We start from the raw sequence: 57,671 nt of genomic DNA on the forward strand, positions 1-57,671 counted from the left end.
TGTAGCTTGGAATCGCTTGTGCTTCCATGGTACGCGATTGCTTGTTGACCACTTCGTAAAGCACTTGCTTCATTTCGCCGGGATGCACTTGCATACTGCTCACTGCCGGGCGAAAACGCCATGGGCCTTGCGAATTACCATCAAACTCTACAGTAATAGTTCGCGTTTTGTCGATTTGGCTATTTACTGGTGCAACTATCGAGGAATCTTTTGGCGTAAGGAAATTAATATTGGTTATTTCGCAGAGCTTTTTATACAGCGGAACCAACGCATAGCCAAAACCAAACATCAATACTGCAATCACTATTAACTTGCCGAGCATTTGACGATTCAACTTGCTTTCAGCACTTTTGCCTGGTGAATTGCCATCGCTTAAATTAGAGCCAGCCATTTCATCCACCAATCAGTGAAACCACAAACGATTAACAAATATCCCAACAAAAAACGCCAGGGCAATCGAAGCCAACAGCAACGCCGTGCGCAAATTATTCGGTTTTTTTGGATCTGACATAATGAAAATCAACGAGCTGCAAAAAGTGATTCCCTATAACTGTTTAGACTAGGCACCCCGGCGCAGACAGTACGATAGTACGGCAAGGCAAGAGCAACGACGTATAAACGGTTATGCGGGGTTGCTTAAAAACTGCAGCCCGCCCTTCCTCTATTTAACTGTTGGTGGGACTTCAAACGTGTGAAATGGCGCAGGGCTTGGCACTGTCCACTCTAAACCTTCGGCGCCATCCCATGGTTTCATAGGCGCTTTTTTGCCGCCTTTGATCGAAGGGATCACAACAAAGAACAAGAAGAACACCTGACTCAGTCCGAAACCAAACGCACCGATTGAGACAATCATATTGAAGTCGGTAAACTGCGCTGGATAATCAGCAATACGGCGTGGCATCCCCGCCAATCCCAAAAAGTGCATCGGGAAGAAGGTGATATTAAACGTGATCAATGACGCCCAAAAATGGAATTTCCCGCGTGCTTCGTTGTACATGAAGCCAGTCCATTTAGGGCTCCAGTAATAGTAACCACCAAACAAACCAAACAGGGAACCGGCGACCAATACGTAGTGGAAATGCGCCACCACGTAATAAGTATCCTGCATCTGAATATCAATCGGCGTGACCGCCAAAATCAAACCCGTGAAACCGCCCATGGTGAATACGAAAATGAAGCCAATCGCAAACAACATTGGTGTTTCAAACGTCATAGAACCACGCCACATTGTCGCAATCCAGTTGAAAACCTTGACGCCGGTCGGTACCGCGATCAACAAGGTTGCATACATGAAGAACAACTGTGCAGTCACTGGCATACCAGTGGTGAACATGTGATGCGCCCAAACGATGAATGACAGAATCGCAATCGAGGCCGTTGCGTACACCATCGAAGCATAACCAAACAATTGCTTGCGTGCGAAGGTAGGAATGATCTGCGAAATAATGCCGAATGCCGGCAGAATCATGATGTACACCTCTGGATGACCGAAGAACCAGAAAATGTGTTGATACATCACTGGGTCGCCGCCACCAGCAGCATTAAAGAATGATGTACCGAAATGGCGATCGGTCAATGTCATGGTAATCGCACCTGCCAAAACTGGCATCACGGCGATCAACAAATAGGCAGTAATCAACCATGTCCAGCAGAACATAGGCATCTTCATCAACGTCATGCCTGGCGCACGCATATTCAATATCGTGGTGATGATATTAATCGAACCCATGATCGACGATGCGCCCATGATATGAATCGCGAAAATCGCCATATCCATACCAGGTCCCATTTGAGTGGACAATGGCGCGTATAAAGTCCAGCCTGCAGCAGTGGCACCGCCTGGAGCCAGGAACGACGTTAACAATAGAATCGCCGCCGGCGGCATCAACCAGAATGAAAAGTTATTCATCCGGGCAAAAGCCATATCCGATGCGCCGATTTGCAGTGGAATCATCCAGTTCGCAAAGCCGACAAACGCCGGCATGATCGCACCGAACACCATGATAATGCCGTGCATGGTGGTCAGTTGGTTAAAAAATTCCGGTCTGAAAAACTGTAAGCCCGGCTGGAATAATTCGGTACGAATCATTAATGCCAACACACCGCCTGAAAGCAGCATGGTGAACGAAAACCACAAATACAAAGTACCAATATCTTTATGATTGGTCGCGAACAACCAACGACGCCAACCGGTTGGATGGTCGTGCGCGTGGTCGTCGTGAGAGTGATCGTGATCGTGTGCCAGATCGACTGCTGTTGTGCTCATCTTCTCAATCTCCTAAATTACTTACGCGCAGCCAGCACTTCAGCCGGTTGGACAATGTTTTCTGTAGCCTTGTTAGACCAGCTATTGCGGGTATAAGTAATCACCGCAGCGATATCGGTATCCGACAATACAGCCTTCCATGCAGGCATCTGCATGGCGCCGTCAGTTTTACCTTCCAGCACAGTGTGGATTTGCGCTGCGCGCGGACCATTCACAACTGGATCACCATCCAGCGCAGGGAATGCCCCTGGAATACCTTTACCTGTGGCCTGATGGCAAGCTACGCAGTTAGTGCTATAGACTTTTTCGCCGCGCGTTTTCAGTTCATCAATGGTCCAGACTTTATTTGGATCATCGGCGCTCGCTGCCATTTCTTTTTTCTTTTGATTGACCCAAGCGGTGTAGTCAGCATCACTGACAACTCTCACCACGATAGGCATAAAGGCGTGATCTTTACCGCACAGCTCAACGCATTGACCGCGATAAATACCAATTTTTTCAGCTTTGAACCAGGTATCACGCACAAAACCAGGAATCGCATCTTGCTTGACGCCAAAAGCGGGAACACCCCATGAGTGAATCACGTCATTAGCTGTCGTAATGATGCGGATTTTCTTATTGACCGGAACCACGACATCATTGTCGACTTCGATCAAATAGTTGTCGTCTTTGGGAATGCTGGAATCATTGATCTGCTCATGCGGCGTCGATAGGTTGGACAGGAAAGAAATTCCCTCGCCCTCACCTTTAAGGTAATCGTAGCCCCACTTCCATTGCATGCCGGTAGCTTTGATGGTGATATCCGAGTTCGATGTATCTTTCATCGCCACCACGGTTTTGGTCGCTGGCAAGGCCATGCCAATGACGATCAGAAAAGGTATTACGGTCCAGGCGATTTCCACTGCGGTACTCTCGTGGAAACTGGCTGATTTATGACCAAGCGACTTACGGTGCCTGAGAATGGAATAAAACATGACGCCGAAAACGGCAATAAAAATCACCAGACAGATAATCAACATCCAGGTATGGAGATCGTAAATCTGTTGTGCAATTTCTGTCACAGGTGGTTGAAAATTCATTTGCAGTACTGCGGGACCGCCAACACTATCTTTCACTGCCCAGGCCGGCAACGCAGCCAAAGACAGCGCTCCAAGCATCAACGACATAAGGCGCTTCGCATATTTCATGATTACCCCAAAAGCCCAAAATTATATTTTTATCAACCACCAGACTTTGATTTACGCGGCGAACAACAACTAATCACTCAGCCAAACAAGCTGAGTCGCGCCCAAATCAATGCTGCCTCCATTTCCATTTTCGAATTCAACTGCGCATTACACTTCGCACTACTTTTTTTATTAAATTGAACGCTAGTCATAGGTCTTGTCGAATTCGGCAACTGCTATTTTTTTCGCTATTCCTCTTGCATGCGCAGAAGAATATCCCCATATAGCCAGTCTTCATTCCATAGATCTCGTCCACCCACACCAGCTAAAACCTTTGAAGTATAAAGGGTAATTATGCCGGTTATCAAGAATAATAAAATGTCTATTCTTGACCGACGGCAATACCAATACTGTTGAGTGGAGCAAATGCAAAAAGCGCCAGCGCGCAATACATCGTTGCCATTTGCGGACATGCGATTCTATGCGAACGCCGTTGAGAATGTTGCTGGCCGCAACATATTACATATAACAAACATCTGATATTGGATATATCAGGCTTGCGCAAAGTGAAGACTGGCAAGCCCTATGAGCGTCAGCGCAAATCCGCCAGCGGATGATTTTCATTCGACCAGGGGCTCTGGAAAAACCCGTTAAGCCATTCATGCCCCACTTCTGCCGCAGTCGCATGCAACCATTTAGGCTGCTTATCCTTATCGATGATCAATGCGCGAATACCTTCGGCAAAGTCGGCTCGTGCGCAGCAATGCAAAGACACGCCATATTCCAGACGGAATATTTCTGCCAATGACATATGACGCGCGCGCTTCTGCAATGCATATGACAAATAAGCGGAGCCGGGACTGCCAGCAGCCAAGCCAGCAGCGGCTTTTTGCAGCCAGACATCATCGCTCTTTACATCAACAATCGCGTTCACGATCTCGACAAAAGTAGGCGCACTGCATAGCTGATTGATGGCATTCAGGTGCCCGCTTAATACTGACGGGGCTGGCGTCGACTTTTGCGCATAGGTTTGCAATACACGCGTCAACAAAACATCATCCGACGCGCCGTCCCATTCTTGTGACAACAACGCTTCCATCACCTGCGCCTTGTCCGACTGATTGATTTGCACGTCCGCCACTTTGGCAAAGACGGCGTCGGTCGCGTTGATGGTCACGCCGGTCAATGCCAGGAACAAACCGGCATGACCCGGCATGCGATTGAGAAACCAGGTGCCGCCAACATCGGCATACAAACCGATCGCAATTTCAGGCATCGCCAATCGGGTTTTTTCCGTCACCACGCGGTGGCTCGCACCCGCCATCAAACCAACGCCGCCACCCATTACAATGCCATGTCCCCACACCAGCATGGGCTTAGGGAAAGTGTGAATCAAATAATCGAGACGATATTCGCGCTCAAAAAATTCCCCCGCATAGCGATAGTTAAGAATGTTTTCGCTATCATCTAATTGATGCTGCGCCACCATCGTGCGATACAACTGTTGTAAATCACCGCCGGCGCAAAATGCTTTTTCGCCGGCCGCCTGCAACAGCACCATCGCTATCTGCGGATCGTCCTCCCAGCGTCGCATTTGCGGGTCAAGAAAGTCCACCATTTCCAGCGATAGTGCGTTCAAACTTTTTTCTGCATTCAAGGTTGCAACCCCGATGCGTTTACCATTTGCCGCAGTTAACTCTTCAAACAATACTGGTGCGCTTACTACGGTCGGTGCGGATGTGAAAACGTCAGTCATCGAATATCCTCGTTCGATGCATTATTCAATAATTGGCGTGCAATGATGACGCGCATAATTTCATTCGTACCTTCCAGAATCTGATGTACGCGCACGTCGCGGAAATGCCTCTCGAGCGGGTACTCACGAATATACCCATTCCCGCCGTGAATTTGCAGGGCTTCATTACACACCTGAAAACCGATATCGGTCGCAAAGCGTTTAGCCATTGCGCAGTAGGTGGTTGCATTCGGAGATTTGGTGTCCAACTTATGCGCCGCCAAACGCACCATTTGACGTGCAGCGACTAATTCAGTCTGCATATCTGCGAGCTTAAATTGCAGCGCTTGGAAATCCGACAGTGGCCGCTTGAATTGATGACGCTGGCTCATGTAGGCGTGCGCCGCATCCAACGCGGCCTGTGCGGTTCCGACCGAACAAGTGGCGATGTTAATACGACCGCCATCCAGACCGCGCATCGCCATCCGGAAGCCTTCGCCTTCATTACCTAATAAATGATCCGCCGGAATCCGCACATTATCAAAATTAATGCTACGCGTCGGCTGACTTTTCCAACCCATTTTTTCTTCTTCACGACCATAGCTAATCCCAGGCGCATCAGCAGGTACGACAAATGCCGAAACGCCATTTGCACCATCGCCGCCAGTGCGTGCCATCAGCACCAAAACATCAGTGGCACCCGCGCCGGAGATAAATGCCTTGGTGCCGTTGATGACGTATTCGCCATTAATTAGCACCGCGCTGGTTTTAAGAGAGGCAGCATCGGAACCAGAGCCGGGTTCAGTCAGGCAATAGGAACCTAATTTATGCCCCGCGGTTAGCTGTTTGCACCAATGCTCTTTGACTGCTGGTGTCGCCCAATTGGCAATCATCCAGCTCACCATATTGTGTATTGTCAAATACGCAGCGGTCGACGTACAGCCTCGTGCCAGTTCTTCAAAAATGATGGATGAATCCAAACGAGACAATCCCAGACCGCCAAATTCTTCCGGAGAATACAACCCGCAAAAACCTAACTCAGCCGCACGCTTGATCACATTCACCGGGAAAAATCCCTCAGCGTCCCAGCGTGCCGCATGGGGCATCAACTCACCAATCGCAAAATCACGCGCCGTCTGCTGAAATGCGCGTTGCTCTTCTGATAATTCGAAATCCATGGTGGCTTGTCTCCAGTTTTAATTGATATTTAACTATTTTTGCGCCTGCTTTGTGAGCGGACGAAGGGCTGGCTAGAGAATAGCAATAATTGACGTTAACGTAAACGTTATCCAATCTGTCGTAACGAAAAAAAAAAGCGACGTCAAAAATAACGTCGCCTTCATCCTTCACGATAAAAACCGGGAGTTCTATGTCGTGTTGTTTTGCTGTGTTATTTAGGCAGCAACACAGTATCAATCACATTAATCACCCCGTTCGATTGAAATACATCGTAAGTGCTGATATTCGCAACATGTCCACCATCATCTGTCACATAAATATTGCGCAGGCCGTTTTGTGAAAAAGTCAGCATGCCGCCACTGGCAGTTGGCAGTTCAGCTTTTCCATTATCTTTTCTGATCGCTGTTTCCAGCGCTGCAAAATCATAGCGACCTGGTACCACGTGATAAGTCAGAATTTTGGTCAACGTTGCTTTATTTTCAGGTTTAAGCAAAGTCTCCACCGTACCAGCTGGCAGTTTGGAAAAAGCAGCATTAGTCGGTGCAAATACAGTAAACGGGCCTTTGCCTTTCAAGGTTTGCACCAAACCGGCTGCTTTTACAGCAGCAACCAAGGTGGTGTGATCGGCCGAATTGACTGCGTTATCGATGATGTCCTTGCTGGGATACATGCTTTGTCCACCGACCATTACAGTATTTTCTGCATAAGCGATATTGGCTGCTAGCAAAGCGGCAGATAAAGTCAAAACATAGCTAAGTTTGCGCATGATCATTCCTTTGAGATTTAGTAGGACTTACACAAAATTGTCCCGGCAAGGCGCGACGACGAAGACAGTGCGACGACACGGCGAGGAGGAGTAACGCTGATGGGGCAGTTTTGTGTAAGTCCTATAGAGTTTTGGGAGCCTGCACAGTCATATACGAGGCTGTTTCAAAACCGGATTCAGAGGACACAAAATAAATTAGCGCCGCCAAGGCTACTGTTTTTTGACGTTGACGTTGATTTTGAATTTCGCATTGGACGTTGCCAAATGTGCCAACTGTCATTCGGAAAAAGAGGGAAGACATGTCTGAGCGCAGCGAGTTGGTCTTTCCTCCCGAATGACAGTTGGCACATTTGGGGAACACTCATCTTTGACGAGTGACGACTCTGGCAGGAGCAGTGCTCCCGCCCTTCTTTTGCTTACTTTTCTTGGCGAAGCAAGAAAAAGTGACTAGCTGTCGGGCTACCCCCGACATTGCCAGCACCACGGAGTGACGCCTAACCAAGATAACTTATCTGAACAGTACTAAGGAGAGCCGAAGCTTTTTTATTGACACTCAGCATGTTATGCATTCAACAAATGCACAACATGCCAAAAAAAGAAGTAGATGAAGTAAGCCGATAGGCCGGATTCTGTTACGACACTCAGGCTTGCGCCCTCGCGTTATGACAACCATTCCTCTAGGCGCTGAATTACTCCAGCGCTCAAGCTCTCTACCCGCACGCTCCGCGAGCAACATCAACGCGTGCCTATTTGAGATTGCTCCGAGTGGAGGTTACCGCGTTTCACCGTAACTTAATACGCTCGTCTCTGTGGCCCTATTCCTCGCCTCACGGCGGACGGCCATTAACCGTCACCCTGCTCTATGGAGTCCGGACCTTCCTCCCGCCAACGCATTGCAACGCTGGCCAGCGGCTGTCTGGCTTACTTCAAGCGGCATTCTACCTCAGTGACCCACTTGATGGGCAAAGCAATCACGTAATGCGACATATCCAACGCTCAGGTAGCGATTAGAAACCTGTTTATCGATGCAAAAGCGTTACATGGACCGTCGCATTTCAATAGTCTCAAATGTTGCCTGCGACACATAAGTTGTCATATTAGGCTCTATAATGATTTTTATATCGTGTTCAATAGAAGTGTATTAGTTTGCATAGAACTATCCGTACCTATCAATAATGCGCGCTATAACCTGGATTCCAATTGACTATCAATGATCCACAACAGCTGAAAATATTGCTAGCAGCCATCGCTTGCAAAGATGAGCAAGCCTTCCGCTTACTATATGACACAACTTCGCCAAAACTGTTTGGCTTCGCCGTGCGTATATTAGTAAAGAAAGAGTGGGCGGAAGAAGTATTACAAGAGAGTTTTGTCAACATTTGGAACCATGCCGACAGCTATCAGCCGCAATTAGCCGCACCCATGACATGGATGACGAAGATCGTCCGTAATAAAGCATATGACTTGCTGCGTCGCGTTGATGCGGTAGTTGAAATTGATGCTGACACCTTTGATCAGCAAGTTGTCGAAGCGCTGGAAAGTAAGGACCCAACACCAATTGAATCATTGCAGCTGAGCGATGATGCGAAAGCATTGGCACGCTGCTTTGCCTATTTGGAGGGATTGCACCGACAAGCAATAGCATTGGCCTTTTATCACGATATGTCACATAGCGAAGTAGCAAAACAAATGGCGTTGCCAATAGGTACGGTGAAGACCTGGATACGACGCGGATTAGAGCGTCTACGTCTTTGCCTGGAAAAAGCTGGGGCTTAAATGAACATTCTACGCAATCCGGATTTGCGCGAAAAATTGAGTGCCGAATATGTACTTGGCACACTCAAGGGCGGCGCACGCCGACGCTTTGAAAGTTTGTTAAGTGAAAGTGCCCTATTAGAACAATGCGTCAGCGAGTGGCAAGATCGTCTATACCCATTATCTGAATTTTCTCCCGGCATTTCGCCTTCCCCTAAAGTGTGGGACAACATTCAGGCAAAGCTGAACTTGCCACTGCAAGAACAGAGAAAAACTCCAGCTAAGTCGTTCTGGAACAATTTGTATTTGTGGCGCAATGTCGGTCTGATATCAACCACTATTGCCACCGCCTTGCTAATTTTCCTCGTGGCAAAACCGTCTACTGAGATTTCGCCTCAGCCATCTTACGTAGCCATGCTATCAGACGACAAGGCGCAACTTGCTGTAGTCCTCACCGGCAATCCGCAAACCCGGAAATTAGTCGTCAAAGTTATGGCAAGCCAAACGATACCAAGCGATAAGAGTCTGGAGCTGTGGGCAATATCAAAAGATGGCGTACCACGTGCGCTAGGCCTAGTTGCAGAGAACGGCACAATCACGTTGCCACTGCCTGAAAACATTTCCACCAAGAATTTTACGATAATGGCAATTAGCTTAGAACCTAAAGGCGGCTCCCCCAATCCGAATGCGCCAACTGGTCCGATTCTATTCAAAGGAAATTGGGCTGAAGTGTCAACATAACCACAGTAGTGACATCAAGCGATACGCTCTATTTTTCAGCGCAAAAGCTTTCTTGCGGGAGTTGCAGATATCAGACTAGAATCTGATGATTAAATTTTTATCATAAATTGCCCAGTAAACTTCTGCTCCGCAACAATCTAGATTAACTTGCAGAATAAAGCTGTAGCACGACGCAGCAGATACATTGTTCGTCTGTGGAACGAACACAAGTAGCTTATAAGCCCTTATGCAGGGATGACTAGAAGGTATAGCGCGCAATTTTGCCAGGCTCAGCTTCTATTTCGCAAAAAAGACATCTCAACATCATGCAATATCACTTTCTCGCTTTTCTCAAAACCATCCTCTTTGTACTGGGTGCATTGCTGCCCATTATGAACCCGCCAGGCAACGCGCCAATTTTTCATTCACTCACATTCGGTGCTTCCGAGGCAACCCGCAACAAACTGGCATGGCGCGTGGCTGTCAATGCCTTTCTCCTGTTGGTTGGCGGCATGTTCATTGGCACTCATGTGCTCTCTTTCTTCGGCATTTCATTACCGGTAGTAAAAGTGGCTGGTGCTTTGGTTGTAGTTGCTATGTCATGGAAATTATTAACGTCAGAAGATACCGGTAAGATAGATTCCAACGTGCCAGAATCGCTGTGGACGACGGAGCTGGTGACCAAGAAGGCGTTTTACCCTATCACCTTTCCGTTTACGGTCGGACCCGGTTCGATCTCGGTAGCCATCACATTGGGAGCCGGCCTGAAAGACTCGTCTACGCCAATCGCCATCACACTTATTGCGGCAGTCACGGCACTCCTCATCGCTGCGGCCACCGTGTATTTAAGTAACCGCTTCGCCGGCGTATTAGTGCGGATGCTGGGCGACACAGGTACCACTGTCATGATGCGCATGTATGCGTTTATTCTGTTGTGCATAGGCGTACAAATTCTGTGGGATGGCATTACGGGCCTGGTGCTGCAGTTTCGCACGTTGAGCGGTTAACAATGTTAAGGTTTATGCGCAATTAGTAAGTGCTGGCATTAAATGATAGGATAGGCTTTCTTCCAACTCTCTAAAGGAGAGCATTATGATGAAAAAATTATTCGCAATTGCTGCCGTAATTGGCATGTTAGGTGCGTTATCAGCCTGCAATACTGTTAATGGCATGGGTAAAGACGTACAATCAGGCGGCCAAAAAGTTCAGGATGCCGCGCAAGATGTGCAGCAAAAAATGTAACAGACTCGTTGTAACGTGCATTAAGCAAGCATAAAAAAATCCGATCTTGTGTCGGATTTTTTTATGCTTGCTTAATGCCGGAACGACTATATCAGCCTTACGAAAATTGACTGAAATCCGGTTTGCGTTTTTGAAAAAATGCTGTCATCGCTTCTCTCGCTTCCGGAGCGGTTAACATGCTGGCAAATTGCGCAATTTCTTCCGCCATGCGCTTATCTACTGCAGCCATTTGATCTGCTTTCATTAGCTTCTTGGATGCACGGATAGATGCTGCCGGCAAAGCTACTAACTTTTCCGTTTGCGCCTGAGCAAAAGCCAACAACTGATCTGCAGGCAAAACTTTGTTGACCAGCCCCATTGCATGGGCCTCGGCTGCATCAAATGCTTCCCCTAGCAATAATTTCTCTGCAGCGCGCTGATACCCACTCAACTGCGGCAACAGCAAGCTGGACGCCGCTTCCGGGCACAACCCCAGTTGTGTGAACGGCATAGAAAACTTCGCATTATCGGCTGCGTATACCAAATCACAATGCAACAACATCGTCGTTCCGACACCGACCGCAGCACCAGATACTGCGGCGACCAACGGCTTGCTGGCATGACTGATATCGTGCAAAAACTGGAACACAGGGCTGTCGCTGCCGCGCGGAGGATTTTTCATGAAATCCTCCAGATCATTACCCGCGCTAAATATCTGTGGCTGCCCTAAAAATAAAACTGCTCGCACCGCCGTGTCAGTTTCCGCATCTTGCAAAGCATCAGCAATGGTTTGATACATCGCCGCAGTAATCGCATTTTTCTTTTCCAGGCGATTGAAGGTGATCGTCAATATGCCATTTTCTTTACTGGTCAAAATATCCATTTACAACTCCTCATAAATTCAAATCAGGACTTACGCAAAACTGTCCAAATAACGCGTTTGCAAAAACCCGCCTTACATACACAGGACGGCAAGCGGGTTCAACGCCATTGGGGCAGTTTTGCATAAATCCTGCAGATAAAAAAAGCCGCACTGCATAGGCGGTACGGCTTTTTTCAAAATAAATTCAAGCAATTACATGCGCTCAAAAATTCCCGCAGCGCCCATACCGGTACCAACACACATCGTCACCATGCCGTACTTCTGATTACGACGACGGATACCGTGAATTGCCGTTGCTGCACGAATCGCGCCAGTTGCACCCAATGGATGACCCAATGCAATCGCACCACCCAGTGGATTGACTTTAGCTGGATCCAAACCGAGATCCTGAATCACCGCCAACGCTTGTGCTGCAAATGCTTCGTTCAACTCGATCCAGTCGAGTTGATCTTGCGTAATGCCTGCTGCACGTAACGCTGCTGGAATCGCTTCTTTCGGGCCGATACCCATGATTTCCGGTGGCACACCGCGTACCGCGAACGATGCAAAACGTGCCAGTGGTGTCAGGTTAAATTGCTTCAGAATTTTTTCGCTGACCAAAATCAATGCACCAGCGCCATCCGACATTTGCGAGCTATTACCAGCAGTGACGCTACCTTTAGCTGCAAATACCGCTTTCAGTTTAGCCAAGCCTTCCAGGCTCGAATCTGCACGTGCGCCTTCATCACGATCAACGGTACGATGTCCAATATCAATCTGGCCTGTTGCCAAATTAGGGAAACGCGTGATGATGTCGACAGAAGTGGTTTCGTCTTTGAACTCGCCAGCCAGTTGACCGGCGATCGCGCGACGGTGTGACTCCAGCGCAAATGCATCTTGCGCTTCACGCGAAATTTTCCATTGCGTTGCCACTTTCTCAGCCGTCAATCCCATGCCGTATGCCATACCGATGTTTTCATCTTTGAAAACATCCATATTGACCGACGGATGAAAGCCCATCATTGGCACCATCGACATCGATTCTGCACCACCGGCAATCATCACATCAGCCTGACCAACGCGAATCCGATCTGCCGCCATGGCAATCGCAGTGATACCCGATGCGCAATAACGATTGACTGTGACACCGCCGATGGTATTCGGCAAGCCTGCCAATAGCACTGCATTACGTGCCATGTTCAAGCCTTGCGCGCCTTCAGGAAAAGAGCAGCCGATGATGGCATCTTCGATCAGTTTAGGATCTAGGCCAGGAACTTGTGAAACTGCCGCTTGAATCGCACGCACCAACAAATCATCCGGGCGTGTGCCTTTAAACATACCACGTGGTGCCTTGCCGATAGGAGTACGAGTGGCGGCAACGATGTACGCGTCTTGAAGTTGTTTAGTCATTTAAAAATCTCCGTGTAATTTAGTTGCGTACAGGTTTGCCAGTTTGCATCATGCCCATGATGCGCTCTTGCGTTTTTGGATTGTTCAGCAATTCAACAAAAGCTTTACGCTCCAAATCCAGCAACCATTGTTCGCTGACCACACTGCCATCATCGACGTCACCGCCACAGACGACTTCCGCAATCATGTAACCGAGTTTGTAATCATGTGCCGAGATAAAACCGCCATCACGCATATTGACCAACTGCGCCATGATGGTCGCCAAACCGTTGCGGCCAACAACAGGAACGTTAGCCTTCAAATGTGGACGATAGCCCGCATCAAACATCGCACGTGCTTCTACTTTCGCTACATGCAGCAATTCGTATGCGTTGAAAACGATAACGTCGCTTGATTTCAGGTAACCCAGCTTCTTCGCTTCGATGGCTGATTTCGAAACCACTGCAGTCGCCGCGTTCAAGAAATAATTTTTCAGGAATTGCAGTATGTCGTTGCCTTTTGCATCATGCGCAGCACGCAGAGCCGCTTCTTTCAAGCCGCCACCTGCAGGGATCAAACCGACACCGACTTCAACCAAGCCGATATACGATTCCATCGCCACCACACGCTTGGCAGCGTGCAAAGACAATTCGCAACCACCACCCAGTGTTAATCCTGCAACTGCAGCCACTACTGGTACGCTGGCGTATTTCAAGTTCAAAAACGCTTGTTGCAACTCGGCCACCATAGGCTCAATCGCCTTGGCGCCACCCGACATGAACAAAGGCAGCATGGACTGCAAGTCCGCACCAGCCGAGAACGCGCCGCCATTGGCAGCATCGGCATGCCAGATCACCAAGCCTTTGAAATTTTTCTCAGCTTCAGCAATTGCCATTTTCAAACCAGCAATCACGCCTGGGCCGATGGTATGCATTTTGGTTTTGAAAGAGATCACCAATACATCATCGTTTTGATGCCAGATGCGGACGGAGTCATCTTCAAAGAATGTTGTGCCTGCCGTAGCACCGTCAGCTACGCCTTCACCAACAACCGGCGCACGGAAAATCTGACGCTGATAAACCGGCAGCTCAGAACGTGCGACGTTGGCTTTCTTCGCTGGCGAATACGATCCGTCAGCAGCGTGAACGCCAGTACGGCCATCGAATACCCAGCTTGGCAACGGCGCATTGCACAGTGCTTTGCCAGCGTCTATATCTTCTTTCACCCAGGTTGCAATTTGTTGCCAACCAGCGGCTTGCCAGATTTCGAATGGGCCGATCGCCCAGCCAAATCCCCAACGCATGGCGAAATCAACATCGCGCGCATTGTCGGCAATCGATTCCAAATGCACAGCAATGTAATGGAATCCATCGCGGAAGATAGCCCACAAAAATTGTGCTTGTGGATTAGTCGATTCGCGCAAAGCTTTCATGCGTTTTACCGGATCTTTATCTTTCAGGATGCGGGCGACAAAATCATCTGCCTTGCCACCGCCAACAACGTATTCGCCGGTTGCAGCATCAATACGCAAAATATCTTTGCCGACTTTTTTATAGAAACCCGCGCCGGTTTTTTGACCTAATGCACCTTTTTCTATCAGCTTGGCCAACAACGGTGGTGTTCCATAAACACCGTAGAAAGGATCATCTTTCAAGGTATCTTGCATGGTCTTGATGACGTGACCCATGGTGTCCAAACCAACCACATCCGAGGTGCGGAAAGTACCTGATTTTGCACGGCCCAATTTAGCACCGGTCAAATCATCCACAACATCGACTGACAAACCGAATTTTTCAGCTTGATTGAGTGTCGACAAGATGCCGAAAACGCCGACGCGGTTAGCGATAAAGTTCGGCGTATCTTTGGCACGTACAACGCCTTTACCCAGTGTCGTAGTCAAGAAACCTTCCAACTGATCCAGAATCGCTGGCTTGGTAGTCGCTGTTGGAATCAATTCCACCAAATGCATGTAGCGCGGTGGGTTGAAGAAATGCACGCCGCAGTAACGCGCTTTCAATTCGGCATCAAAACCTTCTGACAAGTCGGTGATCGACAAACCTGAAGTGTTCGATGCGAAGATCGCGTTAGGGGCAATATGTGGCGCAACTTTTTTGTATAGATCATGCTTCCAATCCATACGCTCGGCAATCGCTTCGATGATCAAATCGCAACCAGCGAGCAAATCAAGATTGTCTTCATAATTAGCAACCTGAATCAGGCTTGCGTCATCCTTATTACCTAACGGTGCTGGATTGAGTTTTTTCAGATTCTCGATAGCACGTTGAACGATGCCGTTCTTAGGGCCTTCTTTTGCAGGCAAATCAAACAACACGACTGGCACTTTAGCATTCAAACAATGTGCAGCAATTTGCGCACCCATCACGCCCGCACCCAGCACGGCGACTTTTTTCACGATGAAATTGGACACTTATATCTCCTGGTTGGATTAATCTTTAAAACCGATTCGATTACTCCCTCTCCCGCTCTCGGGAGAGGGAAAAAAGCATTAAAACAAATCTGCATCCAGCGCCATTAAGCTAGCCGAACCAGCACGTGCCTGACGTATCAGCATCGCTGTTTCTGGCAATAATTTAGCAAAATAGAAACGTGCTGTAGCCAATTTTGAAACGTAAAACTTGTCGCCGGAATCTTGCTTTTCCAGGGCGATCTTTGCCATTTGTGCGAAAAAGTAAGCGTACACCATATGTCCTACTACGCGTAAATATGGCACTGCTGCCGCGCCAACTTCATCCTTGTTTTGGAAAGCCTTCATACCGATTTCCATCGTCAACTTCTGCACTTTAACGGCGATATCGGCAAGTGGCTCAATGAATTCAGACATTGCTTCATTGCTGCCATTGTCTTCTACAAAAGCCTGGATTTTTTCACCGAATTTCCGCAATTTTGCGCCGTTATCCATCAAAATTTTACGGCCCAACAAATCCAGCGATTGAATTGTGTTAGTGCCTTCGTAAATCATGTTGATGCGTGCATCGCGTACATATTGCTCCATGCCCCACTCTGCAATAAAGCCGTGACCGCCGTACACCTGCATACATTCCGATGTTGCGATCCAGGCATTGTCGGTAATGAAAGCTTTGATGATCGGTGTCAGCAATGCAACTTCATCAGCGGCCTCTTTGCTGACTTCTTCATCTGGGTGATTCAATTCTTTATCGAGCTGCAGAGCTACGTAAGAACAGAATGCACGGCCACCTTCAGCGTATGCTTTTGCAGTTAACAACATACGACGCACGTCGGGGTGAACAATAATAGGATCAGCTGGCTTATCCGGTGCTTTAACGCCAGACAAGCTGCGCATCTGAATACGGTCTTTAGCGTACACCAATGCATTTTGGTAAGCGACTTCGGTCAAACCCAAGCCTTGCATACCGACACCCAGACGCGCTGCATTCATGAACACGAACATCGCATTCAAACCTTTGTGCGGCTCACCAATCAACCAACCTGTCGCGCCATCCAAATTCATCTGGCAAGTTGAGTTGCCATGAATACCCATTTTTTCTTCGATCGCACCGCAGGTAATTGGATTGCGCGCACCTAATGTGCCATCTGCGTTAGGCAGAAATTTGGGCACAATAAATAAAGAAATACCTTTAGAACCTTGCGGTGCATCTGGCAGACGCGCCAATACCAAATGGATGATGTTAGACGTAATATCTTGTTCACCGGCAGAGATGAAAATCTTGCTACCAGTGATGTGATATGAACCGTCTGCTTGTGGTTCGGCTTTAGTGCGCAACAAACCCAGATCTGTACCGCAGTGTGATTCGGTCAAACACATAGTCCCGGTCCACTCACCGGCAACTAGCTTAGGCAAATATAAAGCCTGTTGTTCTGGTGTGCCGTGCGCATGGATACATTCATAAGCACCGTGCGACAAGCCTGGATACATGGTCCATGCCTGATTCGATGAATTTAACATTTCATAGAAAGAATTGTTCATCACCAATGGCAAACCTTGACCGCCAAATTCCGGGTCGCATGACAATGCCGGCCAGCCAGCTTCGACATACTGCTTATAGGCTTCTTTAAATCCTTTTGGCGTAGTGACGCTACGTGTTTCTTTGTCGTAATGACAGCCTTCACGATCACCAGAATGATTTAATGGAAACAATACTTGCGAGGTAAATTTTCCACCTTCTTCCAAGACCTGATTGATGATGTCTGCATCAATTTCGGCATGCGCTGGTAACTGTTTTAATTCGTCTTCGACGTGGAGCAGTTCGTGCATAACGAATTGCATGTCGCGCAATGGTGCAATGTATTGACCCATGATGTTCTCCTGATATGAAATGTACGTGCTTTAGTAAGGTTGTAAATTCTTTTGACTGCTTATTTTTGATTGCTTAATTTCGACAATGTTTACACTATCTTTGTGACAGCAGATAACTTGTCTGATGATGTTTTTTATTGGTTTGCATGTACCGGCAAATCCGATGATATTTCTACAACTGCATGATTGCGATAACTGTCGATTAACCGTTCAAAGCTTACTTGCGCACGCTCTTCGCTGCCTGCTTTTTTGAGGAATCGTGCATCATGATGCAGCGCTAAAATTAAACCGTACATCTCGTAGACCAGTTGGTCTGCGTCGGTTTTATCTTGTAAATGTCCCATCTCGATTGCTTGCAAGATGCAACGACGCAAAGCTTCCTGCCAGGTACGCACCATGCTCACCAGTTGCTCACGAATTTCACCCGGCCGATCGTCATACTCAACCGCACCGCTGATATAAATGCAGCCAGACGTGATTTCGATAGTCACTTGCTTAACCCAGCGTGCGTACATACTGCGCAAGCGCGGCAAGCCGCGTGCTTCTTTAATACTGGGGTAAAACACTTCTTGTTCGAAATGATGGTGATAGAGCTTGACGACCTCAATCTGCAAATCTTCACGCGAGCCAAAGTGAGCGAAAACACCTGACTTGCTCATGTTCATTTTTTCGGCCAACAAGCCGATAGTCAGTCCTTCAAGACCATCACGGCAGGCTAAATGCAAAGCAACATCGAGAATTGCTGCTCGTGTTAACTCGCCCTTTCGCATAAACTTGTTTGGCATGATCAATTGACTCATCTGAGCCCAGTCCCGGTTAATGTAGATACGAGTAGGCACTTTGTTTGATCCCCTGACTGATATTTCCTGGGGCGATACAAAAAAATGCGAACGACCGTACTATTATGCACCAGAAACAAAATGTCAAACAGCGACTTAGAGCTTGGAGTCTATTGCTGAAGTTTATAGATTCGTTTATTGATTTTTATCCAATAAACGGCGATCGCGCTTAGTGGGGCGACCTTTCATGCTGATTGTCGGCTCACTAAAATAGCGCTGATCTTCTGCAATCGCGAGCCGCTTATTGACGCTGACTTCAGTTTCCTTATAGAGGGTCTGCGCAATGGCCGCTGAACTGCGTACATCAGCCAAACCCTGTACCACGACTTCCCATACGCTATTGCCATTCTCAATAGCGAGCAGATCGCCAATCTTCACATGACGCGCAGGTTTTATGCGATCGCCATCGACTTGTACTTTGCCGTTATCGACCGCCGTGCTGGCTAAGGAGCGTGTTTTAAAAAACCGCGCGGTCCATAGCCATTTGTCTATTCTGACCTCGCTCACTTGATTATTAACGGGCGTTTTCATTACCTTAAACCGGATTAGCGATGTCAATAAAATGGTGCTGCACGCCAAAGTGCTCTGCCAAATGACAGCCCAAAGCCTGTACACCATAGCGTTCTGTCGCATGATGACCGGCAGCGATATAAGTCACCCCAGCTTCACGTGCCAAATGCACGGTGGGCTCTGAAATTTCACCGCTGATATAGACATTGGCACCGGCGGCGATCGCATCTCCCAATAGATTTTGAGCCGCGCCAGTACACCAGGCAATTTGCCCCAGGCGCTGCGCCGGATCACCAATCACTGTCGGTTCGCGGCCAAGTTGACGCGCAATTAACTGCGCCAGGTCACCTGCGGTTTTGATGTCTGCGCTGCCGACCTTACCCAGCCAACCCAGATTGTCCTCACCGAAACGCCCGGTCTGCAATAAATTAAGTTGCTCAGCCAATTGCGCATTGTTACCGACTTCAGGATGTCCATCCAATGGCAAATGATAGGCAAACAGATTGATATCATGTGTCAGCAGCAGTTTTAATCTGGCATGCTTGGTTGCCACCACGCGTGCATCCTCACCGCGCCAGAAATAGCCGTGATGCACCAGAATCGCATCGGCACCGACTTTTACCGCCGCTTCCAGCAGGGCCAGACTGGCTGTCACGCCGGTGACGATGGTAGAAATTTCAGCTCTTCCTTCCACCTGCAGGCCATTTGGGCAATAATCACGGTATTGTTTTATATTGAGCATTTCTGCAAGATAAGTTTCCAGCTCTGTACGACTTATGCGGCTTATCGATGGTTGATGCATATTTACCCTTTTCCTTTTACCTTTAACGCTGTTAACTATCGTTTAGGTTACATTCACTTTTTCTCTTAATTTACACACTTATATGCGACGATTCTGGTTACTGTTTGCACAAGCCGTCACTATCGGTTTAGCGATGTGGTTCATTGTAACGACCTTAAAGCCTGACTGGGCAAGCAGCTCTTTGGGCAGCGCCTCAAGCGTCCATATCGCGACCTCCAAAGTGCCGATACAAGAAGCCTCTTCTGGTACTGTTACCAGTGGCTCTTATCGCGACGCCTCCAAAAAGGCGATGCCATCTGTGGTAAATATTTTTACCAGCAAAGATGCAAAACCTAGCAACCCGATGATGCAGGATCCGTTATTCAAAAAATTCTTTGGCGATCGCGGCGGCGATGATCAGGACGAAAAACAATCCAGTCTGGGCTCTGGTGTGATTGTAAGCTCGCAAGGCTATATCTTAACCAACAGTCACGTGGTTGAATCAGCCGATGAAATTGAAGTTGCACTTAATGACGGCCGCAAAGCCTCTGCCAAAATCGTCGGCACCGATCCAGACACCGATCTGGCCGTGATTAAAATTGACCTGCCTGACTTACCTGCGATTACGTTAGGTCATATCGACCAAGCCAGTGTCGGCGATGTTGTACTGGCTATTGGCAATCCGTTTGGTGTTGGACAAACGGTGACGATGGGAATTATTTCTGCGCTTGGCCGCAGCCATCTCGGTATCAATCAATTTGAAAACTTTATTCAAACCGATGCGGCTATCAATCCCGGTAACTCCGGCGGCGCGCTAGTCGATACGAACGGCAATCTGCTCGGCATTAATACCGCCATTTATTCACGCTCAGGTGGTTCGCTGGGAATCGGCTTTGCAATTCCCGTGTCGACTGTAAAAATGGTGATGGAATCCATCATCAATACCGGTTCTGTGGTGCGTGGTTACATTGGCGTTGAGCCCCAGGAAATCACGCCTGAATTGGCTGAGAGTTTTGGCTTGACACAAAAAACCGGTGCCATTATTGCTGGCGTACTACGCGGTGGCCCGGCTGATAAAGCCGGACTCAAACCAGGTGATATTTTGGTTGCCATCGATGAAAAGCCACTAAAAGATCCCTCCGACTTACTCAACGAAGTCGCACTCTTAACGCCAGGCAAAGTCGTCAAGTTGTCGATATTGCGTAAATCAGCGCCGCTCACTGTCGAACTGACAGTAGGCAAACGTCCTGTACCGAAGCAGCAAGTGCAAGAATAACTACGCAGAAAATAAATTATGCACGTACGTGATTTAACCCAGTTCCTGGCTGAATTATCCGAAAACAATAATCGTGCGTGGTTTGTGATGAACAAACCACGTTACGATATTTTACGCGTTGAATTTTTGGAGCTAGTGACGCGATTGATCGTCGAGATCGGAAAATTTGACCCTGCCGTCATAGGCTGCAATCCGAAGAAGGCGCTGTTTAGAATCAATCGCGACATGCGTTTTTCACACGATAAAAGTCCTTACAAAACCAATTTCTCAGCCGCTATTACCGCCAGCGATAGAAAACGTCCCAGTCAAGGTGGCGGGCCTATGTATTACTTCCACATCACTGCGACAGGCACGTTGTTAATTGCCGCTGGCGAATACATACCTCCGGCAGACCGGTTGCGTGCAATCAGAGAGCACGTTGTGAGCGATAGCGTCGGATTTAGTAAATTATTGAAAAATAAAAAACTACTGGCAAGTTACGGCGGTTTACAACTCGGCGAACAATTAGCGCGCCCTCCGAAAGGATTCGACGCGACATCACCACATTTGGATTACATCAAACTCAAAAGCTTTCTTGTTCGGAAAGAGCAAGCTTTGAAGAAAATGTTGGGAGATGAGTTGGAGCAAGAGCTAATTGCTCACTTCAAAAACGCTTATCCGCTGGTAGAGTGGCTGCGACAAGCTGGTGAGATCGGTGGCGAATAATCCGGTGCGGATGTAGTGCAGAGCCTCCAGAGCTGCTCAATACTGTCATTAATTTCAATCCGTCGTTCCCGTGAATGCGGAAATCTGTATTGAGATCTTAACGTGGCCCCCCGCGATCGCGAGGATAGCGGGTTTCTTCATTTCAGCTTTGAACTGCCCTATGTTCTACCCACGCCTTGCTGGAAATCTTAAGTTGTTTCTTCTTCCGTCGGTGCTTGTGTTGCTCTCACAAACAACGGTGCAACCAATAAGCCAATTTCATATAACAAGCACAACGGAACAGCCAATAACATCTGACTCATGATGTCTGGCGGCGTGACAATGGCGGCAATAATAAATGCGCCGACAATCACGTAAGGACGTATCGCTTTGAGTTTTTCCAGTGAGACCAAACCCATGCGCACCAATACAATCACTACAATCGGTACTTCAAAGGTCATGCCAAAAGCAATGAACATAGTCATCACAAAATCAAAGTAGCTATCAATATCCGGTGCAACCGAAATCGATTTCGGCGCGAAGTTATTGATGAAGTGAAAAATCACACCGAACACAAAGAAATAACAAAATGCGACGCCCATGATAAACAAGGCGGATGACGAGATCACTAACGGTGCGATCAGCTTCTTTTCGTGTGTGTACAAGCCGGGCGCGATAAAGGCCCATAACTGATACAAGACCCACGGCAAAGCAATCACGAAAGCGAGCAATAAAGTGACTTTTACCGGTATCAAAAACGGGGTAATGACACCCGTGGCGATCATTTTGCTACCGACTGGCAGCGCATTAATCATCGGTGCCGCTAACAAGTCATAAATATGCGCAGCCCATGGCATCAAACAGAGAAACACCACAATAATTGCGATGGCAGCCCGCATGATGCGGTTGCGCAGCTCGATCAGATGCGAGATGAATGTTTCCTCGACACCGCTGTTTTTTTGTTCTTGAGTCATGGAGTGGTTACAGAAAATTTAGGCGGGCGGTGTAACTGCACCGTTATGAGTAAAGATCAAGAATAGAACGAAGCGGTATTCTTGCCTCTGCTTGGGCTGTATTTTGCCACGCGTGCCGCACCGGATAGCACACGTACTTTGCGACCATTCTGGTTCTTGTACCACGCTGGAATGGCACTGTTTTTGGCCAATTTCTTTTTGCGAAAATTTTTCGCCTTAACCGCAAGCTGTTCTACATTTCCGCTCAAAGCGACATCATTCGCGTCTTCGACACTGAGATTGTCGTCCCACGCCGCGTGCAAAGTCCGCTTAGTCTCTGCAACGCTCTTGGAGATACTGTTTTCAATCTCACTGGCGGCTGTTTCTACCTCATCTTTTGCATCTTGATAGGTCTTGCGAAGTTCATCAAGCTCCATCTCACGACTGACTTCCGCTTTAATGTCATTGATATAACGCTGCGCACGGCCAAACAGGGAGCCTGCCATACGGGCTACCGTCGGCAACTTCTCTGGTCCGATGACTACCAATGCAACCACGCCGATCACGGCAAGTTTAGTAAAGCCAATATCAATCATGAGGGTGAGCCAACAATAATAAGAGCGGTGCGCTCTTATTTGTCGCTTTTATCCTGTTCTTTAGCCTCGACATCAATCGTCTTCTTGACAGCATCGGCGGTTTTTTCTTCCTCGCCTTTAACGCCGTCTTTAAAACCTTTAACGGCCTTACCAACATCGGCGCCAATGTTGCCCAATTTTTTAGTGCCAAATACCAGCATCACGATGACTAATACAATCAACCAGTGCCAAATACTGAACGAGCCCATATCTTCTCCTTATCAAACGAACCCTCATGGGTTCATCAATATCATTTTATTAGAATTGTCCGCGCCATGGCCGAGGCCCGCCGAGAACGTGTAAGTGTAAATGGTACACCTCTTGCCCGCCATTAGGACCGACATGGAACATGGTCTTGAAACCGCCGCTAGGCTGACCATCTTCACCAACCTTGTATCCGTGACCTTGCTCTTGCGCTAATTTTGGTGCTAACAACATCATTCTACCGAGCAATTCCGCATGCTGCTCATTACAATCACCCAAGCTGGCAATATGCTGTTTCGGAATAATCAATAGATGCATCGGTGCTGCCGGATTAATATCGTGAAAAGCCATCAGCTCCTCATCTTCATAAATCAACTTAGACGGGATCTGCTTTGCAGCGATCTTGCAGAAAATACAGTTGTCCAAATTATCACCTTAAGTCATATGTTGATTCGCTTTTGCGTGTCTTTTATTTTTTTGCTGCTTTTGTTTCTGCTGTTTCTTCGATTTCACGCGCAATCAATTTACGATTGGCTTTCTCTTCGATCCCCGACAGTCCTTCTCGTCGTGCCAATTCATTCAATACATCTTGTGGCGTCAAATTAAATTGCGCCAGCATGATCATCGAGTGAAACCACAAATCTGCGCACTCATATAATACATGCGACACATCACCATCAACTCGCGCGTCTTTGGCTGCCATCACCGTTTCGGTCGCTTCTTCGCCGATTTTTTTCAGAATCGCATCATCGCCTTTAGAAAACAAGCGTGCAACATAGGATGTTTCTGGGTTGCCACCGTTCGCTAATTTACGCGATTCGATGATTTCGGCCAATCGCTGCAATGTTTCACTCATGATTTGCGTCAGTCCAATTTATAAATGGTTTCGGGATCTTTTAAAACAGGCTCAACCGCCAACCATTCTCCGCCAACACGCGTGCCTTCAAATTTCTGAAAAAAACATGAGTGACGGCCAGTGTGACATGCAATATCACCGACTTGTTGAATTTTTAGCAGCACCACATCTTCATCGCAATCCAGACGAATTTCGATGACTTTTTGCGTATGGCCAGATTCCTCGCCTTTATGCCAGAGTTTTTTGCGCGAGCGGCTCCAATACACAGCTTCGCCCAACTCCACAGTTTTAGCCAAAGCGTCACGGTTCATCCAGGCAAACATCAGCACATCGTTAGAACCTGCTTCTTGCGCGATGACAGGTACCAAACCATGCTCATCCCACTTTACTTTGTTTAACCAGAGCGTACTCATACCAACCTCATCGGAATCTGTTGTGCTGCCATAAAGCGCTTTGCTTCTTGCACGGTATGTTGACCGTAATGGAAAATACTGGCTGCCAACACCGCATCAGCACGGCCGATTTTGATACCGTCAGCCAAATCCTGCAAACCACCGACACCGCCCGATGCAATCACCGGTATCGTCACTGCATTCGAGACGCTACTGGTCAAGGCTAAATCAAAACCGACCTTGGTACCGTCTCTGTCCATGCTGGTCAGCAGAATTTCTCCGGCGCCCAACAGTTGCATTTTTTTCGCCCACTCTATCGCATCCAAACCGGTTGCTGTGCGACCACCGTGGGTAAATACTTCCCATTTTCCAGGTGCAGTTTGTTTTGCGTCAATCGCCACCACGATGCATTGCGAACCATATTTACTAGCAGCGTCAGCCACCAATTGCGGATTGGTCACGGCCGAGGTATTGATGCTGACTTTATCCGCGCCAGCGTTCAACAAACGACGCACATCAGCCACCACGCGCACACCGCCACCGACCGTCAGCGGAATGAATACTTGCGATGCGACTGCTTCGATGATGTCCAGAATCAAATCGCGGTTATCGGATGATGCAGTGATGTCGAGGAAAGTAATTTCATCGGCACCTTGCTCATCGTAACGACGCGCGATTTCAACCGGATCGCCGGCATCGCGCAATTCGGTAAAATTAACACCCTTCACCACGCGACCGTTGGTCACATCCAAGCAAGGGATAATGCGTTTTGCCAGTGTCATGATTGCTCGGTATCTGTGTTGTCTGCTGCATCGACAGATTGTGGGCCGAGCTCTTCAGTCAACGCGTCTGCACGATCTTGCGCAGTCAGCAAATCCAAAGAACCTTCATAGATCGAACGGCCGCAAATAACGCCTTCGATGCCTTCACCCTGCACAGCGCACAATGCTTCAACGTCTTTAATGTCATGCACACCACCCGACGCAATCACCGGAATAGTCACACTTTGTGCCAACTTGACGGTCGCTTCGATATTCACACCACCCATCATGCCGTCACGGCCAATGTCGGTATAGATAATGGATTGGCAACCGTAGCCTTCAAATTTTTGCGCAAGGTCTATCACTTCGTGGCCGGATAATTTACTCCAGCCATCGGTAGCCACTTTTCCATCTTTAGCATCCAATCCAACGATAATCTGCCCCGGAAATGCGCTGCAGGCATCATGTAAAAAGCCCGGATTTTTAACGGCTGCCGTACCGATGATGATATAGCTCAGGCCGCTGTCGAGATAGCGCTCTATGGTATCCAGATCGCGGATGCCGCCGCCCAGTTGCACCGGAATTTCTTCGATGTCGTGCTCAACGGCATATTCACGCACCGCCTTGATAATGGCCTTCACCGCCGCTTCATTTTTCGGTTTACCAGCGAAAGCGCCGTTCAAATCGACCAGATGCAAACGACGTGCACCTTGTTCCAACCAGTGTCGAGCCATTTGACCCGGGTCATCGGAAAACACAGTGGCTTGATCCATATCACCTTGTTTCAGGCGAACACAGTGACCGTCTTTCAGGTCGATAGCAGGTATGAGCAGCATGGCTACGATATATAAATATAAAAATTAAATAGAAATAGGAAAGTCGCTTTTGGGCCACCGTTTTTTTCAACCGAACTCAAGGCTTCCAGTGAACAAAGTTCTTATACAGTTGCAATCCAGCGGAGGCACTCTTTTCTGGATGAAATTGCGTCGCAAAAATATTATCTCGCGCCACGGCACAACTAAACGGCGCACCGTAATTGGTCTGACCGACCGTATGCGCCGGGTCAGTAGGTGCTGCGTAATAACTATGCACGAAATAAAAATAATCTTCATCAGTGATGCCATCCCACAGCGGATGCGGCACAGTCTGATGGACGCGATTCCAACCCATTTGCGGCACTTTGAAACGGGAACCATCGTCTTGCAATTTGCCATCGAGCTGGAAGCGCACGACTTTTCCAGGTAACAAACCCAAGCCCGGTGTATCGCCTTCTTCACTGATATCGAACAACATTTGTTCGCCAACGCAAACACCGAATAACGGTTTGCTACGCGCAGCTTCCATCACCGCTTCCTGCACCCCCGATTCACGCAGGCTACGCATGCAATCTGGCATAGCACCTTGACCAGGTAATACTATGCGATCAGCACTTTGAATATCTGAGACTTCGCCAGAAATACGGACATCAGCTTCCGGTGCAACCTGGCGTAGCGCCTGCGCTACCGAGCGCAAGTTGCCCATGCCATAGTCAACCACAACAATTTTGTTCATGATGAAAATCTAAGAAAAGAGCTTGTTTACAAACTACCTTTGGTAGATGGAATAGTTCCAGCCGAGCGCGGATCCAACTCCATCGCCATACGCAATGCGCGGCCAAATGCCTTGAATACGGTTTCGCATTGATGATGTGCATTTTCGCCGCGCAGATTATCGATGTGTAGTGACACCAAGGCGTGATTGACAAAACCTTGAAAGAATTCGTGCGTCAGATCGACGTCGAACGAGCCTATCATTGCGCGTTTGAACGGCACATGAAATTCCAGTCCTGGACGGCCAGAAAAATCGATGACGACGCGTGATAACGCTTCATCTAACGGCACATAAGCGTGACCGTAACGACGAATACCTTTTTTGTCGCCAATCGCTTGGGCAAATGCCTGCCCCAAAGTGATGCCGACATCTTCTACTGTATGGTGAGCATCAATGTGCAAGTCACCAATGGCTTCGACTTCAATGTCGATCAAACCATGACGCACAATTTGATCCAGCATGTGATCAAGAAACGGCACACCGGTATTCAGCTTATGCTGACCAGTTCCATCAATGTTGATGGCGACGCGAATTTGCGTCTCGTTGGTATTACGCGTGATGGTGGCGGTACGAGGTGTAGACATGTTCAAATTGAAGCCAAAGTGACGAAGTGGTGGTAGTCGGAATGGTGACTAGAGCTCAGTTTTCAGGGAAACCTTATCATTTTACCGGGATTTTGATGTATTTTTCTGATGTCAAATTTGATGTTGGGTATTAAATGTAAAAATATCAATATCTCTATTACTCTAAAGACAATACTGATCGCGCATTATCCGGCGCTTCATGTTGCGCCAAGCGTTGCTGAATTAACGCACAATAGGTTGGATTCAATTCAAAACCGACAAAACTTCGTCCACAGCGCTGCGCCGCTACCGCCGTAGTTCCACTCCCCATGAAAGGGTCAAGTACCACGCCGCCTGGCGGACATGATGCTTTGATCATGCGCTCAACAATTTCCAGTGGTTTTTGGGTAGGATGATCTGCACGTTCGCGATGTTCGCGATGCAGACGTGAAACGCTCCAGACGTCTTTCGGGTTATAACCCAGCTCCAGCCATTTAGCCCCAACGAAAATCGAACGTGAGCGCGCCTTCTTCGTTTCGGCGTCGTAGGGAATCCGAATCGCATCAAGATTGAAGTAATGATCTTTGCCGAGCGAAAAAAAACCAACGGTGTCGTGCACCGACGAATAACGCCGTGTCCCGCCGCCCATCGAAGGGACGCGCCTATCCCAGATAATCTCGTTGAGCATAATCATGCGCTGTTTGAGCATGACAAAAATTTCGGGAGAATAACGCCACGTCAAGAAGATATACAAACTGCCGTGCGGCTTCAATTTCGGTAAAGCTGCATCTATCCATTTTTCGGTCCAGGCGAGATACTCAGCCATCGCCATTTTGTCGGAATCATTGCCGTAATCCTTGCCCAAACCATAAGGTGGATCGGCAATCAGCAAGTCGATAGAACCATCAGGAATCCGCGCAAAACCTTGCAGCGCATCTTCCTGAAAAATCTGATTGCGCCAAGAGCTCTGCTCTACATCCGCATGCATTATTTGGTAACGTCTTTTAAACGATATTCGGCAGAACGCGCATGTGCTTGCAAGCCTTCGCCATAAGCCAGTTCGGCAGCAATTTTACCGAGAGTCTGCGCACCCGCTTCGCTCACTTGTATCATGCTGGAGCGCTTTTGAAAATCGTAGACACCAAGCGGCGATGAAAATCGTGCGGTGCGAGAAGTCGGCAAAACATGGTTTGGGCCAGCGCAATAATCACCTAATGATTCCGATGAAAAGCGACCAAGGAACATCGCGCCGGCATGACGTATTTTGTCAGCCCAGCGCTGTGGATCAGCTGCGGAAATTTCCAGATGTTCTGCAGCGATCAGATTAGCGATCTCACAAGCCTGCTCCATGTCCCGCACCTGAATCAGTGCACCGCGATTCGTCAACGAGGTGCGTATCACTTCATGCCGCGGCATCTGCGCCAATTGACGGTTGATACTTGCCTCCACTTGCGCGATATAAGCCGCATCCGGGCACAACAAGATCGACTGCGCCAATTCATCATGCTCGGCTTGCGAAAACAAATCCATCGCGATCCAGTCTGGATCAGTGGTGCCATCGCAAATCACCAGAATCTCCGATGGCCCGGCAATCATGTCAATACCCACCGTGCCGAATACACGTCGCTTAGCTGCTGCAACATAGGCATTGCCTGGACCGACGATTTTATCTACTTGTGGAATCGTCGCCGTCCCATATGCCAATGCGCCAACCGCTTGTGCTCCACCAATGGTAAAAACCCGATCAACTCCGGCAATCGCCGCAGCCGCTAACACTAGTGGATTTTTAACGCCATCCGGTGTTGGCACTACCATGATGATTTCTTGTACGCCAGCGACTTTGGCTGGTATCGCATTCATCAATACCGATGAAGGATAGGCGGCTTTGCCACCCGGCACGTAAATACCAACGCGATCCAACGGCGTGACTTTTTGTCCCAACACCGTGCCATCCGCTTCGGTATAACTGAAACCGTCCGAACCACACTCTTGCTTCTGACGCTGATGATAATCACGCACGCGCTCTGCAGCAGCTTCCAATGCTGCGCGACGTTCTGGCGCCAGTTGCGATAGTGCCAGTTGTAATTCTTCCTGACCAATTTCGAGCGCCGCAATGCTATCGGCCTGCAATCGATCAAAGCGCTGGGTGTATTCCAATACAGCAGCATCGCCGCGTGCTTTCACGGCGGCCAAAATCTGCGCAGCGGCATGATCTATGCTGGCATCTTCGCTAGCGTCAAACGCCAACACGGCAGTAAGCTGCGTTTGGAAATCAGCATCACTTGCGTTAAATTTTCTGATTGCTATAGTCATTGCTCTACACTCGTTCGTTGCGCTAATTATTGATTTGAGGCTTTTTGAATCGCTTCCAAAATCGGCTGCAAGCGTTCACGCTTCAATTTCAATGCAGCTTGATTCACCACTAAACGTGAAGAAATTTCCATAATGTGCTCAACCTCGACCAGGTTATTCGCACGCAAAGTACTACCAGTGCTAACCAGATCGACAATCGCATCAGCCAAACCTACCAGCGGCGCCAATTCCATCGAACCATACAATTTGATCAAATCAACGTGCACGCCTTTGGCAGCAAAATGCTCACGCGCGGTTAGCAGATATTTGGTGGCTACGCGCAAACGCGCACCTTGTCGCACTGCATTTTCATAATCAAAACCAGCTGATACCGCGACCGACATGCGACATTTTGCGATATTCAAATCGATCGGCTGATACAAGCCCTCACCACCGTGTTCATGCAGCACGTCTTTACCCGCAACACCAAAATCTGCAGCGCCATATTGCACATAGGTCGGCACATCGGATGCACGTACGATGATGACGTTAACCTGCGGATCATTGGTTGGCAAAATTAACTTACGCGATGTTTCCGGATTCTCGGTCACCACGATCCCGGCAGCTTCCAGCAGGGGCAAAGTCTCTTCAAAGATGCGCCCTTTGGATAAAGCCAGCGTCAGTTTTGTATTCGCTTGCGTTGTCATTTTATTCTTTCAATCTTGGCACCCACCGCGGACAATTTATGTTCCATACGATCGTAACCGCGATCCAGATGATAAATTCGTTCAATCAGCGTTTCACCTTGCGCGACCAAACCAGCAATCACTAATGAAGCCGATGCGCGCAAGTCGGTTGCCATCACTGGCGCGCCAACCAATTTGTCGACGCCTTTGATGATCGCAGTGTTACCTTGAGTGTCGATTGCCGCACCCAGACGATTCATTTCCTGGACATGCATGAAGCGATTTTCAAAGATGGTTTCAGTGACATGACTAGTACCATCAGCGATCAAATTCATCGCCATGAACTGCGCTTGCATATCGGTTGGGAAGCCCGGATATTCAGTCGTGCGGAAACTTACCGCTTTTGGTCGCGCCGCCATTTGCACACGGATACTATCGTCTTCAGAAGTTAAAATCACACCCGCTTCACGCAGCTTGTCCAGTGCCACATCCAATGTATGAATGCGCGTATTCTTTAAGACCACATCACCACCGGCAGCGGCCACAGCACACAGGAAAGTGCCGGTTTCAATCCGGTCTGGAATAACGCTATGCGTAGCGCCATGCAATGAGGCGACACCTTGAATAACCAATCGGTCAGTACCGATACCTTCGATTTTTGCACCCATTGCAACCAGCAAATTGGCGAGGTCAGTAACCTCTGGCTCGCGGGCCGCATTTTCCAATATTGTTTCGCCCTCTGCCAAGGTTGCAGCCATTAACAGATTTTCAGTGCCGGTCACCGTGATCATATCGGTCACTACGCGTGCACCCTTGAGCTTCTTGGCTTTCGCGTGGATGTAACCCGCTTCTATCGTGATCTCGGCGCCCATCGCTTGCAGACCTTTGATATGTTGATCCACTGGACGCGATCCGATCGCGCAACCACCTGGTAAAGATACTTTAGCTTCACCAAAACGCGCCAATAACGGACCTAATACCAAAATCGAAGCACGCATGGTTTTCACCATTTCGTAAGGCGCTTCCCAATTATGGATAGCATCGCCCTGCAAGATCACTGTATGGCCGTCTTGTTGTGCCTTCAAACCCATCTGCGCCAGCAACTTCAGCATCGTCGTTACATCATGTAGATTCGGGACGTTATTCAGATGCAGCGGATCAGAACTAAGTAAGCCGGCACACAAAATCGGCAGCGCAGCGTTTTTGGCACCAGAGATGGTGATCTCACCGGAGAGGCGATGACCGCCTTGAATCAATAATTTATCCATGTTTATTTAAACTGTCGCTATCTAATGTTCACAAAATGTACGCTAAGAGGCTATAGAACTAATTGCTTAGTTCTACTTTTGAAATTCTTCTGGGGTAAGTGTCTTCATCGATAACGCGTGAATTTCTTCGCGCATGCGATCACCTAACGCGGCGTAGACCAACTGATGCCGTTGAATCAAACGCTTTCCGGCGAAAGCATCTGACACGATCACCGCAGTAAAATGCTGACCATCGCCATCCACTTCTAAATGCGTGCAGGCCAGACCAGCGGCGATGTAATCTTTAACTAATTCGGGTGTGGGTAACATGAAAACCTGCTGTCTGTATTTATAAAATCAAAAAAACTCAACGTTGCGTTAATAACTCTGCGCAGTTCAATGACGCAACTTATATCCGCGCTTTAACATTTGTACCGCCACCACCACAAACGCCATTAAGAAGACGACAACGATAGCGAGACTAATCAGCGGGTTCACGTCTGACTGCCCGAAAAATCCATAGCGGAAGCCATCAATCATATAGAAGAATGGATTGAAATGAGATACGGTTTGCCAAAATGGCGGCAACGAATGAATCGAATAGAAAACGCCCGCCAAAAATGTTGCTGGCATGATCAAAAAGTTTTGAAACGCGGCGAGTTGGTCAAATTTATCTGCCCAGATACCAGCGATCAACCCCATCGTTCCCAGCAATGCGGAGCCAAGCACGGCAAATATGATGATCCACCACGGCGCAACGAAAGACATGCCGACGAATAGGCTTGTTATTAATAGCACACCTGTTCCGACCATCACGCCGCGCGCTACCGAAGCAAGCACATAGCCGCCGAACAACTCCCAATGCGATAGCGGTGGCAACAACACGAAGACCAGATTGCCCGTCATTTTGGACTGCGCCAACGAAGATGACGTATTGGCGAACGCGTTTTGCAACACGCTCATCATCACCAAACCTGGCACCAAAAATGCGGTGTACTGCACGCCTGGATATACTTCTATGTGATCTTTTAAAGTGTGACCAAAAATGAGCAAGTACAACATCGCCGTCAATATTGGTGCTGCGACAGTTTGTGTCGCAACTTTCCAAAAACGCAGTATTTCTTTATAGAGCAGAGTTTGAAAGCCTATCATTTTGCACCGCCAATATAACGAGTGTTGGCGCTGGGTTGACGACTTTCATTAATGCCATGCACGCTTTCACCATCCATTACTTGTAAAAATACATCTTCCAAATCGGCTTGCTGCAGATGCATATCCTCTATCCGCACGTTAGCCTGGCGTAAGGTCGCCAATATCGGCTCAACCTCATCATAGTTGGTAACGCGCAATGCGTACTTTCCTGCATCGCCATTGCTACCCGCGTGTAAAACCAAAGGATGGAGCGCTGCTGGCAACGATGTTCCGGGCATCAAATTGAGCAGTAACTGCGAACCTGAAATACGTTTAAGCAGCGCAGCGGTAGTATCTAACGCCACCATTTTCCCTAATTTCAACATAGCGATGCGATTGCATTGCTCTTGCGCTTCTTCCAGATAATGCGTAGTCAGCACCACGGTATGACCTTCTCGATTTAAGCGCGAGATGAATTTCCATAAGGTTTGACGCAGTTCAACATCGACACCTGCAGTAGGCTCGTCCAACACGATCACAGGTGGTTTATGGACCAAAGCCTGCGCGACCAATACACGACGTTTCATACCACCTGACAAAGCGCGCATATTCACGTCAGCTTTGTTGGTGAGATCAAGATTTTCCATGACCTCATCTATCCACTTGTCGTTGTTTTTCAGACCAAAATAACCTGACTGCAAACGCAAGGTTTCACGCACCGTGAAAAATGGATCAAAGACCAATTCTTGCGGCACAACGCCGAGCTTACGTCGGGCGGCGCGATAATCACTGACTACATCATGACCATGAATGGTCACGTTGCCAGAGTCGGCACGATTTAGGCCCGCAATAATGGAAATTAAGGTGGTTTTCCCAGCGCCGTTAGGGCCGAGCAAGCCAAAAAATTCGCCCTCTTCGATGCTTAAGGACACGCCATCCAACGCTTGTAGCGATTGATAACGCTTTTTAACTTGTGTTATTTGAATGGCCGCCATAGTGGCTCGATACTCTTATAGGAAACGTAAAAATGAATAGCATACGGATTGTGGAATAAACCACAACCACGAACGTGGCTTAATGCGAAACCTTTGATTATAGGGCAATTCCGGAAACGCGAATGAGCTACAGGAAGAAACGGGAAAGGAATGCCTGACATAGAGGCATTTTAGCGACGAATGACGAGCGTCAATGATGCTTTAGGTCGTGTGGTGCCTGCTTGGTTGGCGGCGTCAGCAATTGTGTCACGCCATATAAATCAATCAAGCTTTCCAGATTCGCAGGCAAACTTGAGAAATGCAGAATCAGGCCGCGATTCTTCGCGGCGCATTGCCATGCCAGCAATGTTGCGACTGCAGCAGAGTCAACCGCAACCACATCGCCTAAATCAATCTCTGTTTCACCTGCCGCAATCGCACGCAAACCTGCTTCCAGAGCGAGTTTTGCATTGCTGACAGTAAGAGAGTGTGGTGGCCTGAACATGATTGCAATCTATTTCTTTTACGACATGGTCATATCACTGTTAGCGATATGCCAGTACTGATGAGGAGAACGGCGCAAAAGGGAGTCACTCCCTTTTGCTATGTATTACTTGGATTACTTGTATTTTGCTGCCAGTGCTTTATTTTTGTCCGCTAATGTTTTGATGAAGCCATCAATGCCAGAAGCCTGGATCCCAGATGTGAACTGTCCTTGATACGTTTGAACCAACCATGCGCCAAGAATATTCACGTCAAAAATTTTCCAACCAGTCGCTGTCTTTGTCAGACGGTAAGAAAGCTGAATTGGTTCACCGCGCGGTTGAATTACTGTTGTGCGTACTTCAGCATCATCATCGCCGGTCGGCGCAGAACGCAAAGGCTGCACGTTAATTTTTTGATCGCTGACTTGAGACAATGCACCAGAATAGGTGTAAATCAAAATATCGCGAAATTGCGCGGTTAACTGCTTTTGCTGCTCTGGAGTAGCAGTGCGCCAGTTTCTGGCCGCGGCCATTGCAGTCATCTTGTCAAAGTCGATATAAGGAACGATTTTTTGTTGCACTAAAGACAACAGATGCTGCTTGTTACCGGCCTGGACACTCTTGTCAGCCTGCACACCATCCATAACTTCTTGACTGATACGCTTGATCAGCGCATCTGGCGCTTCTTGTGCCGAGGCAGTTCCAGCAAATGCCAAAGTGCCGAAAGCAAGTATTGCCAAGTATTTTTTCAATATATTCATTTTTATCGATATTCTTTCTAAAATTGATGATGACTTGCGAGAGTACGTACGATGCAAGCCATGCGCAATGCTTATGGCTCATTATGACCTGAGAACCCACATGGGGTTCCCAGTGATGATTTTCAATTACAAAAAAGGCAGCGCTGTTTCACTTTGTTACGCATTGCCATTTTTACAATTTTGCCATTTTACGTCATTGAGGCGTTTTTGGCGTCACATCTGCCGGGGCTGCTTTTTCTGCAGGAGCTGAAGAGTCGCCGTCATCTTTCGCTGGACCGTCAATTTGACTTTGGCGACGCTGAATATACGCGTCTCGTACAAATTGATATTTATCTAAAGCGATTTGATCTATCAAATCCGTTGCATCCAATAAATTGGCGCGCTTATCCACCAGACGTACCACTGTGCCGGTATTGCGCCAGCGAACCGGATATTTATATGACCAGGGATCCGCATAGATATCCACAGGCAACGCTGCAGCATCACGAATATTCGATGGGCCGAACAACGGCAACACTAGGTATGGCCCTGAGCCCACGCCCCATATGCCTAACGTCTGTCCGAAATCCTTATCCTTCTTTTGCAACCCTGCTTGTGACGCAAAGTCGATCAGGCCACCTAAGCCAAGCGTCGAATTCATTGTAAATCGCACCAGGCTGGTCGTCCCGTCAGTGCCATTACCTTGCATATAACCGTTAGCCGAATCCCAGACATCGCCGATATTACTAAAGAAATTATGCACGCCGGTTTGCACAAACGATGGGAGAAATTTGCGATAGGCTGTGGCGATTGGTTTTAAGGCGATCTGATCAAATTTGTCATTAACCGTGAACATCGTCCGGTTAAAACCTTCCAGCGGATCTTGTGGGCTCGGATTGGTAACCGTTGCACAGCCGCCTAAGACTGCAAACAGCGCCGCCAAACTTAAACGCGTTGCGGTTGTTCTTTTTGTTGTTGCCGCCATTATTGATACGTCCTTCATTGTGAACTATCCTTTCCGTCGGCTGCTTTGCTATAGAGAAGCTGACTAATCAAGTTCTCCAGCACTATTGCCGATTGCGTCATTTTGATATGATCGCCTGCAACCAAATCCTGAGGATCGCCACCGGCTTCAATACCAATATATTGCTCCCCCAATAAACCTGCAGTCAAAATCTTGGCAGAACTGTCTTTAGGGAATTGATAACGGTTATCCAGATTCAATGTAACAATGGCCTGGAAATTTTTATCATCAAAGCTGATATCGGCCACGCGACCGACTACCACACCGGCGCTACGAACCGCAGCGCGTGGCTTAAGGCCGCCGATATTGTCAAATTTAGTAATCACGGGATAAGTCCCCTGAAAACTGGCTGCGGTTAAATTACCAGCCCGCAACGCCAGGAACGCCAAAGCCAAAGCACCTAACAGGACGAATAAACCGACCCATACGTCTACCGATTTTTGTTGCATTATTATCACCTTAAAAATGACTGACGAGGCTTTCAACAACCTCAAACTAGCGTATTAATCAGTCTTAATGCATTGAATGCATTGTTATATGCATCACTAAAAGATAGTGAGACAGGCTAACTGTTTACTTAAAAAACAAAATGCCCTGAATCCATTACTTTGTAACGTTGCGTTACTTAAACATTAACGCCGTCAATAGGAAGTCCAATCCAAGTACGGTCAGCGAAGAAATCACGACTGTTCGCGTGGTAGCACGTGCGACTCCTTCGGGCGTGGGTTTAGCTTGATACCCTTGGTAAAGCGCAATAAAAGTGACAGCAATACCGAAGATAACGCTTTTCAGTACGCCATTCATAATGTCTTCCCAAAAATCAACGCCGCCTTGCATTTGCGACCAGAATGCTCCGCCATCAATGCCGATAAGTTTCACGCCGACCAAATAACCACCAATAACACCCAAAGCACTAAACACGGCAGCCAACAATGGCATCGCAATGACACCGCCCCAGAAACGCGGCGCCATCACCCGTTGCATAGGATTAACCGCCATCATTTCCATCGCCGATAATTGTTCACCAGCCTTCATCAAACCAATTTCCGCTGTCAGCGAAGTTCCTGCGCGTCCAGCGAACAATAGTGCGGTTACCACCGGTCCCAATTCACGTACCAATGACAACGCAACCAGCACACCCAACATCTGTTCCGAACCGTATTTGCTCAGTGTGTAATAACCTTGCAAACCCAGTACACCGCCAATAAATAAGCCAGACACACCGATAATCGACATCGAATAATTGCCGATGAAATGAATCTGATCGGTCACCAATCGCGGACGGCGCAACATCCCGCCAGAAACCCTCAGGATAGAGAGGAATGCGCGCGTTGCCTGGCCTAAGCCAGTAATTGATTCACGCAATCCACCGCCCAGCGAGGCTAATAAATTTACAATCATCTCGCATCCTCCAAACCAAAATCTGCAGCTAATGATTTACCGGGATAGTGGAAAGGTACCGGCCCATCGGCTTCTGCGTGCACAAACTGTTTGACATAAGGATCGGAAGAGGCCCGCATTTCTTCTGGTGTACCTTGCGCGACAATTTTCCCTTGGGACAGAAAATAAACATAATCGGCAATCGCAAACGCTTCATCCACATCATGCGAAACCAGAATGCTGGTAGAACCCAAGGCATCGTTTAGCTTACGAATCAGATTGGCGGTCACGCCCATGGAAATAGGATCCAAGCCAGCAAATGGCTCGTCATACATAATCAATTCAGGATCAAGCGCAATGGCACGTGCCAACGCGACCCGCCGCGACATCCCGCCTGAAATTTCCGAAGGCTTGAGCTGCGCTGCATTACGCAGGCCTACCGCCTGCAGTTTCATCAAGACTAAATTGTGCAGCAGCTCAGGAGGCAGATCGGTATGCTCGCGCAACGGAAAAGCAACATTCTCATAAGCTGTTAAATCAGTAAACAATGCGCCGTTTTGAAATAGCATGCCCATTTTGCGTCGTAAAGCATACAGGGCTGACGTTGTCAGTTTATGCACAACCTCACCGTCAACGCGCACTTCACCTGCTTGCGGCTGCAATTGACCACCGATCAAACGCAATATAGTAGTCTTGCCAGAGCCAGAACCGCCCATGACAGCAATGACTTTTCCACGTGGGAAATTCATGTTGAGCGACGATAAAATCACACGCTCACCATAACCAAACTGGACATCGCGAACTTCGACAATATTATCGACAATATTAGACACTAAGTATCCACCGATTTAAGCAAAGCCAGTATTGTAGTTGATCAGAACACAATCTGTCTTTGCATTAGAAAAGCGCCTCAGTTTTATTGGCATAAATTCAATGCAATGCCTTGCAAACAGACATCACTTTACATCTGCACAATAAAATCTCATCAGCACAAAAGCAAAACTGGCTTGCACAAACAATATGCAAACCAGTTTCAATTAAAGCTAGTGACACAAGCAGCAAATTAACGCGGCAGTACAGATGCTCCCATCAAATACTCATCGACCGCGCGCGCGCATTGACGGCCTTCACGAATCGCCCACACCACCAGCGATTGCCCGCGACGCATATCACCCGCCGCAAACACCTTATCAACCGAGGTGTGATAACAGCCATCGCCGTCAGTCGTTGCTTTGGCGTTACCACGTGCGTCTTTATCGACGCCGAAAGCATCCAACACTTGCGACACTGGGGAAACAAAGCCCATCGCTAAAAATACCAAATCCGCTTTCATTTCAAATTCGGAATTGGGCACTTCTTGCATCTTGCCGTCTTTCCACTCAACGCGCGCAGCGATCAGCTTTTCAACCTTGCCGTTTTTGCCTTCGAGACGCTTGGTCGCCACGGCCCAATCACGGTCACAACCTTCTTCATGTGAAGAGGAAGTGCGCAATTTTGTCGGCCAGTATGGCCATACCATTTCTTTATTTTCTTGCTCTGGCGGTTGTGGCATCAACTCAAATTGCGAGATCGACGCTGCACCTTGGCGATTCGAAGTACCGACGCAATCCGAACCAGTATCGCCGCCGCCGATTACCACCACATGTTTACCACCAGCCAAAATTTGATCTTTGACCTTGTCGCCCGCATTAACTTTGTTTTGCTGCGGCAGGAAATCCATCGCAAAATGCACGCCTTTTAATTCACGTCCTGGTACCGGCAAATCGCGTGGTTGTTCCGCACCGCCAGCAATCACAATTGCATCAAAATCGTTTTTCAAATCCTCTGGAAAAATCGTTTTCTTCGCACCGTTATTGACGTTGACCGGGAAATCTTTACCAATCAAGATGCCGGTACGGAAAGTCACGCCTTCCGCTTCCATTTGTTCTACGCGGCGATCAATGTGCGATTTTTCCATTTTAAAATCAGGAATACCGTAACGTAGCAAACCGCCGACGCGATCACTTTTTTCAAAAACTGTCACATCATGGCCGATACGTGCCAGTTGCTGCGCCGCTGCCAATCCTGCTGGTCCGGAGCCAACAACCGCAACCTTCTTGCCGGTTTTCACCAATGCCGGTTGTGGTGCGATCCAGCCGCTTTCCCAACCCTTATCGATGATGAAATGCTCAATTGATTTGATGCCTACCGGATCGCTGTTAATGCCTAAAGTACACGCGCTTTCGCACGGCGCAGGACAAACGCGTCCGGTAAATTCTGGGAAATTATTGGTGGAATGCAGCGTATCCAAGGCTTCACGATAATTACCGCGATAGACCAGATCGTTCCAGTCAGGAATAATGTTGTTAACCGGACAGCCGTTATTACAAAAAGGAATCCCGCAATCCATACAACGCGCGCCCTGCGTTTTCGCATCGCCGTCACTCAAACTCATGACAAATTCTTTGTAATGCTTGCTCCGCGCTTGCGGTGCTTCATACGCTTCGCTCAAGCGTTGGAATTCCATAAAGCCTGTTACTTTTCCCATTTTTCACTCACATATTTGACTACGACTAATTTAGTGTCGTCGTTCCCGCGCAAGCGGGAATCCATGTTGAACTAAACCTGGATCCCCGCTTGCGCGAGGATGACGAGGCTCAAATTTTAGGCAACAACTTTTGCTTTGCTCGCCGTTTTAGGCGGTGCAGATGCTGCATTCATTTCCGCCATTGCCCGTTTATATTCAATCGGGAAAACTTTGACGAATTTGCCGCGTGATGCCACCCAGTCATCCAACAAATTACGCGCACGTGTGCTGCCGGTGAGTTTGAAGTGACGCTCCACCAAGCCCTTCAGAATCGCCTCATCCGCCTGGCCTTCTTCGCCGCGTTGCAAACTATGCCAGATCGCCTTATCGGTTGTCGCTTCTTGCTCGCCTTGGCTCAATACAGGTTCTAGCGTCACCATGGATAAATTGCAGCGCGCTGCAAATTCGCCATCCGGATCGTAGACGTAGGCCATGCCGCCAGACATCCCCGCCGCAAAGTTACGCCCAGTTGCGCCCAACACAACCACGGTACCGCCGGTCATATATTCACAGCCATGATCGCCACAGCCTTCAACCACGGTCAAAGCACCAGAATTACGGACTGCGAAACGCTCGCCAGCAACGCCATTCAAGAACGCTTCACCAGCAGTCGCACCGTACAGCACTGTGTTACCGGCAATGATGTTATCGACGGCACGGCCGCGGAATTCCGTATTCGGGCGCACGATAATGCGGCCACCGGAAAGCCCTTTACCAACGTAATCGTTACCTTCCCCAACCAGATCCAGCGTAACGCCGTGTGCTAAAAACGCACCGGCTGACTGGCCTGCAGTACCTTGCAGTTGAATATGAATCGTATCGTCCGGCAAACCGGCATTGCCATATTTTTTCGCCACTTCGCCGGACAACATCGCTCCGACCGTACGGTTCAGATTCCTGATCGGTGAAATGAACGACACACGTTCACCCTTATCAATCGCCGCTTTTGCTTGCGCAATCAACTTGTGATCCAACGCTTTTTCAAGCGCATGATCTTGCTCTTCAACGTGGTAATACACGCCGCCTTCTGGCAATGCTGGTTGATAGAAAATGCGTGAGAAATCCAAACCTTGCGCTTTCCAATGCGTAATCGCTTTGGCTTTATCCAACAGATCTGCACGACCAATTAATTCATTGAAAGTACGAATACCCAATTGCGCCATGATCTGACGCGCTTCTTCTGCAATGAAAAAGAAGAAATTCACCACGTATTCTGGTTTACCGGAAAACTTGGCACGTAGCTCTGGATCTTGTGTCGCTACACCGACTGGGCAAGTGTTCAAATGACACTTGCGCATCATGATGCAACCCTCAACCACCAACGGCGCAGTTGAGAATCCAAACTCGTCAGCACCCAACAACGCACCAATCACGATGTCGCGACCAGTTTTCATCTGACCGTCGGCTTGCACGCGAATCCGGCTACGCAGGCCATTCAAGACCAAGGTTTGCTGGGTTTCAGCCAGACCTAATTCCCACGGTGAACCGGCATGTTTCATCGACGTCAGCGGTGTTGCACCTGTGCCGCCGTCATGGCCCGCGATAACGATATGATCGGCTTTCGCTTTAGTGACACCGGCGGCAACCGTACCAACGCCGACTTCCGACACCAGCTTGACCGAGATCGTGGCTTTCGGATTGACGTTTTTCAAGTCATGAATCAGCTGCGCCAAATCTTCAATCGAATAAATATCGTGATGCGGTGGTGGTGAAATCAAACCCACGCCCGGCACTGAGAAACGCAACTTCGCAATGTACTCAGACACTTTGTGGCCAGGCAATTGACCACCTTCACCTGGCTTGGCACCTTGCGCCATCTTGATCTGGATTTGATCGGCCGAAGTTAAATATTCCGCCGTCACACCAAAGCGCCCCGACGCAACTTGCTTGATTTTTGAGCGCAACGAATCGCCCGCCAGCAATGGAATATCCACCATTACTTGTTCGCTGCCGATCACCGATGACAAGGTTTCGCCTTGTTTGATCGGGATACCTTTCAATTCCTGACGATAGCGCTTAGGATCTTCGCCGCCTTCGCCGGTATTTGATTTGCCGCCGATACGGTTCATCGCCACCGCCAAGGTTGCATGTGCCTCGGTTGAAATCGAACCGAGCGACATCGCTCCTGTAGCAAAACGTTTGACGATTTCTTTTGCTGGTTCTACTTCATCCAATGGAATCGCGGTACTTGGGTCGATCTTGAATTCAAACAAACCACGCAAAGTCATGTGGCGCTTGGATTGATCATTGATAATCTGTGCGTATTCTTTGTAGGTGTTGAAATTATTGGCGCGTGATGAATGCTGCAATTTCGCAATCGCATCCGGCGTCCACATATGCTCTTCGCCACGGGTGCGGTAGGCGTACTCACCGCCGGCGTCGAGTGCATTGGCCAAAATCGGATCATCACTGAACGCAGCGCGATGCAAACGCAATGCTTCTTCTGCGACTTCAAACACGCCGATGCCTTCGACGTTAGATGCGGTACCTTTAAAGTACTTTTTCACCATGTCTTTATTCAGGCCGATCGCTTCAAAAATCTGCGCGCCGCAGTAGGACATGTACGTCGAAATGCCCATCTTCGACATCACCTTCAGCAAGCCTTTACCAATGGCTTTCTGGAAGTTATAAATCACTTTTTCAGCAGACAAATCACCAGGCAAACCTTGTGCCATCGCGCTCAACGTATCCATCGCCAGATACGGATGGATTGCTTCTGCGCCGTAGCCCGCCAACAGAGCGAAATGATGCACTTCACGTGCTGATCCGGTTTCCACCACTAAGCCGGTGGAAGTACGCAAACCTTTGGTAACCAAATGCTGATGAATTGCTGACGTCGCCAACAATGCCGGAATCGCCACTTGATCGGCATCGACCTTACGATCCGAAATAATCAATATGTTGTGACCAGACTTGACCGCATCAACTGCCTTCGCGCATAGCGATGCCAGGCGCGCTTCGATACCCTCTTTACCCCATGCGACTGGATAGCAGATATTCAATTCATGCGATTTAAATTTGCCACCTGTATGCGCGCCAATGTTGCGTAATTTGGCAATATCCGCATAATCCAGAATCGGCTGCGACACTTCCAAACGCATTGGTGGGTTGATGTTATTGGTATCCAGCATATTCGGCTTAGGGCCGATAAACGACACCAGCGACATCACCATCGCTTCACGAATCGGATCGATAGGTGGATTGGTTACTTGCGCAAACAATTGCTTGAAGTAGTTGTAAAGCGTTTTGTCTTTATTCGACATGACCGCCAACGGCGAATCATTACCCATCGAACCAATCGCCTCTTCTCCGCTGACAGCCATCGGCGACATCAAGAATTTGATATCTTCTTGTGTGTAGCCAAATAACTGCTGGCGATCCAATAAAGGAATCGTCGAAATCTCTTCATGGGGCTCGGCCTTGAGCGCATCCAGTTTCACACTCACCGAAGCAATCCATTGCTTGTATGGCTTGGCGTTAGAGAAAGTGTCTTTCAATTCTTTGTCGTCGATAATGCGACCGGCATCCAAATCGATCAAAAACATTTTGCCCGGTTGCAAACGCCATTTTTGGATGATTTTCGATTCAGGAATTGGCAACACACCGGATTCCGACGCCATCACTACCAAATCGTCATCTGTAACGATGTAACGCGCTGGGCGCAAACCGTTGCGATCTAAAGTACCGCCGATATGACGACCATCTGTAAACGCCATCGCAGCAGGGCCGTCCCACGGCTCCATCATCGCTGCGTGATATTCGTAGAATGCGCGACGATTCTCATCCATAGAAGTATGGCTTTCCCACGCTTCCGGAATCATCATCATCATCGCTTGTGCCAGCGGATAACCGGCCATGATCAATAGTTCGAGCGCGTTGTCAAAACTCGCGGTATCGGATTGACCTTCGTAAATCAGCGGGAACAATTTTTGCAGATCATCGCCCAACACCGCCGATTTCATCACGCCTTCGCGCGCGCGCATCCAGTTAAAGTTACCTTTAACGGTATTGATTTCACCGTTATGCGCGATCAAGCGATATGGATGCGCCAGTGGCCATTCCGGGAATGTATTGGTCGAGAAACGTTGATGCACCAATGCCAACGCAGATGAGCAACGCGGATCTTGCAAATCTTTGTAGTACACACCGACTTGATCAGCCAGCAGCAAGCCTTTGTAGACCACGGTGCGCGCCGACATCGACGGCACGAAAAATTCTTTACCATGCAACAGATTCAATGCCTGAATTGCATGTCCGGACGATTTACGAATCACGTATAACTTACGCTCAAGTGCGTCGGTCACCATAACATCAGGACCGCGTCCGATGAAAATCTGGCGGATCACTGGTTCCCTGTTACGCACAATCGGCGACATCGGCATATCGATGTCAACCGGCACGTCGCGCCAGCCCAACAACACTTGACCTTCTGCCAACACCGCGCGCTCAATTTCTTGTTCGCATGCTATGCGTGAAGCATTCTCTTTTGGCAGGAATACCATACCAACACCGTACTCGCCCGGCGGTGGCAACGTCACACCCTGCTTCGCCATTTCTTCGCGATAGTACTGATCTGGTACCTGAATCAGGATACCGGCGCCATCGCCCATCAGTTTATCCGCCCCAACCGCGCCCCGATGGTCAAGATTTTTTAGGATGAGCAAACCCTGCTCAACGATAGCGTGACTTTTTTTGCCCTTGATATGCGCAATAAAACCGACGCCGCAGGCGTCGTGTTCGTTGTTTGGGTCGTATAAACCTTGTGCTTCCATGTCGTTGCTCCACCACTTTACGAGTAAGGATATTCAGCATAGTGCAGAGCAGCACAGACTTCAACCAGAATAATTAGGGTCGGAGTAAAATATAGTATTTCATATTTCGCATATTATTTATATAGGGACAGAGTAAATTCCGCTGTGAAACTTGATTGCAAAGCACTGCCAGCCTACTGATCAGGAATCTTTGTTCTTATCTGCGGTTGATTTAGATGGTCGCCCACGCTTGGCGGGGCTTACGCGTTGTTTGCTCTGTTTCTCAAGAGCCAATTTGAACTTATCCGAGCCCAGTGCCCACCCTTTGTTGGTAGCGTCGACAAGCTCCAATACTTCCACAGAAGTTAGTGCTCGCTCTGCCATTTCCTTATATGTGGCCTCGCGCTCGAATGGCGTATTCCCCAAACCCCAATACAGCGCATGGTCCACAATCAACGGATCTGACTTCAGCCCAACGTGATGTAAATAGCTGGACCAATGATAATCGCTCGGCATCGCCACCAAGCCAGCACGCACGGGGTTGGTTTCGATATAGCGACAGCACAGCATGAAATAGCGGTCGGTATCAATTACCGTCGCCTTGTAGCGTCCTTGCCACAAAGTACCGACACGATCCTGTTTTTGATTGAAATAAGGCACATAAAAACGCCCTATCCATTGCATCATCCGCGCCAGACCTTGTGCATCGGCAGGGGTCGCCAGCAAATGAAAATGATTGGGCATCAGCACGTAAGCATGAATAGCAACTTTAAATTGCTTAGCAGCATCGCGTAAACGTGCCAAAAAGAACATATAGTCATCCGCATCGCGGAAAATCGTCTGACGATCGATACCGCGCTGGATGATGTGATGAGGTTGATTGGGAATGACGAGACGAGGTAGGCGGGCCATGGTAGCAACGTGCAATGATTGAGAACTAAATTGTACTCAATAAATTGACTCCGACCCCAATATAATTAATTCTACGTTGTAATAGATGTAACGTACAACGCCTCAACCTTTTCCCGCGCCCAAGGTGTTTTGCGTAAAAACTTTAAACTGGATTTGATACTGGGATCACTTTGAAAACAACGAATCTCAATCATTTTGCCAAGCTGCTCCCAGCCGTAGTAATCGACCAGCGCCGTCAAGAGGTTTTCCAGGGTGATGCCTTGAAGTGGATCTTTTGTATTTGTTGATGCCATGATCTATTTCCCTGCTGAAATTTCCACTGCTTCTATTTTCGTAAATCGCTGCACCATTTTTCCTTCATGTTCAATTTGCTCAAAGAACACCGTGCTCGGACGCGTCCAAATGGTGCCGTTGACCATCGCGCGATACACAATCATCGTTACCGTTGGATCTGATTCCAAGGTTGCTTCGCAAATGAATTCATAGATACCGCCTTTAAAATGCTGATACTGCACTTCTACTCTCCCGCAAATTCGGCAGCCGCCTTCGCCGTCCACAACGCCTTGTTATGTGATTCAAAAGGCGCATCATAACCTTCAACTTGCCCATCCTCATCAATAAAATGTACCCACCATCCATGCTCATCATGCACAATCGCGGTATCGCCGGGGCGACAATGCTGTGCAATTTCTTCACCACTCTCCAGAGTGACTATATTTGTTCTTCTATGTTTAATCGTTGTTGACATGCGTCTTGTCTCCACCATGGGTTACAGATAAATATGAAAAAGCATCACTTCATTTTGATGTTGATTGCGGCTCTCATCGCCGCCATCGCTTGTATGTTCTTTTATCCGCAAGAAGCGAAAGTCATAAAGCTCACTGAACAACGTGCAAGCAAGCAAACGACAACTATGCCCGTTGCGGCCATTTCAGTTGTTCCTACACGAGCAGTACACAACCGATCCGCATTCATTGCAATATCAAAAGCATATCAATCGACCAATGATTTATATGCGCTGTATGCAAAATACCGTAACAGCGAAAACGCCGATGAAAAATATTTCGCATGGAATGCACTGCAATTTTGCGCGCGTTATGCCCTTCCAGGCCGGGGAAATGTCATCGTCGTTCTACCGAAGTCGCCACCATATAAATTATTAGATGGACCGGCAAATAGCGCTCCCTCCAGAGATATTGCGGATCGCAATCTCGCTGCGCGTTGTGCCGGATTTACAAATATGACAGTTGATGCCCTCAAAGCTGAGAACAAAGCATTAGGCAAGGAAGTGCAAAATGGCGATAGCTATGCGGCCATAGAATATAAACTTATCGCCTTAGATAAAATTGGCAAAAAAGACGAAGCACACCTCTTGGCTAAAAACGCTTTTTTGTCGCAAGAACCTGATGCCATTGTCGCCCTGACTGGCTACATGCAAACGCTATGGGATGATGCTGAGCATAAAAACACTAACGAAAATATAGAAGTAAAAGATTTGCAAAGTGTAAAACCAGATACACGTGCGATGGGATTTCATTTAGCGGCTTGCGATCTCGGCTTAGATTGCAGTGCTCATGCTGTTGACGTGGAAGGAATGTGCGTCTATGGGGGGAGTTGTGAAATGCCAATGGAAGAAGCGTTGAAGCAACTTCTTACACCGGCAGAGATTGACGACATGCTCAATAAAAGAGATTTTTATGTTCAAGCAATTAAGGCTGGTGACTATAAAGCGGTCGGATTATAGTCACCAGCAATTTAACGGAACGCAGGCTCACTAAAGCTGCGCAACTTCCGGCTATGCAGTTGATCCACACCTTGATTACGTAAAACTTCCAGTGCATGGATGCCTATTTTCAAATGCTGGTTTACGCGCTGCTCGTAAAACCGATTTGCCATCCCCGGCAATTTGATTTCGCCATGCAACGGTTTGTCGGAAACACACAATAAAGTCCCATAAGGGACACGGAAACGGAAACCATTTGCGGCCACAGTGGCGCTTTCCATATCCAATGCAATGCAACGACTTTGATTGAAGCGCAATAAAGGCACGCGGTGATCGCGTAGTTCCCAATTGCGATCATCGACTGACGCTACCGTGCCGGTGCGCATGATGCGCTTGAGTTCATATCCGTCTAGTTGCGTGATATGCGCCACCGCATCCTGCAATGCCATTTGCACTTCTGCCAGCGCTGGAATCGGCACCCACAATGGCAAGTCATCATCCAGCACATGATCATCACGCACGTACGCATGTGCCAACACATAATCCCCCATCCTTTGCGACGCCGCCAAACCGGCGCAGTGTCCCAGCATCAACCAGCCATGTGGACGCAAAACGGCGACGTGATCAGTGATGGTTTTGGCGTTCGATGGGCCAACACCGATATTGATCAGCGTGATGCCAGAACCATCCGCACGTTGCAAATGATATGCCGGCATTTGCGGTTGTCGCGCTGGTGCAATGCCGGTGATAGCGCGATCGGATGGCAAGTCATCCAGATTGGCATTCCATGTTGTCAAATCACCCGGCTCGACAAATGCCGTGTATTGCTGACGATAAATGCGCTGTTCCGGGTCATCGGTTTCCTGCATCAATTCGCGTCCCATGCGAATGAACTCATCGACGTAAAACGCATAGTTGGTAAACAAAACGTAGCGCTGAAAACGGTCCGGAGAAGTCGCGGTGTAATGCTTCAAACGATGCAAAGAATAATCAATTCGTGGTGCTGTAAACAGTGCTAATGGATGTGGTTCACCGGCTGCCTCGGCATAAGTTCCGTTAACGATGCAATCATCCATCGTCGCCAAATTCGGCAAATCAAATACATCCGGCAAAGAACGCAAATGATCGGAATCGAGCGTACCTTCGACGTGTATCCCTTCGGAGAAAGCAAAGTGCACCGGAATCGGCATATCACTGACGCCAATTTCCAGCGGCACATCATGATTGTCGCGTAATAATTTGAATTGACTGATTAAATATTGGGTATATAAAGCTGGTCGCGTTAGCGTCGTTTGGTAGACGCCAGGGCCGGCCACGAAGCCGAATGATTGCCGCGTATCGGCACGGGTATGAAACTCAGTGGTTACACGCACAAACGGATAGCAGGCACGCACACGTCCAGGCAATACTTCGCCGTTAGAAAAACGTTTAAACGCATCGCGCAATAACGCTGTGTTGTGTTCGTAAATAGCGCACACACGCTCAACTGCTGCATGTGGATCGGTGAATTTTTCAGTAGCGAACATTGCATCTCCGTAGGACATCAAGATGCATTCATTCTACTGGGATTGCGTGGAATAAGGTAGGTCGGAAATGATGACCTGCCAATGACTAACGCATTAAATCGTACTGCCCGCCCTTTTCAACCGCGCGCAAATACGCAGGGCGCTCATGAATCCGTTTTAAAAATGCCATCAGTCGGGGACGGCTTTCGTTAAGGCCACCGCGTGAACTTGCGGCCTCTAATGGAAAACTCATTTGAATATCGGCAGCACTGAATTCTTCACCCGCAAACCAGGTGCTTTTACCTAGTTCCGCTTCCAAAAAATCCAGATGTGTCGCGATCTGCGGATTAATATAATTTTTCTGCATGCCGCCAGAAATCATCTTGGCAAATGGTCGCAGAAATGCTGGCATCGGCGGTTTGTCGATGCGGCCGAAAATTAATTTTAATAGCAGCGGATGCATGGCCGAACCTTCGGCGTAATGCAGCCAATAGGTATAGCGCAATCTGTCTTTGCTGCCAAACTCTGGAATCAAACGACCACCACCGTACTGTTGCACCAGATATTCAATAATCGCGCCTGACTCCGCGATGGTGTTGTGCTCATCGCTGATCACGGGCGACTTTCCAAGTGGATGCACAGCGCGCAATTCAGCTGGTGCCAGCATGGTTTTTGGGTTGCGCTGGTAGCGTTTTATTTCATACGGCAACCCTAGTTCTTCCAACAACCAGAGTACACGCTGTGAGCGCGAGTTATTTAAGTGGTGTACCGTGATCATGCGCTCTCCAATAGACTACATTTTATTAAGACTTACGCAAAAAATTATCACCCAAGTGCCCACTACTGAAATGTTACCGCGCCGATCCACCAAAAAACTCACGCATCATAAATGATTCCAGTCCAGCCTGATCGGTTGGACGTGCGGACAAGGTAATGACCTTACCCAAGCGCTGCGAATCCCATTGGAAATCACCTTGATAGCGTTTACGGATCAGCTCGATCATGCTTCTAATGATGGCGATTTCCAGATTGCCATCTGGTCCAGCCTGAACATCAATATACTGGCGACGATTTTCACGGGCAGTACCGCCCCAACCGTTGAATGCGTATTGCGCGGAGCTAGTGCCTTTGTGAATAATCTGGAATACGCCACCGCCACCACCTCTGTGGGTAAGGAAATTGATGTTGGCCAGCGCAACCGCGTTGTCTGCCGCTGGCGCTTGGCCGTTGCTGCCATTATCGTCAGGCGTTTCATTCTCGGTTAATCCAGCCGCTGCGCGACGTTTGGCACGCGCCGCTTCTATCATGGTGCTCATGTCCATGTCTGGCGACACCTTGGCAATCGGTGGCGGCTCTACGGGCTTTTCTTGTGGCGGCGTCGGCGTCGGTTTCGTGCGCGCAATCACGGGGGACGGACGAACTTTAGGCGTCACCTTGGCGACTTTAGGTTTACTGGCAGATTTCGTCGTAGGCGGTCGTGCCTGAGTCTTATGCACCGCCGAACTCGGTGATGTTTCTTGGATAAATGTGATATTCAACGCATCTGATGGCTCCGGGCGCATCTGAACGACGATTTTGTCCGCTTGCGTCAGAACCAAAAACAGCAATACCACATGCAGCAACACTGTTACGGCGATGCTTATCCATGTCTTGCGGGTATCGTGCGGGGTATATGGTGAAATCGTCATGTGTCGTACAAATTGCGCAAACGCTGCCATTAAAATTAATTAGCATTTCTGCAATTATTACTGTGAGCAAAGTAGTCGAAACCAAACAAAGCGCTACACTACAACAAAAAACGGCACCAAGTACGAGTGCCGTTAAGTTTTTACACTTAAGAAACATTCGCATAGCTTAAGTTACATGCACTCAAAAGAGAACAATCTCGCCTTAAGCCTGTCTTAATCAGCCCAGCTTACAATTTATCTCATGCGCATCCTCCTTGTCGAAGACGATCCCTCCCTCGGTGCCACCGTACAATCCTGGCTGCAGCTTGATGGTTACGCGGTGGACTGGGTGCTGCGCGGCGATTCCGCGGCAACCGCACTGCAAACCCATTGCTATGACTGCGTACTGCTGGATCGCGGCTTACCGGGATTTTCCGGCGATCAACTTTTGCGGCAATTACGGCAAGCCCAGAATCTGGTCCCGATACTCTTGATCACTGCCCGCGATACCTTGGCCGACCGGATCGAAGGTTTGGATTTGGGGGCGGATGATTATTTGATCAAACCGTTTGACCTGGAGGAAATGTCGGCACGCATTCGCGCTGCCATGCGCCGCCATGGACAATTGTCGACGAATATTCTGACGCACGGCAAGATAGAGCTCAACCTGGCCAGCAAACGCGTTATGTCAGATGGTGCTGCAATCGAACTGACTGCGCGCGAATTTGCGGTATTACACGCGTTGATGCTGCGGCGCCAGCAAATCGTCACTCGGGCGCAAATCGAAGAAACCTTATACGGCTGGGGCGACGAAGTGGAGAGCAATGCCATCGAAGTGCATATCCATCATCTGCGTAAAAAACTCGGTGCCTCATTCATCGTCACCTTGCGCGGCCTCGGCTATCGTTTAAAAGAAGAGCATGTCTGAACTGCCTCAAGATCACACCAGCGCCTCAAAGCCGCGTGCATATTCATTGCGATGGCGTTTACTGGGCACCATACTTGGTATCAGCACCTTATTGTGGCTGGCAAGTCTGACTATCATCGCGTTCATTGCGTGGCACGAAACCAACGAGGTGTTTGACGATGCCCTGAAGGAGTCCAGCTATCTGATCATGGCAGCCACCACTGATTTTAATGATAGAGGATTATTGAACGAAGCCGGAGTCGGTACCGGCGAGCCACGCAAAGTAGATATTCAATATCAAATCGTGGTCAACGATAAAGTGATTCAGCGTACTGACAAAGCACCACACATACCTTTCGTTCCTGAATTTGAACGAAGTAAAGGTTTCACGAATATCGAGATCGACGGTACGCGGTGGCGTATCTTCGTAGTACGCAGCAAGGATGCACATTTTGAAGTGCAGGTCGGACAAAAATTTAAAAAACGCCTGGATATTCTGGATGAATTAGCGGATAGCCTAATTATTCCCGTCGTGTTGCTGCTAACGCTATTAGGCTTGGTCAGCTGGTACTGCGTCAGTCGCCTGATCAAACCGATCAAACACACCGCCTATGCATTAACGCAAAAATCGTTAAACGACCTGAAGCCAGTCACGTTGGATAATCAACCTAGCGAATTGCAACCCATCGTCAGTGCACTCAACGGTGTATTGCTACGTCTGGATACCGCGCTACAAGCTGAACGCCGTTTCACCGCCGATGCTGCCCATGAACTGCGTACTCCGCTGGCGGCTTTACGGATGCATGTGCAATTATTGCAGCGTCAACATGGTGAACTGTCCATTCCGTTTCAAAAACTGCGCGATGATATAGATCGCAGTACAGCGTTGGTTGAAAATTTATTAGCGCTGGCACGCCTGGACCCGATCAATCAAAGCAGCCTGCAACGACAAACCGTCACGCTGCAACCTTATCTGCAGGAATTGATACTAAACCATGCAACTATGGCCGAGCAACGCGGCATACATTTGCAACTGCACTGCAACGCTGATCATCTGAGCATGAATGCCGACATGATGCAGATCGCCTTACGCAATCTGCTCGACAATGCATTACGCTACAGTTCAGAAAACAGCACCGTTCGCATCGCTACCAGCAAGACCGCAGGCATGTTGCGGATCGCCATTTGCGACGACGGCCCTGGTGTCGATGCCGAACAACGGGGCAGACTGAGTGAGCGTTTTTTTCGGGTACTAGGTAGTGGTAAAAGCGGGAATGGTTTGGGACTATCTATCGTCCGTCGCATCGCCGAATTGCACGGCGCAACTCTCTCTTTTGGCGATGGCTTGCATGGTCGTGGGTTGGGTGTTTTTCTGGATTTTCCACAGCAAGAAAGCATCTGACATCAGCCGTTGTCGTTACTTATAGTTCTTAAGACAAGCTTAAGCTTGATAGCGCCTAATAGCATCAAGGTCAGCGCACGCTTTAGCACTGGTCGTTGCTAACGTAACTATCAAGGAATTATATGGTGCACATCAATAAACTTATCATCATTGCCGTTTTATCAGCCAGTTCCACCGCCGTTATCGCGCAAGGCTATAGCGGTCCATCTACTGACCCTGCCTCGAAAACTACCGCCAGTCCTCATTACAACGGTCCATCGACAGTACCCACCATGACTGTCAAACAGTTGCTGGCAAATGGCAGTGACGATCAATATGTGACCGTAATCGGAAAGATAGTCCGTCATACCGGTGGCGAGCACTATGTGTTTTCTGATGCCAGTGGCGAAATGAAAGTTGAGATTTCACATAAACATTTCCCGGCAAACACCACTATCAACGCTACAACGCTGGTCGAAATCACCGGAAAATTCGATAAAAATCTCATAGCCGAGTCGGAATTAGACGTGAAGAAAATTAACGTAATAACAGCATAAGCAAGCTATAGAAATAGGCGAGGCGCCGTTAATTCACGGGCCTTGAAATTGTCGCTTTTAACAAATCTGGAGGTACCTATGTATTGTCCTGTATGCAAAGACAAAGAGCTGGTCATGAGCGAGCGTCAAAGCATCGAAATCGACTATTGTCCAGGCTGTCGCGGTGTGTGGTTAGATCGCGGTGAACTTGATAAAATTATTCAGAAATCGGTTCAGGACCAAGTAGCTGATGCACTGCATCCAACACAAACAGCACGTGAACCTGAATATCAACCTTCTCACCATAGTCAACATTCACGCCATGGCGACAATCGCTATCGCACAAAAAAGAAAGAAAGCTTTTGGCAAGAATTGTTCGATTAATTTGATTTAATTTTTATCGGATTTTAATTAGATAAAACAGAAATAGAGTGGGCACTAAAACCCGTGCTCTCCTATTTCTGCAGAATATCGACACTATCCTTGTTCACTCCAAGGTACGTACTGCCGTTGCAACCAGCGTATTCCAAATTCAAAAATCGACGCGATCAAAGCGATCACCAAAATCCCCATGATCACCACATCCGTCACCAAGAACTGTGCGGCCGATTGAATCATGAAGCCAAGACCGCACGTCGCGGCAATCAATTCTGCCGCCACTAAAGTCGACCAGCCCACGCCCAAACCTATTCGTACGCCGGTCAACACATCCGGTAGCGCGGATGGCAAAACGACGAAACGAATCAACTGCCAACGACTAGCGCCCAATGATCGTGCCGATAGCAAACGCTGTGGATGAACCCGGCGTACTCCCTGCACCGTCGCAATCGTCAGCGGCGCAAAAATCGCCAGATAAATCAGCAGCACTTTAGACAACTCACCAATCCCGCACCAGATCACAATCAGTGGCAAATATGCCAACGGTGGTATTGGCCGGTAAAACTCGATCAATGGATCAAATACTGCCCTTGCGCGACGACTTAGTCCTATCCAGATACCCAACGGTATCGCGCTCACCAGCGCCAATAGCAAGGCGGCAAAAACCCGCAAGATACTGGTGCTGGCATGCTGCCATAAAGTGGCATCAACAAATCCTTCTGTCGCCACTGCATAAAATTTGTGCATGACCGCCAACGGCGATGGCAAGAACAATGGCGGCACTAAAGCCAATGCACTCACCAGCCACCATAATCCAAACAATGCAAATACAGTAATCAGCGTGATCGTCCGATCTGAAACCGGCGCACGTGCTGTTACTTCAGATTTGCCGCGTCGTGACGCTTGTGTCGAGACGGGTATTGACGCTTGTATTAATATTTCGCGCGGCAATTCAAGCGCCGACAGGGTCGCTGATAATTCACTCATGCTGCCCACGCTTCTTTGTTAGTTTCATACTTAACTTCGTCATGCTTAACTTCATTCTGCAATAACTGTTCAAGAATCTCTTCGCGTAAGCGGACAAAAGAAGGATCGGACTTAATGCTGCGCGCCGATTCACCAGCCGCAAAGCGCTGACCGAATTCCAGTTGATGCACACTTTCAACGCGACCCGGACGTGCGCGCAACAACACCAAATCAGTGGCTAAAAACAAAGCCTCTTCGACGCTATGCGTAATCATGAACATGCCTTTTCCGCTGCGATGCCACACTTGCAGCAAGTGCTCTTGCATCCTCTCACGCGTCAGGGCATCGAGCGCACCCAGAGGCTCATCCAACAATAAAAAGCGCGGATCAACCGCCAATGCGCGAGCCAGACTGACACGCTGACGCATGCCGCCAGACAGTTTATCGATAGCGTAATCGGCGTAGTCTGCCAAGCCAGTCAGCTGCAAATATTCATGCGCTTTCTCTGCGCGTTTTTCTTTGCCCCAACCGGCCAGACGCAGCCCAAACACCACGTTTTCCTGCACCGTTTGCCAAGGTAACAAAGTATCGCTTTGAAACACCACGCCGCGTTCAGCACCCGGCCCGGTAATCGCACTGCCATCCAAACTGACACTGCCGCTAGTCGGCGTCAGAAAACCGGCGATCACATTCAACAAAGTCGTCTTGCCACATCCCGACTCGCCAATCACCACGGTGAAACTGCCATCACGACAATCCAGCGACAGGTTGCGTAATACTTCGACTGATTGCGTTGGATTGCGGCGTGAAGATGGAGTGTTAAAACTCACACCTATGGATTGCAAGCGAATCATGATGCTTCCTTATTAACTGATGTTACACAAAGCCGTGGTGCGCATGGCATGTTGTGCTCACAACACGGTGTAGCGCAGACCGAAAGAAGTTAATTTCAGAGATCACTGCTTGAGCAAACCCTGTTTCCGATATCCAGACCATAAGACCGTGAGCACAACGTGCCATGCGTACCACGGCTTTGCGTAAGGTCAATAAAACTTATTTTTCAGCCTGTGCCACAAAAGTCCCATTCACATACGGCTGATAATCCGGCAATACGCGTTCCACTTTCTTTTGCTCTTTCAGGAATGCGGAAGTCGCTGCCAATGCCTTGACGGTAGTACCATCAACGCCGCCCAGCAATTGCACTTGTTCTTTCAAGACAGGGAAGCTGCTACCAGCCAATAATTCAGGGATGTCCGATTCTTTGGCGCCAGTCAAACGTGCAATTTTCACTGACTGCGGCGAGCCAACTTTCCACTCTGCGCCATGAGCACGGTAATCGGCATAGGCCAGTCCAGTCACTTTCACAAACTCCGTCACAAAGTCAGGATTTTTTTGCGCAAAATCTTTACGAACTATCCACGCATCAAACGTCGGCGCGCCCCATTTTGCCACCTCTGCTGAGCTCGTCAAAATCTTGCCGGTCTCTTTCGCCTTACCTAATGCCGGATCCCACACATAAGCCGCATCGATATCGCCACGCTGCCAGGCAGCGGTAATTTCTTGTGGACGTAAATTCAGAATCTGCACTTTGTTTGGGTCTATGCCCCAATGCTTCAAAGCCGCCAATAAGCTGTAATGCGTGGTCGAAACAAACGGCACCGCGATTTTCTTACCGATCAAATCCTGTGCTTTCGTAATGCCGCTGCCATTGCGCACCACCAGCGCTTCTGCCTGACCGATCTGCGCCGCAATCAAGATGGTTTCAATCGGCAATTCACGCGTAGCGGCCGCAGCCAATGGACTGCTGCCAAGATAACCGACCTGAATATCACCGGAAGCAACCGCTGTAATCACATCTGCGCCGCTATCAAATTTTTTCCAATTGATTTTCCAGCCAGTCGCCTTTTCATAAGCACCGTCAGCTTGTGCCACTTTGGCAGGCTCGACCACAGTTTGATAGGCGATGTTGACTTCTTTATCTGCAGCCAAAGCGTGCGCAGAAATGAGAGAGAAAATAGCCAGTGCTGGCAATTTTTTAAGAGCGGCGGCAATCATGGAATTCCTCGTTGGGGTTGGTTAAAGTTGTCATTACCGATCGCTTACAGTACGCGATTTGTACTACAAGCAAAACGAAGGAATTCGGCGATGCTTATGCGATTTTCAAATATCTCGACAGGAGGAAACAAGATTATTGAATAAGCAAAACAGCAAGAGGCGAAATTCACTCATCTAAGCAATTAAGAGTAAATTGAAAATATATATCGCTGCAAATTACGACGTGCGGAGAGATTGTCATGAACATACGTTGGCAGGATTGGGTATGCATAGGGCTAGGTTGCTGGCTGATGCTTTCACCTTGGCAGATGGATTATTGGCTAAACAAACCCGCAACCGAAAACGCCATCGGGATTGGCGCCGTGCTGATCATGTTTAATTTAATTTCTGTCAATAGACTGATCGACAAAGGCGAAGAAATTCTCAATATTCTGTTAGGTTTTTGGATCATGCTCTCGCCGTTTACGCTGAATTTTCAAGATGAGAAAACAATGATGTTAAACATGGTTCTGGTTGGCTCCTTGATCGTCATCCTTGCTGTCTGGCAGATTTATGATACGGTGAAATAAGAAAAATTCTATTTATACGAAGCGACAACGCCATTTGGCAATTTTGCGTATGCTTACTCTTTCCTTGAATCCGTAAATAAGGTTTTTCATGACTAGTCTTTCCACCTTCCCCATCACCCAAAAGTGGCCAGCTCAGCATCCTGATCGCATCCAACTTTATTCTCTGCCGACACCCAACGGCGTCAAAGTATCCATCATGCTGGAAGAATGTGGTCTGCCCTATGAGCCACATCTGGTCAGTTTCGAGACCAATGACCAAATGTCACCGGCGTTTCTGTCACTCAACCCTAATAACAAAATCCCTGCCATTCTCGATCCCAATGGTCCAGGTGGACAACCACTGCCGTTGTTTGAGTCCGGTGCGATCCTGATATATCTGGCTGATAAATGCGAGCA

62 protein-coding genes and 1 other RNA gene (2 of these 63 only partly in view) are annotated in these 57,671 nt (G+C 48.4%); 13 read left to right on the top strand and 50 right to left on the bottom strand.

Going from position 1 to position 57,671, the window contains the following annotated elements; translation table 11 throughout:
* The 8 genes from GEV47_RS06925 to rnpB form a co-directional block, all read right to left on the bottom strand.
* On the bottom strand, positions 1 to 391 hold the 5' portion of the coding sequence (locus tag GEV47_RS06925) for a cytochrome c oxidase assembly protein (RefSeq protein ID WP_153234008.1). 206 nt of this gene lie to the left of the window's left edge; the window shows 391 of its 597 coding nt (coding positions 1-391); it begins with the start codon at positions 389 to 391; its stop codon lies off the left edge, out of view.
* Positions 392 to 403: 12 nt separating this feature from the next.
* Entirely contained in the window at positions 404 to 511 is a 108-nt protein-coding gene (locus tag GEV47_RS19510) for a cytochrome oxidase small assembly protein (protein WP_228124607.1), read from the bottom strand.
* Between the two features lie 150 nt (positions 512 to 661).
* Positions 662 to 2,266: a cytochrome c oxidase subunit I gene (gene ctaD, locus GEV47_RS06930; RefSeq protein WP_153234009.1), complete on the bottom strand. Its 1,605-nt coding sequence runs from the start codon at positions 2,264 to 2,266 to the stop codon at positions 662 to 664.
* A gap of 17 nt (positions 2,267 to 2,283) precedes the next feature.
* Positions 2,284 to 3,453: a cytochrome c oxidase subunit II gene (gene coxB / locus GEV47_RS06935; protein ID WP_153234010.1), complete on the bottom strand. Its 1,170-nt coding sequence runs from the start codon at positions 3,451 to 3,453 to the stop codon at positions 2,284 to 2,286.
* Positions 3,454 to 4,024: 571 nt separating this feature from the next.
* The gene (locus GEV47_RS06940; RefSeq protein ID WP_153234011.1) at positions 4,025 to 5,188 is read right to left on the bottom strand and encodes an enoyl-CoA hydratase/isomerase family protein; all 1,164 of its coding nucleotides are present in this window, start codon (positions 5,186 to 5,188) and stop codon (positions 4,025 to 4,027) included.
* Positions 5,185 to 6,345 carry an acyl-CoA dehydrogenase family protein gene (locus GEV47_RS06945; RefSeq protein WP_153234012.1) on the bottom strand — a complete coding sequence of 387 codons (1,161 nt, stop codon included), beginning with the start codon at positions 6,343 to 6,345 and terminating at the stop codon, positions 5,185 to 5,187. Before GEV47_RS06945 ends, GEV47_RS06940 begins: the two co-directional genes overlap by 4 nt.
* 212 nt (positions 6,346 to 6,557) lie before the next feature.
* A complete protein-coding gene (locus tag GEV47_RS06950; protein WP_153234013.1) occupies positions 6,558 to 7,112 on the bottom strand; it encodes a fasciclin domain-containing protein in 555 nt (184 codons plus the stop codon).
* Positions 7,113 to 7,714: 602 nt separating this feature from the next.
* Positions 7,715 to 8,040, bottom strand: an RNA gene (gene rnpB / locus GEV47_RS06955) — RNase P RNA component class A.
* A gap of 272 nt (positions 8,041 to 8,312) precedes the next feature.
* On the opposite strand from rnpB, the gene GEV47_RS06960 reads away from it, so the two are divergent.
* From GEV47_RS06960 to GEV47_RS06975, 4 genes are all read left to right on the top strand, one after another.
* Positions 8,313 to 8,888 carry a sigma-70 family RNA polymerase sigma factor gene (locus GEV47_RS06960; protein ID WP_153234014.1) on the top strand — a complete coding sequence of 192 codons (576 nt, stop codon included), beginning with the start codon at positions 8,313 to 8,315 and terminating at the stop codon, positions 8,886 to 8,888.
* A complete protein-coding gene (locus GEV47_RS06965; RefSeq protein ID WP_153234015.1) occupies positions 8,889 to 9,608 on the top strand; it encodes an anti-sigma factor in 720 nt (239 codons plus the stop codon).
* A gap of 305 nt (positions 9,609 to 9,913) precedes the next feature.
* Positions 9,914 to 10,594, top strand: a complete 681-nt coding sequence (locus GEV47_RS06970) for a MarC family protein (RefSeq protein WP_153234016.1) — start codon at positions 9,914 to 9,916, stop codon at positions 10,592 to 10,594.
* Between the two features lie 85 nt (positions 10,595 to 10,679).
* Positions 10,680 to 10,829 carry an entericidin A/B family lipoprotein gene (locus GEV47_RS06975; RefSeq protein ID WP_407646208.1) on the top strand — a complete coding sequence of 50 codons (150 nt, stop codon included), beginning with the start codon at positions 10,680 to 10,682 and terminating at the stop codon, positions 10,827 to 10,829.
* A 97-nt stretch (positions 10,830 to 10,926) separates the two neighbouring features.
* Here the strand turns inward: GEV47_RS06975 and GEV47_RS06980 are convergent, their stop codons facing one another.
* From GEV47_RS06980 to GEV47_RS07010, 7 genes are all read right to left on the bottom strand, one after another.
* Complete coding sequence (locus GEV47_RS06980; RefSeq protein WP_153234017.1) at positions 10,927 to 11,691, bottom strand: enoyl-CoA hydratase; 765 nt, start codon at positions 11,689 to 11,691, stop codon at positions 10,927 to 10,929.
* Positions 11,692 to 11,883: 192 nt separating this feature from the next.
* Positions 11,884 to 13,080: an acetyl-CoA C-acyltransferase gene (locus GEV47_RS06985; protein WP_153234018.1), complete on the bottom strand. Its 1,197-nt coding sequence runs from the start codon at positions 13,078 to 13,080 to the stop codon at positions 11,884 to 11,886.
* Positions 13,081 to 13,099: 19 nt separating this feature from the next.
* Positions 13,100 to 15,487 (bottom strand): 3-hydroxyacyl-CoA dehydrogenase/enoyl-CoA hydratase family protein, encoded by a 2,388-nt coding sequence (locus GEV47_RS06990; RefSeq protein ID WP_322741579.1) that lies wholly within the window; start codon positions 15,485 to 15,487, stop codon positions 13,100 to 13,102.
* A 78-nt stretch (positions 15,488 to 15,565) separates the two neighbouring features.
* Complete coding sequence (locus GEV47_RS06995; RefSeq protein WP_153234019.1) at positions 15,566 to 17,356, bottom strand: acyl-CoA dehydrogenase C-terminal domain-containing protein; 1,791 nt, start codon at positions 17,354 to 17,356, stop codon at positions 15,566 to 15,568.
* Between the two features lie 134 nt (positions 17,357 to 17,490).
* On the bottom strand, positions 17,491 to 18,126 hold the full coding sequence (locus GEV47_RS07000; protein WP_153234273.1) for a TetR/AcrR family transcriptional regulator: 636 nt from the start codon (positions 18,124 to 18,126) through the stop codon (positions 17,491 to 17,493).
* A 204-nt stretch (positions 18,127 to 18,330) separates the two neighbouring features.
* A complete protein-coding gene (locus GEV47_RS07005; RefSeq protein WP_153234020.1) occupies positions 18,331 to 18,726 on the bottom strand; it encodes an RNA-binding S4 domain-containing protein in 396 nt (131 codons plus the stop codon).
* Between the two features lie 4 nt (positions 18,727 to 18,730).
* On the bottom strand, positions 18,731 to 19,483 hold the full coding sequence (locus tag GEV47_RS07010; RefSeq protein ID WP_322741594.1) for a Nif3-like dinuclear metal center hexameric protein: 753 nt from the start codon (positions 19,481 to 19,483) through the stop codon (positions 18,731 to 18,733).
* A gap of 106 nt (positions 19,484 to 19,589) precedes the next feature.
* Here GEV47_RS07010 and GEV47_RS07015 point away from each other — a divergent pair, with 106 nt between their 5' ends.
* Both GEV47_RS07015 and GEV47_RS07020 read left to right on the top strand, forming a co-directional pair.
* Positions 19,590 to 20,762: a Do family serine endopeptidase gene (locus GEV47_RS07015; protein ID WP_153234022.1), complete on the top strand. Its 1,173-nt coding sequence runs from the start codon at positions 19,590 to 19,592 to the stop codon at positions 20,760 to 20,762.
* An 18-nt stretch (positions 20,763 to 20,780) separates the two neighbouring features.
* On the top strand, positions 20,781 to 21,467 hold the full coding sequence (locus tag GEV47_RS07020) for a DUF2461 domain-containing protein (RefSeq protein ID WP_153234023.1): 687 nt from the start codon (positions 20,781 to 20,783) through the stop codon (positions 21,465 to 21,467).
* Between the two features lie 188 nt (positions 21,468 to 21,655).
* On the opposite strand, the gene tatC is transcribed toward GEV47_RS07020, so the two are convergent.
* From tatC to GEV47_RS07165, 29 genes are all read right to left on the bottom strand, one after another.
* Positions 21,656 to 22,420 (bottom strand): twin-arginine translocase subunit TatC, encoded by a 765-nt coding sequence (tatC, locus tag GEV47_RS07025; RefSeq protein ID WP_153234024.1) that lies wholly within the window; start codon positions 22,418 to 22,420, stop codon positions 21,656 to 21,658.
* Between the two features lie 56 nt (positions 22,421 to 22,476).
* On the bottom strand, positions 22,477 to 22,995 hold the full coding sequence (tatB, locus tag GEV47_RS07030; protein WP_153234025.1) for a Sec-independent protein translocase protein TatB: 519 nt from the start codon (positions 22,993 to 22,995) through the stop codon (positions 22,477 to 22,479).
* 35 nt (positions 22,996 to 23,030) lie between these two features.
* On the bottom strand, positions 23,031 to 23,243 hold the full coding sequence (gene tatA, locus GEV47_RS07035) for a Sec-independent protein translocase subunit TatA (protein ID WP_153234026.1): 213 nt from the start codon (positions 23,241 to 23,243) through the stop codon (positions 23,031 to 23,033).
* Positions 23,244 to 23,292: 49 nt separating this feature from the next.
* Positions 23,293 to 23,664: a histidine triad nucleotide-binding protein gene (locus GEV47_RS07040; protein WP_153234027.1), complete on the bottom strand. Its 372-nt coding sequence runs from the start codon at positions 23,662 to 23,664 to the stop codon at positions 23,293 to 23,295.
* 43 nt (positions 23,665 to 23,707) lie between these two features.
* Positions 23,708 to 24,094, bottom strand: coding sequence for a phosphoribosyl-ATP diphosphatase (locus tag GEV47_RS07045; protein WP_153234028.1), 387 nt, complete (start codon positions 24,092 to 24,094; stop codon positions 23,708 to 23,710).
* Positions 24,095 to 24,102: 8 nt separating this feature from the next.
* Entirely contained in the window at positions 24,103 to 24,507 is a 405-nt protein-coding gene (hisI, locus tag GEV47_RS07050; protein WP_153234029.1) for a phosphoribosyl-AMP cyclohydrolase, read from the bottom strand.
* The gene (gene hisF, locus GEV47_RS07055; protein WP_153234030.1) at positions 24,504 to 25,268 is read right to left on the bottom strand and encodes an imidazole glycerol phosphate synthase subunit HisF; all 765 of its coding nucleotides are present in this window, start codon (positions 25,266 to 25,268) and stop codon (positions 24,504 to 24,506) included. The genes hisI and hisF overlap by 4 nt, the downstream gene beginning before the upstream one ends.
* Positions 25,265 to 26,083, bottom strand: a complete 819-nt coding sequence (gene hisA / locus GEV47_RS07060) for a 1-(5-phosphoribosyl)-5-[(5-phosphoribosylamino)methylideneamino]imidazole-4-carboxamide isomerase (RefSeq protein ID WP_153234031.1) — start codon at positions 26,081 to 26,083, stop codon at positions 25,265 to 25,267. The genes hisF and hisA overlap by 4 nt, the downstream gene beginning before the upstream one ends.
* Positions 26,084 to 26,159: 76 nt before the next feature.
* Entirely contained in the window at positions 26,160 to 26,798 is a 639-nt protein-coding gene (hisH, locus tag GEV47_RS07065) for an imidazole glycerol phosphate synthase subunit HisH (protein ID WP_153234032.1), read from the bottom strand.
* Between the two features lie 26 nt (positions 26,799 to 26,824).
* Positions 26,825 to 27,421, bottom strand: a complete 597-nt coding sequence (hisB, locus tag GEV47_RS07070; RefSeq protein WP_153234033.1) for an imidazoleglycerol-phosphate dehydratase HisB — start codon at positions 27,419 to 27,421, stop codon at positions 26,825 to 26,827.
* A 157-nt stretch (positions 27,422 to 27,578) separates the two neighbouring features.
* Complete coding sequence (locus GEV47_RS07075) at positions 27,579 to 28,388, bottom strand: DNA-methyltransferase (protein ID WP_153234034.1); 810 nt, start codon at positions 28,386 to 28,388, stop codon at positions 27,579 to 27,581.
* Positions 28,388 to 29,713, bottom strand: coding sequence for a histidinol dehydrogenase (gene hisD, locus GEV47_RS07080; protein WP_153234035.1), 1,326 nt, complete (start codon positions 29,711 to 29,713; stop codon positions 28,388 to 28,390). Before hisD ends, GEV47_RS07075 begins: the two co-directional genes overlap by 1 nt.
* Positions 29,714 to 29,739: 26 nt before the next feature.
* Entirely contained in the window at positions 29,740 to 30,399 is a 660-nt protein-coding gene (hisG, locus tag GEV47_RS07085; RefSeq protein ID WP_153234036.1) for an ATP phosphoribosyltransferase, read from the bottom strand.
* Positions 30,396 to 31,646: a UDP-N-acetylglucosamine 1-carboxyvinyltransferase gene (gene murA / locus GEV47_RS07090; protein ID WP_153234037.1), complete on the bottom strand. Its 1,251-nt coding sequence runs from the start codon at positions 31,644 to 31,646 to the stop codon at positions 30,396 to 30,398. The genes hisG and murA overlap by 4 nt, the downstream gene beginning before the upstream one ends.
* Before the next feature lie 72 nt (positions 31,647 to 31,718).
* Positions 31,719 to 31,955 (bottom strand): BolA family protein, encoded by a 237-nt coding sequence (locus tag GEV47_RS07095; protein ID WP_153234038.1) that lies wholly within the window; start codon positions 31,953 to 31,955, stop codon positions 31,719 to 31,721.
* Positions 31,956 to 32,021: 66 nt separating this feature from the next.
* Complete coding sequence (locus GEV47_RS07100) at positions 32,022 to 32,777, bottom strand: ABC transporter permease (RefSeq protein ID WP_153234039.1); 756 nt, start codon at positions 32,775 to 32,777, stop codon at positions 32,022 to 32,024.
* Positions 32,774 to 33,751 carry an ABC transporter ATP-binding protein gene (locus GEV47_RS07105; RefSeq protein WP_153234040.1) on the bottom strand — a complete coding sequence of 326 codons (978 nt, stop codon included), beginning with the start codon at positions 33,749 to 33,751 and terminating at the stop codon, positions 32,774 to 32,776. The genes GEV47_RS07100 and GEV47_RS07105 overlap by 4 nt, the downstream gene beginning before the upstream one ends.
* A gap of 190 nt (positions 33,752 to 33,941) precedes the next feature.
* A complete protein-coding gene (locus tag GEV47_RS07110) occupies positions 33,942 to 34,235 on the bottom strand; it encodes an STAS domain-containing protein (protein WP_153234041.1) in 294 nt (97 codons plus the stop codon).
* Between the two features lie 114 nt (positions 34,236 to 34,349).
* Positions 34,350 to 34,976, bottom strand: a complete 627-nt coding sequence (locus GEV47_RS07115; RefSeq protein ID WP_153234042.1) for an MlaC/ttg2D family ABC transporter substrate-binding protein — start codon at positions 34,974 to 34,976, stop codon at positions 34,350 to 34,352.
* 193 nt (positions 34,977 to 35,169) lie between these two features.
* Positions 35,170 to 35,958: an MlaA family lipoprotein gene (locus tag GEV47_RS07120; protein ID WP_228124608.1), complete on the bottom strand. Its 789-nt coding sequence runs from the start codon at positions 35,956 to 35,958 to the stop codon at positions 35,170 to 35,172.
* Positions 35,955 to 36,428: an outer membrane lipid asymmetry maintenance protein MlaD gene (gene mlaD / locus GEV47_RS07125; protein ID WP_153234043.1), complete on the bottom strand. Its 474-nt coding sequence runs from the start codon at positions 36,426 to 36,428 to the stop codon at positions 35,955 to 35,957. The genes GEV47_RS07120 and mlaD overlap by 4 nt, the downstream gene beginning before the upstream one ends.
* 172 nt (positions 36,429 to 36,600) lie before the next feature.
* A complete protein-coding gene (mlaE, locus tag GEV47_RS07130) occupies positions 36,601 to 37,380 on the bottom strand; it encodes a lipid asymmetry maintenance ABC transporter permease subunit MlaE (RefSeq protein WP_153234044.1) in 780 nt (259 codons plus the stop codon).
* Positions 37,377 to 38,192, bottom strand: a complete 816-nt coding sequence (locus tag GEV47_RS07135) for an ABC transporter ATP-binding protein (RefSeq protein ID WP_322741580.1) — start codon at positions 38,190 to 38,192, stop codon at positions 37,377 to 37,379. Before GEV47_RS07135 ends, mlaE begins: the two co-directional genes overlap by 4 nt.
* 230 nt (positions 38,193 to 38,422) lie before the next feature.
* Complete coding sequence (locus GEV47_RS07140) at positions 38,423 to 39,886, bottom strand: glutamate synthase subunit beta (protein WP_153234045.1); 1,464 nt, start codon at positions 39,884 to 39,886, stop codon at positions 38,423 to 38,425.
* Positions 39,887 to 40,002: 116 nt separating this feature from the next.
* On the bottom strand, positions 40,003 to 44,697 hold the full coding sequence (locus tag GEV47_RS07145) for a glutamate synthase-related protein (protein WP_153234046.1): 4,695 nt from the start codon (positions 44,695 to 44,697) through the stop codon (positions 40,003 to 40,005).
* Positions 44,698 to 44,877: 180 nt separating this feature from the next.
* A complete protein-coding gene (locus GEV47_RS07150; RefSeq protein ID WP_153234047.1) occupies positions 44,878 to 45,588 on the bottom strand; it encodes an REP-associated tyrosine transposase in 711 nt (236 codons plus the stop codon).
* 71 nt (positions 45,589 to 45,659) lie between these two features.
* A complete protein-coding gene (locus GEV47_RS07155) occupies positions 45,660 to 45,881 on the bottom strand; it encodes a VF530 family protein (RefSeq protein ID WP_153234048.1) in 222 nt (73 codons plus the stop codon).
* Positions 45,882 to 45,884: 3 nt separating this feature from the next.
* Entirely contained in the window at positions 45,885 to 46,103 is a 219-nt protein-coding gene (locus tag GEV47_RS07160; protein ID WP_322741581.1) for a DUF1653 domain-containing protein, read from the bottom strand.
* 2 nt (positions 46,104 to 46,105) lie between these two features.
* Positions 46,106 to 46,336 carry a hypothetical protein gene (locus tag GEV47_RS07165; RefSeq protein WP_153234049.1) on the bottom strand — a complete coding sequence of 77 codons (231 nt, stop codon included), beginning with the start codon at positions 46,334 to 46,336 and terminating at the stop codon, positions 46,106 to 46,108.
* 33 nt (positions 46,337 to 46,369) lie between these two features.
* On the opposite strand from GEV47_RS07165, the gene GEV47_RS07170 reads away from it, so the two are divergent.
* The gene (locus GEV47_RS07170; protein ID WP_153234050.1) at positions 46,370 to 47,332 is read left to right on the top strand and encodes a hypothetical protein; all 963 of its coding nucleotides are present in this window, start codon (positions 46,370 to 46,372) and stop codon (positions 47,330 to 47,332) included.
* Positions 47,333 to 47,343: 11 nt separating this feature from the next.
* Here GEV47_RS07170 and GEV47_RS07175 read toward each other — a convergent pair whose 3' ends face one another.
* The 3 genes from GEV47_RS07175 to GEV47_RS07185 all read right to left on the bottom strand — a co-directional run bounded on the left by GEV47_RS07175 (position 47,344) and on the right by GEV47_RS07185 (position 50,504).
* The gene (locus GEV47_RS07175) at positions 47,344 to 48,837 is read right to left on the bottom strand and encodes an AMP nucleosidase (protein ID WP_153234051.1); all 1,494 of its coding nucleotides are present in this window, start codon (positions 48,835 to 48,837) and stop codon (positions 47,344 to 47,346) included.
* Between the two features lie 85 nt (positions 48,838 to 48,922).
* Positions 48,923 to 49,594, bottom strand: a complete 672-nt coding sequence (locus GEV47_RS07180) for a glutathione S-transferase (protein WP_153234052.1) — start codon at positions 49,592 to 49,594, stop codon at positions 48,923 to 48,925.
* Positions 49,595 to 49,667: 73 nt separating this feature from the next.
* Positions 49,668 to 50,504 carry a hypothetical protein gene (locus GEV47_RS07185; protein ID WP_153234053.1) on the bottom strand — a complete coding sequence of 279 codons (837 nt, stop codon included), beginning with the start codon at positions 50,502 to 50,504 and terminating at the stop codon, positions 49,668 to 49,670.
* A 241-nt stretch (positions 50,505 to 50,745) separates the two neighbouring features.
* Here GEV47_RS07185 and GEV47_RS07190 point away from each other — a divergent pair, with 241 nt between their 5' ends.
* From GEV47_RS07190 to GEV47_RS07205, 4 genes are all read left to right on the top strand, one after another.
* A complete protein-coding gene (locus tag GEV47_RS07190) occupies positions 50,746 to 51,411 on the top strand; it encodes a response regulator (RefSeq protein WP_153234054.1) in 666 nt (221 codons plus the stop codon).
* Positions 51,404 to 52,792 (top strand): ATP-binding protein, encoded by a 1,389-nt coding sequence (locus GEV47_RS07195; protein WP_153234055.1) that lies wholly within the window; start codon positions 51,404 to 51,406, stop codon positions 52,790 to 52,792. Before GEV47_RS07190 ends, GEV47_RS07195 begins: the two co-directional genes overlap by 8 nt.
* Positions 52,793 to 52,914: 122 nt before the next feature.
* Positions 52,915 to 53,328, top strand: coding sequence for a YgiW/YdeI family stress tolerance OB fold protein (locus GEV47_RS07200; RefSeq protein ID WP_153234056.1), 414 nt, complete (start codon positions 52,915 to 52,917; stop codon positions 53,326 to 53,328).
* A 78-nt stretch (positions 53,329 to 53,406) separates the two neighbouring features.
* Complete coding sequence (locus GEV47_RS07205) at positions 53,407 to 53,691, top strand: TFIIB-type zinc ribbon-containing protein (protein ID WP_153234057.1); 285 nt, start codon at positions 53,407 to 53,409, stop codon at positions 53,689 to 53,691.
* A 93-nt stretch (positions 53,692 to 53,784) separates the two neighbouring features.
* Here GEV47_RS07205 and tauC read toward each other — a convergent pair whose 3' ends face one another.
* The 3 genes from tauC to tauA all read right to left on the bottom strand — a co-directional run bounded on the left by tauC (position 53,785) and on the right by tauA (position 56,706).
* Positions 53,785 to 54,672 (bottom strand): taurine ABC transporter permease TauC, encoded by an 888-nt coding sequence (gene tauC, locus GEV47_RS07210; RefSeq protein WP_153234058.1) that lies wholly within the window; start codon positions 54,670 to 54,672, stop codon positions 53,785 to 53,787.
* Complete coding sequence (locus GEV47_RS07215) at positions 54,669 to 55,505, bottom strand: taurine ABC transporter ATP-binding protein (protein WP_153234059.1); 837 nt, start codon at positions 55,503 to 55,505, stop codon at positions 54,669 to 54,671. The genes tauC and GEV47_RS07215 overlap by 4 nt, the downstream gene beginning before the upstream one ends.
* Before the next feature lie 199 nt (positions 55,506 to 55,704).
* Positions 55,705 to 56,706, bottom strand: coding sequence for a taurine ABC transporter substrate-binding protein (gene tauA, locus GEV47_RS07220; protein ID WP_153234060.1), 1,002 nt, complete (start codon positions 56,704 to 56,706; stop codon positions 55,705 to 55,707).
* Between the two features lie 239 nt (positions 56,707 to 56,945).
* Between tauA and GEV47_RS07225 the strand changes: the two genes are divergently transcribed.
* Together GEV47_RS07225 and GEV47_RS07230 are read left to right on the top strand one after the other, a co-directional pair.
* Positions 56,946 to 57,275 carry an SPW repeat protein gene (locus tag GEV47_RS07225; RefSeq protein WP_153234061.1) on the top strand — a complete coding sequence of 110 codons (330 nt, stop codon included), beginning with the start codon at positions 56,946 to 56,948 and terminating at the stop codon, positions 57,273 to 57,275.
* 88 nt (positions 57,276 to 57,363) lie between these two features.
* On the top strand, positions 57,364 to 57,671 hold the beginning of the coding sequence (locus tag GEV47_RS07230; RefSeq protein ID WP_153234062.1) for a glutathione S-transferase C-terminal domain-containing protein. It continues 397 nt past the right edge of the window; only the first 308 of its 705 coding nucleotides appear in the window; it begins with the start codon at positions 57,364 to 57,366; the stop codon falls past the right edge of the window.

This window comes from Glaciimonas soli, assembly GCF_009497155.1.
GTDB classification, from domain to species: Bacteria; Pseudomonadota; Gammaproteobacteria; order Burkholderiales; family Burkholderiaceae_D; genus Glaciimonas; species Glaciimonas soli.

Coding starts and splice junctions, on each gene's coding strand:
- GEV47_RS07015 (WP_153234022.1), top strand. CDS start 19,590: ATGCGACGATTCTGGTTACTGTTTGCACAAGCCGTCACTATCGGTTTA.
- GEV47_RS07190 (WP_153234054.1), top strand. CDS start 50,746: ATGCGCATCCTCCTTGTCGAAGACGATCCCTCCCTCGGTGCCACCGTA.
- tauA (WP_153234060.1), bottom strand. CDS start 56,706: ATGATTGCCGCCGCTCTTAAAAAATTGCCAGCACTGGCTATTTTCTCT.
- GEV47_RS06945 (WP_153234012.1), bottom strand. CDS start 6,345: ATGGATTTCGAATTATCAGAAGAGCAACGCGCATTTCAGCAGACGGCG.
- GEV47_RS06985 (WP_153234018.1), bottom strand. CDS start 13,080: ATGACTAAACAACTTCAAGACGCGTACATCGTTGCCGCCACTCGTACT.
- GEV47_RS07045 (WP_153234028.1), bottom strand. CDS start 24,094: ATGAGTGAAACATTGCAGCGATTGGCCGAAATCATCGAATCGCGTAAA.
- GEV47_RS07115 (WP_153234042.1), bottom strand. CDS start 34,976: ATGAATATATTGAAAAAATACTTGGCAATACTTGCTTTCGGCACTTTG.
- tauC (WP_153234058.1), bottom strand. CDS start 54,672: ATGAGTGAATTATCAGCGACCCTGTCGGCGCTTGAATTGCCGCGCGAA.
- hisB (WP_153234033.1), bottom strand. CDS start 27,421: ATGTCTACACCTCGTACCGCCACCATCACGCGTAATACCAACGAGACG.
- GEV47_RS07165 (WP_153234049.1), bottom strand. CDS start 46,336: ATGTCAACAACGATTAAACATAGAAGAACAAATATAGTCACTCTGGAG.
- coxB (WP_153234010.1), bottom strand. CDS start 3,453: ATGAAATATGCGAAGCGCCTTATGTCGTTGATGCTTGGAGCGCTGTCT.
- hisI (WP_153234029.1), bottom strand. CDS start 24,507: ATGAGTACGCTCTGGTTAAACAAAGTAAAGTGGGATGAGCATGGTTTG.
- GEV47_RS06980 (WP_153234017.1), bottom strand. CDS start 11,691: ATGGATATTTTGACCAGTAAAGAAAATGGCATATTGACGATCACCTTC.
- hisG (WP_153234036.1), bottom strand. CDS start 30,399: ATGACAACGCAAGCGAATACAAAACTGACGCTGGCTTTATCCAAAGGG.
- GEV47_RS07180 (WP_153234052.1), bottom strand. CDS start 49,594: ATGATCACGGTACACCACTTAAATAACTCGCGCTCACAGCGTGTACTC.
- GEV47_RS07005 (WP_153234020.1), bottom strand. CDS start 18,726: ATGAAAACGCCCGTTAATAATCAAGTGAGCGAGGTCAGAATAGACAAA.
- GEV47_RS07105 (WP_153234040.1), bottom strand. CDS start 33,751: ATGGCGGCCATTCAAATAACACAAGTTAAAAAGCGTTATCAATCGCTA.
- GEV47_RS07000 (WP_153234273.1), bottom strand. CDS start 18,126: ATGCGAAAGGGCGAGTTAACACGAGCAGCAATTCTCGATGTTGCTTTG.
- GEV47_RS06950 (WP_153234013.1), bottom strand. CDS start 7,112: ATGCGCAAACTTAGCTATGTTTTGACTTTATCTGCCGCTTTGCTAGCA.
- GEV47_RS06995 (WP_153234019.1), bottom strand. CDS start 17,356: ATGGGTCAATACATTGCACCATTGCGCGACATGCAATTCGTTATGCAC.
- GEV47_RS07175 (WP_153234051.1), bottom strand. CDS start 48,837: ATGTTCGCTACTGAAAAATTCACCGATCCACATGCAGCAGTTGAGCGT.
- tatB (WP_153234025.1), bottom strand. CDS start 22,995: ATGATTGATATTGGCTTTACTAAACTTGCCGTGATCGGCGTGGTTGCA.
- GEV47_RS07095 (WP_153234038.1), bottom strand. CDS start 31,955: ATGTTACCCACACCCGAATTAGTTAAAGATTACATCGCCGCTGGTCTG.
- GEV47_RS07205 (WP_153234057.1), top strand. CDS start 53,407: ATGTATTGTCCTGTATGCAAAGACAAAGAGCTGGTCATGAGCGAGCGT.
- GEV47_RS07185 (WP_153234053.1), bottom strand. CDS start 50,504: ATGACGATTTCACCATATACCCCGCACGATACCCGCAAGACATGGATA.
- tatC (WP_153234024.1), bottom strand. CDS start 22,420: ATGACTCAAGAACAAAAAAACAGCGGTGTCGAGGAAACATTCATCTCG.
- hisA (WP_153234031.1), bottom strand. CDS start 26,083: ATGCTGCTCATACCTGCTATCGACCTGAAAGACGGTCACTGTGTTCGC.
- GEV47_RS07150 (WP_153234047.1), bottom strand. CDS start 45,588: ATGGCCCGCCTACCTCGTCTCGTCATTCCCAATCAACCTCATCACATC.
- GEV47_RS07075 (WP_153234034.1), bottom strand. CDS start 28,388: ATGCATGCGGATGTAGAGCAGAGCTCTTGGCGCAATCAGATTTTTCAG.
- GEV47_RS07020 (WP_153234023.1), top strand. CDS start 20,781: ATGCACGTACGTGATTTAACCCAGTTCCTGGCTGAATTATCCGAAAAC.
- GEV47_RS07195 (WP_153234055.1), top strand. CDS start 51,404: ATGTCTGAACTGCCTCAAGATCACACCAGCGCCTCAAAGCCGCGTGCA.
- GEV47_RS07110 (WP_153234041.1), bottom strand. CDS start 34,235: ATGTTCAGGCCACCACACTCTCTTACTGTCAGCAATGCAAAACTCGCT.
- GEV47_RS07140 (WP_153234045.1), bottom strand. CDS start 39,886: ATGGGAAAAGTAACAGGCTTTATGGAATTCCAACGCTTGAGCGAAGCG.
- hisD (WP_153234035.1), bottom strand. CDS start 29,713: ATGACTATAGCAATCAGAAAATTTAACGCAAGTGATGCTGATTTCCAA.
- mlaD (WP_153234043.1), bottom strand. CDS start 36,428: ATGCAACAAAAATCGGTAGACGTATGGGTCGGTTTATTCGTCCTGTTA.
- tatA (WP_153234026.1), bottom strand. CDS start 23,243: ATGGGCTCGTTCAGTATTTGGCACTGGTTGATTGTATTAGTCATCGTG.
- GEV47_RS07225 (WP_153234061.1), top strand. CDS start 56,946: ATGAACATACGTTGGCAGGATTGGGTATGCATAGGGCTAGGTTGCTGG.
- GEV47_RS06975 (WP_407646208.1), top strand. CDS start 10,680: ATGATGAAAAAATTATTCGCAATTGCTGCCGTAATTGGCATGTTAGGT.
- GEV47_RS07155 (WP_153234048.1), bottom strand. CDS start 45,881: ATGGCATCAACAAATACAAAAGATCCACTTCAAGGCATCACCCTGGAA.
- hisH (WP_153234032.1), bottom strand. CDS start 26,798: ATGAACAAAATTGTTGTGGTTGACTATGGCATGGGCAACTTGCGCTCG.
- GEV47_RS07145 (WP_153234046.1), bottom strand. CDS start 44,697: ATGGAAGCACAAGGTTTATACGACCCAAACAACGAACACGACGCCTGC.
- GEV47_RS07200 (WP_153234056.1), top strand. CDS start 52,915: ATGGTGCACATCAATAAACTTATCATCATTGCCGTTTTATCAGCCAGT.
- GEV47_RS19510 (WP_228124607.1), bottom strand. CDS start 511: ATGTCAGATCCAAAAAAACCGAATAATTTGCGCACGGCGTTGCTGTTG.
- GEV47_RS06965 (WP_153234015.1), top strand. CDS start 8,889: ATGAACATTCTACGCAATCCGGATTTGCGCGAAAAATTGAGTGCCGAA.
- GEV47_RS07100 (WP_153234039.1), bottom strand. CDS start 32,777: ATGATAGGCTTTCAAACTCTGCTCTATAAAGAAATACTGCGTTTTTGG.
- GEV47_RS07215 (WP_153234059.1), bottom strand. CDS start 55,505: ATGATTCGCTTGCAATCCATAGGTGTGAGTTTTAACACTCCATCTTCA.
- GEV47_RS07120 (WP_228124608.1), bottom strand. CDS start 35,958: ATGAAGGACGTATCAATAATGGCGGCAACAACAAAAAGAACAACCGCA.
- ctaD (WP_153234009.1), bottom strand. CDS start 2,266: ATGAGCACAACAGCAGTCGATCTGGCACACGATCACGATCACTCTCAC.
- GEV47_RS07170 (WP_153234050.1), top strand. CDS start 46,370: ATGAAAAAGCATCACTTCATTTTGATGTTGATTGCGGCTCTCATCGCC.
- murA (WP_153234037.1), bottom strand. CDS start 31,646: ATGGATAAATTATTGATTCAAGGCGGTCATCGCCTCTCCGGTGAGATC.
- GEV47_RS06970 (WP_153234016.1), top strand. CDS start 9,914: ATGCAATATCACTTTCTCGCTTTTCTCAAAACCATCCTCTTTGTACTG.
- mlaE (WP_153234044.1), bottom strand. CDS start 37,380: ATGATTGTAAATTTATTAGCCTCGCTGGGCGGTGGATTGCGTGAATCA.
- hisF (WP_153234030.1), bottom strand. CDS start 25,268: ATGACACTGGCAAAACGCATTATCCCTTGCTTGGATGTGACCAACGGT.
- GEV47_RS06940 (WP_153234011.1), bottom strand. CDS start 5,188: ATGACTGACGTTTTCACATCCGCACCGACCGTAGTAAGCGCACCAGTA.